This window comes from Paenibacillus sp. FSL H7-0331 (assembly GCF_001956045.1).
Window position 1 is genome coordinate 173,015 of sequence record NZ_MRTH01000013.1, and the last position, 43,114, is coordinate 216,128.

41 protein-coding genes (1 of these 41 only partly in view) are annotated in these 43,114 nt (G+C 45.3%); 30 read left to right on the forward strand and 11 right to left on the reverse strand.

What is annotated here, in order from left to right:
• The 4 genes from BK127_RS20545 to BK127_RS20560 all read left to right on the forward strand — a co-directional run.
• A protein-coding gene (locus BK127_RS20545) for a methyl-accepting chemotaxis protein (protein WP_144026517.1) crosses the window boundary here: on the forward strand, positions 1 to 448 show its final stretch. The gene continues 1,115 nt to the left of window position 1, outside the view; 448 of the gene's 1,563 nt are visible here — the last part of the coding sequence; its start codon lies off the left edge, out of view; the stop codon is at positions 446 to 448.
• Between the two features lie 8 nt (positions 449 to 456).
• Positions 457 to 891, forward strand: a complete 435-nt coding sequence (locus BK127_RS20550) for a chemotaxis protein CheW (protein WP_305954314.1) — start codon at positions 457 to 459, stop codon at positions 889 to 891.
• A gap of 284 nt (positions 892 to 1,175) precedes the next feature.
• Positions 1,176 to 1,697 carry a TetR/AcrR family transcriptional regulator gene (locus BK127_RS20555; protein ID WP_076233381.1) on the forward strand — a complete coding sequence of 174 codons (522 nt, stop codon included), beginning with the start codon at positions 1,176 to 1,178 and terminating at the stop codon, positions 1,695 to 1,697.
• A 111-nt stretch (positions 1,698 to 1,808) separates the two neighbouring features.
• A complete protein-coding gene (locus BK127_RS20560; RefSeq protein WP_179097550.1) occupies positions 1,809 to 2,780 on the forward strand; it encodes an NAD-dependent epimerase/dehydratase family protein in 972 nt (323 codons plus the stop codon).
• 130 nt (positions 2,781 to 2,910) lie between these two features.
• On the opposite strand, the gene BK127_RS20565 is transcribed toward BK127_RS20560, so the two are convergent.
• The gene (locus BK127_RS20565) at positions 2,911 to 3,840 is read right to left on the reverse strand and encodes an aldo/keto reductase (RefSeq protein WP_076233383.1); all 930 of its coding nucleotides are present in this window, start codon (positions 3,838 to 3,840) and stop codon (positions 2,911 to 2,913) included.
• 88 nt (positions 3,841 to 3,928) lie between these two features.
• The gene (locus BK127_RS20570) at positions 3,929 to 4,879 is read right to left on the reverse strand and encodes an aldo/keto reductase (protein WP_076233384.1); all 951 of its coding nucleotides are present in this window, start codon (positions 4,877 to 4,879) and stop codon (positions 3,929 to 3,931) included.
• A 296-nt stretch (positions 4,880 to 5,175) separates the two neighbouring features.
• Between BK127_RS20570 and phnC the strand changes: the two genes are divergently transcribed.
• From phnC to phnE (BK127_RS20585), 3 genes are read left to right on the forward strand one after another with little or no spacing between them, the layout of a single operon-like run.
• Positions 5,176 to 5,946 (forward strand): phosphonate ABC transporter ATP-binding protein, encoded by a 771-nt coding sequence (gene phnC, locus BK127_RS20575; RefSeq protein WP_076233385.1) that lies wholly within the window; start codon positions 5,176 to 5,178, stop codon positions 5,944 to 5,946.
• Positions 5,946 to 6,740 carry a phosphonate ABC transporter, permease protein PhnE gene (gene phnE / locus BK127_RS20580; protein ID WP_076233386.1) on the forward strand — a complete coding sequence of 265 codons (795 nt, stop codon included), beginning with the start codon at positions 5,946 to 5,948 and terminating at the stop codon, positions 6,738 to 6,740. The genes phnC and phnE (BK127_RS20580) overlap by 1 nt, the downstream gene beginning before the upstream one ends.
• On the forward strand, positions 6,737 to 7,534 hold the full coding sequence (gene phnE, locus BK127_RS20585; protein WP_076233387.1) for a phosphonate ABC transporter, permease protein PhnE: 798 nt from the start codon (positions 6,737 to 6,739) through the stop codon (positions 7,532 to 7,534). Before phnE (BK127_RS20580) ends, phnE (BK127_RS20585) begins: the two co-directional genes overlap by 4 nt.
• 74 nt (positions 7,535 to 7,608) lie before the next feature.
• Here the strand turns inward: phnE (BK127_RS20585) and BK127_RS20590 are convergent, their stop codons facing one another.
• The gene (locus tag BK127_RS20590; protein WP_076233388.1) at positions 7,609 to 8,601 is read right to left on the reverse strand and encodes a phosphate/phosphite/phosphonate ABC transporter substrate-binding protein; all 993 of its coding nucleotides are present in this window, start codon (positions 8,599 to 8,601) and stop codon (positions 7,609 to 7,611) included.
• A gap of 282 nt (positions 8,602 to 8,883) precedes the next feature.
• Here BK127_RS20590 and BK127_RS20595 point away from each other — a divergent pair, with 282 nt between their 5' ends.
• The 7 genes from BK127_RS20595 (at position 8,884) to BK127_RS20625 (ending at position 16,662) form a co-directional block, all read left to right on the forward strand.
• Complete coding sequence (locus tag BK127_RS20595; RefSeq protein ID WP_483874384.1) at positions 8,884 to 10,470, forward strand: bifunctional metallophosphatase/5'-nucleotidase; 1,587 nt, start codon at positions 8,884 to 8,886, stop codon at positions 10,468 to 10,470.
• Between the two features lie 88 nt (positions 10,471 to 10,558).
• Positions 10,559 to 11,383, forward strand: coding sequence for an eCIS core domain-containing protein (locus BK127_RS42475; protein WP_083689435.1), 825 nt, complete (start codon positions 10,559 to 10,561; stop codon positions 11,381 to 11,383).
• A 187-nt stretch (positions 11,384 to 11,570) separates the two neighbouring features.
• Entirely contained in the window at positions 11,571 to 12,800 is a 1,230-nt protein-coding gene (locus BK127_RS20605) for an MFS transporter (RefSeq protein ID WP_256711389.1), read from the forward strand.
• Between the two features lie 68 nt (positions 12,801 to 12,868).
• Complete coding sequence (hisC, locus tag BK127_RS20610) at positions 12,869 to 13,987, forward strand: histidinol-phosphate transaminase (protein WP_076233390.1); 1,119 nt, start codon at positions 12,869 to 12,871, stop codon at positions 13,985 to 13,987.
• A 121-nt stretch (positions 13,988 to 14,108) separates the two neighbouring features.
• Positions 14,109 to 14,897 carry an alpha/beta hydrolase gene (locus BK127_RS20615; RefSeq protein ID WP_076233391.1) on the forward strand — a complete coding sequence of 263 codons (789 nt, stop codon included), beginning with the start codon at positions 14,109 to 14,111 and terminating at the stop codon, positions 14,895 to 14,897.
• A 562-nt stretch (positions 14,898 to 15,459) separates the two neighbouring features.
• The gene (locus BK127_RS20620) at positions 15,460 to 15,747 is read left to right on the forward strand and encodes a CD3324 family protein (RefSeq protein ID WP_076233392.1); all 288 of its coding nucleotides are present in this window, start codon (positions 15,460 to 15,462) and stop codon (positions 15,745 to 15,747) included.
• 147 nt (positions 15,748 to 15,894) lie between these two features.
• A complete protein-coding gene (locus tag BK127_RS20625) occupies positions 15,895 to 16,662 on the forward strand; it encodes a LamB/YcsF family protein (RefSeq protein WP_076233393.1) in 768 nt (255 codons plus the stop codon).
• 44 nt (positions 16,663 to 16,706) lie between these two features.
• Here the strand turns inward: BK127_RS20625 and BK127_RS20630 are convergent, their stop codons facing one another.
• Positions 16,707 to 17,090 carry a hypothetical protein gene (locus tag BK127_RS20630; RefSeq protein ID WP_076233394.1) on the reverse strand — a complete coding sequence of 128 codons (384 nt, stop codon included), beginning with the start codon at positions 17,088 to 17,090 and terminating at the stop codon, positions 16,707 to 16,709.
• A gap of 216 nt (positions 17,091 to 17,306) precedes the next feature.
• On the opposite strand from BK127_RS20630, the gene BK127_RS20635 reads away from it, so the two are divergent.
• Positions 17,307 to 17,681 carry a response regulator gene (locus BK127_RS20635; protein WP_076233395.1) on the forward strand — a complete coding sequence of 125 codons (375 nt, stop codon included), beginning with the start codon at positions 17,307 to 17,309 and terminating at the stop codon, positions 17,679 to 17,681.
• A 36-nt stretch (positions 17,682 to 17,717) separates the two neighbouring features.
• The gene (locus BK127_RS20640; protein WP_256711390.1) at positions 17,718 to 19,454 is read left to right on the forward strand and encodes a diguanylate cyclase; all 1,737 of its coding nucleotides are present in this window, start codon (positions 17,718 to 17,720) and stop codon (positions 19,452 to 19,454) included.
• Between the two features lie 111 nt (positions 19,455 to 19,565).
• Here BK127_RS20640 and BK127_RS20645 read toward each other — a convergent pair whose 3' ends face one another.
• The gene (locus BK127_RS20645; RefSeq protein WP_083689436.1) at positions 19,566 to 21,155 is read right to left on the reverse strand and encodes a helix-turn-helix domain-containing protein; all 1,590 of its coding nucleotides are present in this window, start codon (positions 21,153 to 21,155) and stop codon (positions 19,566 to 19,568) included.
• Between the two features lie 161 nt (positions 21,156 to 21,316).
• On the opposite strand from BK127_RS20645, the gene BK127_RS20650 reads away from it, so the two are divergent.
• The 4 genes from BK127_RS20650 to BK127_RS20665 all read left to right on the forward strand — a co-directional run bounded on the left by BK127_RS20650 (position 21,317) and on the right by BK127_RS20665 (position 25,425).
• On the forward strand, positions 21,317 to 22,336 hold the full coding sequence (locus tag BK127_RS20650; RefSeq protein WP_076233397.1) for an ABC transporter substrate-binding protein: 1,020 nt from the start codon (positions 21,317 to 21,319) through the stop codon (positions 22,334 to 22,336).
• 123 nt (positions 22,337 to 22,459) lie between these two features.
• Complete coding sequence (locus BK127_RS20655; protein WP_076233398.1) at positions 22,460 to 23,464, forward strand: FecCD family ABC transporter permease; 1,005 nt, start codon at positions 22,460 to 22,462, stop codon at positions 23,462 to 23,464.
• The gene (locus tag BK127_RS20660) at positions 23,461 to 24,507 is read left to right on the forward strand and encodes a FecCD family ABC transporter permease (protein ID WP_076233399.1); all 1,047 of its coding nucleotides are present in this window, start codon (positions 23,461 to 23,463) and stop codon (positions 24,505 to 24,507) included. The genes BK127_RS20655 and BK127_RS20660 overlap by 4 nt, the downstream gene beginning before the upstream one ends.
• Positions 24,508 to 24,606: 99 nt before the next feature.
• On the forward strand, positions 24,607 to 25,425 hold the full coding sequence (locus tag BK127_RS20665; protein ID WP_076233400.1) for an ABC transporter ATP-binding protein: 819 nt from the start codon (positions 24,607 to 24,609) through the stop codon (positions 25,423 to 25,425).
• A gap of 137 nt (positions 25,426 to 25,562) precedes the next feature.
• Here BK127_RS20665 and BK127_RS20670 read toward each other — a convergent pair whose 3' ends face one another.
• The 4 genes from BK127_RS20670 to BK127_RS20685 all read right to left on the reverse strand — a co-directional run bounded on the left by BK127_RS20670 (position 25,563) and on the right by BK127_RS20685 (position 31,522).
• Positions 25,563 to 26,600 (reverse strand): ribonucleotide-diphosphate reductase subunit beta, encoded by a 1,038-nt coding sequence (locus tag BK127_RS20670; RefSeq protein ID WP_076233401.1) that lies wholly within the window; start codon positions 26,598 to 26,600, stop codon positions 25,563 to 25,565.
• Positions 26,601 to 27,036: 436 nt separating this feature from the next.
• The gene (locus BK127_RS20675; protein ID WP_076233402.1) at positions 27,037 to 29,262 is read right to left on the reverse strand and encodes a ribonucleoside-diphosphate reductase subunit alpha; all 2,226 of its coding nucleotides are present in this window, start codon (positions 29,260 to 29,262) and stop codon (positions 27,037 to 27,039) included.
• A 449-nt stretch (positions 29,263 to 29,711) separates the two neighbouring features.
• The gene (locus BK127_RS20680; RefSeq protein WP_179097552.1) at positions 29,712 to 30,827 is read right to left on the reverse strand and encodes a LuxR C-terminal-related transcriptional regulator; all 1,116 of its coding nucleotides are present in this window, start codon (positions 30,825 to 30,827) and stop codon (positions 29,712 to 29,714) included.
• Between the two features lie 32 nt (positions 30,828 to 30,859).
• Positions 30,860 to 31,522 carry a serine/threonine protein kinase gene (locus BK127_RS20685; protein ID WP_083689438.1) on the reverse strand — a complete coding sequence of 221 codons (663 nt, stop codon included), beginning with the start codon at positions 31,520 to 31,522 and terminating at the stop codon, positions 30,860 to 30,862.
• Positions 31,523 to 31,935: 413 nt separating this feature from the next.
• On the opposite strand from BK127_RS20685, the gene nikR reads away from it, so the two are divergent.
• The 4 genes from nikR to BK127_RS20710 all read left to right on the forward strand — a co-directional run bounded on the left by nikR (position 31,936) and on the right by BK127_RS20710 (position 36,441).
• Positions 31,936 to 32,406: a nickel-responsive transcriptional regulator NikR gene (nikR, locus tag BK127_RS20695; RefSeq protein ID WP_076233406.1), complete on the forward strand. Its 471-nt coding sequence runs from the start codon at positions 31,936 to 31,938 to the stop codon at positions 32,404 to 32,406.
• 19 nt (positions 32,407 to 32,425) lie between these two features.
• Entirely contained in the window at positions 32,426 to 32,830 is a 405-nt protein-coding gene (locus BK127_RS20700) for a DUF2203 domain-containing protein (protein ID WP_076233407.1), read from the forward strand.
• Positions 32,831 to 32,860: 30 nt separating this feature from the next.
• On the forward strand, positions 32,861 to 34,531 hold the full coding sequence (locus BK127_RS20705) for a copper resistance CopC/CopD family protein (RefSeq protein ID WP_144026514.1): 1,671 nt from the start codon (positions 32,861 to 32,863) through the stop codon (positions 34,529 to 34,531).
• A gap of 167 nt (positions 34,532 to 34,698) precedes the next feature.
• Positions 34,699 to 36,441, forward strand: coding sequence for a putative bifunctional diguanylate cyclase/phosphodiesterase (locus tag BK127_RS20710; protein ID WP_179097553.1), 1,743 nt, complete (start codon positions 34,699 to 34,701; stop codon positions 36,439 to 36,441).
• Positions 36,442 to 36,539: 98 nt separating this feature from the next.
• Here the strand turns inward: BK127_RS20710 and BK127_RS20715 are convergent, their stop codons facing one another.
• Both BK127_RS20715 and BK127_RS20720 read right to left on the reverse strand, forming a co-directional pair.
• Entirely contained in the window at positions 36,540 to 37,721 is a 1,182-nt protein-coding gene (locus BK127_RS20715; protein ID WP_179097554.1) for an MFS transporter, read from the reverse strand.
• A gap of 157 nt (positions 37,722 to 37,878) precedes the next feature.
• Complete coding sequence (locus BK127_RS20720; RefSeq protein ID WP_076233410.1) at positions 37,879 to 38,799, reverse strand: aldo/keto reductase; 921 nt, start codon at positions 38,797 to 38,799, stop codon at positions 37,879 to 37,881.
• 108 nt (positions 38,800 to 38,907) lie between these two features.
• On the opposite strand from BK127_RS20720, the gene BK127_RS20725 reads away from it, so the two are divergent.
• The 6 genes from BK127_RS20725 (at position 38,908) to BK127_RS20755 (ending at position 42,876) form a co-directional block, all read left to right on the forward strand.
• Positions 38,908 to 39,351: a hypothetical protein gene (locus tag BK127_RS20725; protein ID WP_076233411.1), complete on the forward strand. Its 444-nt coding sequence runs from the start codon at positions 38,908 to 38,910 to the stop codon at positions 39,349 to 39,351.
• Complete coding sequence (locus BK127_RS20730) at positions 39,348 to 39,803, forward strand: DUF6884 domain-containing protein (RefSeq protein ID WP_076233412.1); 456 nt, start codon at positions 39,348 to 39,350, stop codon at positions 39,801 to 39,803. Before BK127_RS20725 ends, BK127_RS20730 begins: the two co-directional genes overlap by 4 nt.
• A gap of 510 nt (positions 39,804 to 40,313) precedes the next feature.
• Positions 40,314 to 40,868: a YdcF family protein gene (locus tag BK127_RS20735; RefSeq protein WP_076233413.1), complete on the forward strand. Its 555-nt coding sequence runs from the start codon at positions 40,314 to 40,316 to the stop codon at positions 40,866 to 40,868.
• Between the two features lie 103 nt (positions 40,869 to 40,971).
• Positions 40,972 to 41,307, forward strand: a complete 336-nt coding sequence (locus tag BK127_RS20740) for a hypothetical protein (RefSeq protein ID WP_076233414.1) — start codon at positions 40,972 to 40,974, stop codon at positions 41,305 to 41,307.
• A gap of 804 nt (positions 41,308 to 42,111) precedes the next feature.
• Complete coding sequence (locus BK127_RS20750) at positions 42,112 to 42,435, forward strand: hypothetical protein (RefSeq protein ID WP_076233416.1); 324 nt, start codon at positions 42,112 to 42,114, stop codon at positions 42,433 to 42,435.
• Between the two features lie 33 nt (positions 42,436 to 42,468).
• A complete protein-coding gene (locus BK127_RS20755) occupies positions 42,469 to 42,876 on the forward strand; it encodes a hypothetical protein (protein ID WP_076233417.1) in 408 nt (135 codons plus the stop codon).
• Positions 42,877 to 43,114 lie beyond the last annotated feature (238 nt).

A 43,114-nucleotide genomic window follows, 5' to 3' on the forward strand; every position in this document is an offset into this window, starting at 1 on the left:
GCTCGCCTTGAATGCAGCGATCGAAGCGGCAAGGGCAGGAGATCAGGGCAGAGGTTTTGCCGTTGTGGCAGACGAGGTCCGTAAGCTTGCGGAGCGCAGCAGTGAAGCGACTAAGCAAATAACTGCAATCATTAAAGGCATGCAAAAAAATACCTTGTTAAGCATCTCGGCAGTTAATCAAGGTGTAGTGTCCTCACAAAAAACCGGAGAGTCCTTCGAAAGTATCGTATACATGGTCAACGATTCAGCGAATAAAGTATCGGAAATTGCCGCTGCCAGCGAGCAGCAGGCTGCGCAAACCTCGGAGGTTCTGCTTTCGATTGAAAGTATTTCTGCGGCCACTGAAGAGGCGGCAGCCAGCAGTGAGGAAACCGCCTCGGCAGCGCAATCATTGGCTATGCTGGCGGAGGAACTGAATATAGCAGTCGAAATGTTTAAAATAAAGTAGGTAAGAAGGTGAATGTATTGAAAACAACCCACCAGGATCAGTATATCGAGGTTGGGATCGGCCATGAAAAATATGCTTTAAGAATTGATGATATTCATGAGATCATCAAGATGCAAACCATTACTTGCATTCCTAATACGAGATCATATATTAAAGGTGTTATTAACTTGAGGGGCAAGATCATTTCTATCATCAGCTTGAGGGCTCGTTTTGGTCTCATGGAGGAGGACAACACCAAGCTGACCCGCATCGTCGTTGTCAATTTTATGGGCGACATGGTCGGAATTATTGTAGACAGGGTCAATCAGGTGACGTCCTTCTCCGCCATTCAGGAGCCACCTGATCATTCCGGTGATAAACAAACGGCTTATTTTTCGGGAGTTGGTCATGCGGAAGCTGGTCTGGTATTCATTTTAAATCTTATAAATATTTTACAGGAATAATTCCACATGGTTAGTCCATGTTATACTGCTACGGAATAAGCCATTTTATCAAGACTTACAATGCTGGGCATTCCGTAGTGAATTTCAGAGGCTGTAAGACTTGGTGTGTCTCCCATAGGACCTTTCCGCGCTAGTGAGCCCTTCCGTGCGGAGAGGACCTTCGTGGAGGCCATACAGAGCTAATCGTAACCTTCCGTTACTTCTTGGATTGCATCATACTTATATTTCAGTTATACTCAAAGAGCTATTGATTAATCACTAACGAATGAAGGGTGGAGTTTGAAGTGGTCAAAAATGATACGACCTCTGTTAATCGCAAGACGGAAATTATATCAGCTGCAATCGAAGTATTTGCCGAAATCGGGTATTACCGGGCGACTACAGCGCAGGTTGCACAGCGGGCGAATATATCTCAGCCTTATATTTTTCGCTTTTTTGCGACCAAGGAAGCTTTGCTGCTAGCCGCGCTGGAGGTATCGTGGACGAGGATTATCGATTCCTTCCGACTTGTGGTGGATTCTGCATCACCAGAACGGCTGGAAACCAGTCTGAGCGGAGCGTATGAGGATATAATGAAATCTTATCAGAATGAGACGCTTCTCCAAATGCAGGCGCTGACAATTCAAGAGGAAGCGATTCGGGAGTCAATGCGTTGTGGATTTCGGGAAGTACGTCATATTGTGCTGGAAGCTTTTCGCAGTGCAGGAATTCATAACCCGGAAGAGCGAACGCTTATTTTTCTCGCAAGAGGAATGCTGTGCAATATTTCAATGGCAGTCGGTTTGCCCGAATTGATGGAGGAGTGAGTTGGTCATACAGCTCCTTTAAATTAGTTATTGACTAATCAATAACTAATTGGTATATTGTTATCAAGTTAGTAATTGATCAATAACAAAAAAGAAAAGAGGCTGATGAAAATGAAAAAAGCAATCGTGGTAGGTGCAACAGGAGGAACAGGTGCGGTTGTGACGGCAGAGCTGGTCAAACGGGGTGTTGATACGATCGCTTTTGGACGTTCACGGGTTAAACTGGAGCAATTGGCGGCACGTCTTGGCAATCCAGCTCATTTATCGCTGGCCGTTGGTGATGCTTTCCAGTCCGACGACATTGCGGCCGCGTCAAAAGAAGTAGATGTTTTATTTCACTGCGCGAACGTACCGTACAACGAGATGCACAGCAAATTGATTCCACTTGGTGAAGCGATTATGGAAGCTGCTAATCGGCTTAGTCTAAAAGTCGTCGCCGTAGATGGCATTTATCCATACGGAAAACGGCAGATGGACAAAGTAACCGAGGAACATCCGAAGCAGCCGCACACGAAGAAAGGCAAGGTCCGGCTGGCGTTTGAACAGATGCTGTTCAGCGATAGATGGGATCATGCGCAGGTGATGATTGTACGGCTGCCCGATTACTACGGGCCAACGGCCAATGAAGCTTCTTATCTTGGATCTACACTCGAAGCCATAGCGGCAGGCAAAATGGCGTTTTATATCGGCAACAAGCACATTCCACGCGAATTCGTATATTTGCCGGACGCGGCGGTCATGATTGTCGCGCTTGCCGGTAAAGATTTTGCTTATGGCCAAAATTGGCATATTCCCGGATCCGGTATCATCTCTGGCCAGGAAATTGTTCGAATAGCCCAAAAGGTGAGCACAACCAACAAGCCTGTCATAACGTTGGGAAGAATAGGTCTGTCCTTGCTCGGCGTGTTTGTTCCCGTCATGAAGGAGGTAGTGGAGATGCTGTATTTAACTGAGGAACCGCTGCTTCTGAGCGGGGAGAAATACGAGCGGCTGATCGGCCCGATTCCGGCGACCACCTTCGAGAAAGGTATAGCCTCAACTATTCATACCTTACAAGAACGGAAAAAGGCAATAAATATTTGAAGTTATTGATTGAACAATAAAAGTGATGTTCAACGCGCTGAAGTTGAACAGGAATCCGGATTAGTTTTGGGTATTAAAAAGCCCCGACAACCACAAAGGGGGTGTCGGGACTTTAACTGTTGTAGTTGAACTATCCATCAATTCCTGAAAGTACTTGTGTACTGACTTGATCCAACTGCTTCAGCTCATCGGCCGTTAGTGTCACGTCGATAGCACGTGTGTTTTCTGCCAAATGCTTCTCATTCTGTGTGCCTACGATAGCGGAAGTTAATGCGGGCTGGTGCAGCAGCCAACTGATGGCAATTTCCGATAAGGTCACTTGCTTTGTCTCGGCGATTTGCTTCAACAGATCAATCAAAGGCTGTTCCTTTTCCAAATGCTCCGGCAAAAACAATCTTCTATTGTTGCGGAAATCGGTTTCCTTGACTGTGGCCTTGCCATTATGAAAAGCACCGGTCAGGATACCTTTGGCAATTGAGCTGTAGCTCATGATACCAATATGGTTTTCCTGACAATAAGGGATAATCTCGGGCTCAATCCCGCGGTGAAGCAAGCTATATTCGGGCTGAATGACATCAATACGTGCGTAGTTGCTTGCTTCTTTGAGCAGGTCGATGGAGAAGTTGGATGCACCGATAGCGCGAATCAGACCTTCATCCTTAAGCTTGTTCAATTCGGATAACGTATCTGCCAGTGGGATATCCTTATTAGGCCAGTGGATGTAATAGATATCAACATAATCAACACATAAGCGCTTAAGGCTGGTCTCTGCTGAAGAGCGCACATCTGCAGGCTTCAGATGACTTGGTGATACCTTGGTGGCAATAATGCAGTCTTTTCTTTTGCCTTCAAGAGCCTGTCCGACGATTTCCTCGGAATGACCTTGTCCGTAGCCTTCGGCCGTATCAAACGTATGGATACCCAGCTCAAAAGCTTTTTGAATCGCGCTAATATTGACTTCATCGCTTTGCTTATCCCATTGTCCTCCACCCAGCTCCCAGCACCCGAAAGTCACTTCGGAAACCTGAATATCGGTATTTCCTAATTGTCTGTATTTCATGAGAAATTCCTCCTTAGAGTTTTCATAGAAAACTAGCATCGTAAGCATAAGCATTAAATTTTCGTAGAAAATTCACTTCGTCATGCATCTATTCGGCCGCTATGGCGCGTATTTCTGCCAAGGTTGCTTCGTCCAAAGCCACATCAACTGCCGGCAGAACGCTTACAATATGACTTGGCTTGCGTACACCTACAATAGCGCTCGTAAGTGCCGGATGAGCCAGTACATAAGCGATGGCTAGTTGTGGAAGGGTAAGATCATACCGGGAAGCCACCAGCTTCAATTTTTCTGCACGGTCCACGTTCTTTCTCAAATTCTCGCCCGTATGAGCGGCATTGCGTGAACGCCAGTCGTTCGCTTCGAATTTGGTATCGTACGTATAGTTGCCTGACAGAAGTCCAGAGGTCAACGAGCTGTACCCAACAACGCCAATCCCCTTTTCCTGACAAAAAGGTAACAGCTCCTGCTCAGCCTTGGGCCTCAGGATTGAATATGGAGGCTGTAGTGAGTCCACATGCCGGACAGCCAGCGATTGCTCCAATAATGGCACATCGTAGTTGCTCACTCCAGCATAACGAACTTTGCCGTCTTGAATCAGCTTGTCCATCGCCCGCATCGTTTCCTCGGCAGGCGCTTTTGTATCCGTATCCGGCCAATGCATTTGGTACAAGTCGATATAGTCGGTACCGAGTCTTTGGAGAGAGGCTTCAGCTTCACGAATGACGGAATCGTAGGTGCCATTCTTGGAAACATTTTTTTGCTCATCCCATACCAGACCACACTTCGTTGCAAGTATGACCTTGTCCCGATCACCTTTAAGCGCTTTACCGATAATTTCTTCGGAATATCCAAGACCATACACAGCTGCTGTATCATAAAAGGTAACGCCTGCATCGAGTGCCGCGCGAACGCTGTCGTGAGAGAGCTGATCATCCTGATCGCCCCACCCGCTAGCCCAGCCTGCTCCTCCGATTGCCCAGGAACCAAAGCCGATAACCGATATTTCCGGACCATTCTTTCCAAGCTTGCGATATTTCATAGTTAAATCTCTCCTTCGATTAGACTTATATTCATTATAAATAAAGCAATTTGATTTAGGAAGAACTGTGCTTGACATCAGCTAGTTACCTTTAGGTTATCTGAGGTCATTTCAGGTTAACAGGGGTTACATGAAATTGGTACAAATTATCATATCGGAAATGGGCAAAATCTGATAAAATTATGGGTTGTATAAAGGTTTTATGTAGATCATGCAATGAGAAGAGGAAAAGTGTATTTGATGTCGAATCATTACGAATTAGCTTGTTTGATCTTGAGAGGAGAAACGGAGAGCCCATGATCCAATTTCAAAATGTTTCCAAAGTGTATAACAATGGCACCGTCGGCTTGAATAACATTAATTTAACTATTCAGCCGGGAGAATTCGTTGTTATAGTAGGCTTGTCGGGGGCGGGCAAGTCAACGCTCCTGCGTTCCGTGAATCGCCTTCATGAAATAACCGATGGTCAGATATTGATCGATGGAAATTCGATTACCGCAGCACGCGGTGCACAGCTTCGGCGCATGCGACGAGGCATTGGAATGATCTTTCAAAGCTTTAATTTGGTGAAGCGTGTCTCCGTATTACGGAACGTGTTGTCGGGTCGTGTAGGCTACCATTCTACGCTGCGGACGATGCTGGGATTGTTCCCGCAGGCGGATATTGAACTGTCTTTAAAAGCATTGGAACGGGTGAATATTCGGGAAAAAGCATACGCTCGTGCCGATGAACTGTCCGGTGGCCAGCAGCAGCGTGTCTCAATTGCCCGCGCGTTGGCGCAGGAGGCGAAGATTATATTAGCTGATGAGCCTGTAGCTTCATTGGATCCGTTAACAACTCGTCAAGTTATGGATGATTTAAAACGAATCAATCAGGATCTGGGGATCACGACGATTGTCAACCTTCACTTTATTGATCTTGCCAGAGAATATGCGACTCGTATTATTGGCTTGCGTGCGGGCTCTGTCGTTTTTGATGGTCCGGTATCCGAAGCAACGGACGAGCGATTCTCCGAAATATATGGTCGCGAAATTAAGAAGGATGAGCTGCTGGGGGGAGACGCCTGATGTCGCCATCCAAAGGTAAAAACGCTGCTTTACAGAAGCCATCATCATTAAAAAGGAATCTCTCCATTATTATGATTCTTATACTCCTGGGTGCCAGTGCGTATAAGACCGATGTTTCGATACCCGAGCTTATAGAAGGTATTCCGGAAATGGGCAAGCTGTTCGTCGAAATGTATCCGCCCAATTGGAGTTATTTTGCCACGGGCTGGGAACCGATGCTGGAAACGATTCGCATGGCAATTGTCGGTACGGTTGTCGGTTCATTAATTGCGATTCCGATTTCTTTCCTGGCGGCTCGCAATGTGACCCGTGTACCGGTTTTAAGCGCTGCTGCCCGCTTTATTTTGAATTTTGTTCGCACAATTCCTGACCTGATGTATGCGGGCGTATTCGCGGCCATCGTCGGATATGGCGCATTGGCGGGAACGATAGCCCTTGCCTTTTTCTCGTTTGGGCTTGTCTCCAAGCTTACTTATGAGTCTATCGAGTCTATTGATCCAGGGCCCCCGGAAGCCATGACAGCGGTTGGCGCGAATAAGTTGCAGTGGATTCGCTTCGGTGTGCTGCCTCAGGTAACCGCGCAGTTTGCTGGATTTGTACTCTATACGTTTGAAGTTAATGTACGTGCTGCTACCATTCTCGGGTTTGTAGGAGCCGGTGGTATCGGATTGCTGTTACAACGCGCTTTGGATCGTCTGAGATATGATCAAGCCTCAACGATCATATTACTGATATTTGTGGTCGTGTTGATCATTGATTATGTGAGTACGAAGTTACGGGAGAAGCTCTTATGAAGCCAGAGACGATGAAAGCAAGTGTTGGCCGTCGCATTCGCTACTGGGCAATTTGGTTAGTGACAATTATATTAATTGTATGGGGTTTTTCCGGACTGGAGTTCAGCGGAATTAAAGCGACAGCAGGCCAGGTGTCCATGGCAATACTGAGGGGTCTGCTGCATCCGGATTGGAATTTCGTTTATTTACCTGAGGGTGAGGATTTACTTCGTGGGCTGCTTGAGACCGCCGCGATAGCCGTACTGGGTACCGTGATTTCGGCAGTGCTTTGTATACCGTTTGCTTTCTGGGCAGCTAGCGCGAAGGGGAAGGCAAGATGGGCTACGAGCAGCGGCAAGTTTATGCTGAGTGCGATCCGTACATTTCCCGAAGTTGTCATGGCGATTATTTTTATTAAAGCCGTTGGACCCGGTTCCTATGCGGGTTCATTAGCACTTGGTGTGCATTCGATCGGGATGCTCGGTAAACTGTACTCAGAAGCGATTGAAAATTTGGACCACGGTCCCACAGAGGCGTTGACTGCATGTGGTGCTAACAAGCTGCAAACGTTATGGTTTGCCGTTATTCCGCAGGTTATGCCAGACTTCCTCTCGTTCGCTTTATATCGCTTTGAAATCAACATCCGTTCTGCGGCCATCCTGGGTGTAATTGGGGCCGGGGGTATCGGGACTCCGCTTATATTTGCACTGGAGGCTCGCAGTTGGTCTCGTGTCGGCATTATTTTACTGGGTGTTATCGTGATGGTTACGATCATTGATCTGATTTCAGGCTACATTCGTAAACGTATTATTTAAAGGACAACAAAAAGACCGTATCTCACAGGAATTCCTGCGGATACGGTCTTTTTGTTGCTTGAGGATTGAAATGCTTATTTGCCGCCCATTTGCTTGTTAGCATCACGAACAACATTGAATTTGCTGTCATCAGATGTTGTGTAGCCACGGTGGGAATACACTTCATAGATGATTTGTTGACCTTGTGGGTCTTTACCGATAGCAATGAAAGCATCGGAAATTTTCTTGCGCCATTCATCGCTCATGTCCGTACGAACAGCGATTGTATCATTAGGGATCGGAGCTGTGAAGAACAGTACGCGAGTTTTTTCAAATACGTCCGGAATATCTTTAACAACATTCAAACGAGCATCCTGGAACACAGCCGCTGCGTCAACTTCATCATTCAATACAGCTAGAACGCCTTTATCGTGACCTTTTACGACGATACCTTTAACGTCTTTATCAGGGTCGATGTTTTTCTTCTTCAACTCAAGACCTGGATAAATATAACCAGCGGATGATGTTACATCCTGCCATGCTATTTTCTTACCTTTCAGATCTTCAATCGTTTTGATTGGGGAATCTTTTTTAACGATGATCATGGATTTGTAGGAATCGACAAGCTTGGACTTGTCTTCTTGTCCGGTTTCGTCATTAACGCCATAACGTTGGGCTTGTAGCAATAAATCAGCCGCTTTTTTATCGTCATGAGCCAACACGTAGCCAGTTGGAGGCAAGAAGCCGATATCTACTTTTTTGGAAGCCATAGCTTCGATGATCGTGTTATAGTTAGTGGAGATCGTTACTTTTACTGGAATACCGAGCTTATCGCCAAGCAGCTTTTCAAGCGGCTTTGCTTTGGCTTCCAATGTTTCAGCGCTTTGGGAAGGTACGAATTGTACGTTTAATTCTTTAGGTACATACCCTTTGGCTGTCGGTGCTGGAGTAGGAGCAGGTGTTGCTGCCGGAGCTGGAGTCGCAGGAGCAGGTGCTGCTGGTGTCGGTGCTGCTGTCTGTCCACAAGCTGCTGCGATTCCCGCGGTAAGAACCAGCGTCAGGCTTAAGGATGCAAATTTTTTAAACATGTCTTTTTGACCTCCTGTTAATTGTAAAATACAAGCTGCCTCTACTATAGCATAATATATCCAATAGGGCAGTAAATAATTTATGAATTTATGATTAACACGTTACATTCACGTCAGTTATTCTCGTATTAAAATGTCTATATATTACATATGATGATAGGGTTGAAATTGGCCATAAGTAGAGTGGTGCTATTGCCTTGAAGCAACTTGGAATTGTTTGTTATAGTAGGTAGAAGAATCTGTATCTACAACATTCCATAATTGACAGGAGCCATCCCATTGATTAATACATCGATAAAGCAGACGGTTACCATCCTGCAAACAAGCGATCTTCATGGCTTTATGCTGCCCATTCAATACGCAAATAATAAGTCTGCTGATATTGGTTTTGCCCGAATTGCCACATTAATTGAAAGTGAAAGGGCCTTGCAGGACGCAGTCCTTGTGATCGATAACGGAGATTTGATTCAAGGCACGCCCCTCGCTTATCACCATGCCCGTCTGGATGCCGCTGCTCCTAACCCGATGATCAGCTGCTTAAACAAACTGCATTATGATGCTGCTGTCATGGGTAATCATGAGTTCAACTATGGTCTGCCTCTATTACATAAAGCGGTAAAGGAATCAGAATTCCCATGGCTAAGTGCGAATATTGTTGATAACGAGAGTGGGGAGCCATACTTCGGACAGCCTTATATACTTAAGGAATTCGACAATGGACCTACTGTAGCCGTACTTGGCTTGACGACCCCTTACATCCCGAACTGGGAAAAAGCCGAGCATATTGCGGGTCTGCGATTCGACGATGCTGTCGAGTCTGCACAGAAGTGGGTAGCTTATTTACGAAATGAGAAAAAGGCGGACATCGTCGTCGTGTCTTACCATGGCGGATTTGAGCGTGATCTGGATACGGGGGAACCGACAGAGCCATTAACGGGGGAAAATCAAGGATACAGGCTATGCCAAGAGGTGAAGGGGATTGATGTGCTGCTCACCGGACATCAGCATCGGTCGATCGCAGGAAAACGTCTCGGTGGAGTCACGATTATGCAGCCGGGCAGCCAGGGGGCGTTTCTCGGGAAGGTACAACTTCACATGGAGCATACAGAGAGCGGTTGGCATATACTGGAATCCACCTCCGAGCTGCTCTCTCCTTCGGGCGTTCAGCCGCAAGCAGAAATTGTCGAGCTATTGCAACCCAATGAAGCCTTAACGCAAAAGTGGCTGGATCAGCCTATCGGCAAGCTGCTCGGTGATATGCGGGTCACTGACCCCATGGCACTCCGTATAAAGGAGCATCCTCTTATCGAATTCATCAACAGGGTACAGATGGAGATATCAGGAGCCTCGATTTCCAATACGGCTCTGTTCGATAATATTTCACCGGGATTCCCGCCAAATATTACGATGAGGGACATTGTTTCCAACTATATATATCCGAATACGTTACAGGTACTGAGAGTGAGCGGACAAGATATTAAGGATGCACTGGAGCATTCTGCAGCCTATTTTGCCCAATATAAGGGTGGTCCGGTGCAGGTCAGTACAGCCTTTAGCGAGCCTAAGCCGCAGCATTACAATTATGATATGTGGGAAGGGATTACTTATAAGCTCAACATATCGCGGCCGGAAGGCGAGCGTGTGCAGAGCTTGGGCTATCAGGGGCAGCCTTTGGACATGGACGGTCATTATGATGTAGTCATGAACAATTACAGGGCTGGTGGTGGCGGGAACTATACGATGTTTCATGGCAAGCCCATTGTAAAGGACATTCCGACGGATATGGCTGAGCTACTGGCCTCCTACATTATGGAAAAAGGAACAATTGAAGCCGCATTAAATAGCAATTGGGAAGTTATTTGGGATTAAGCTGGTGGATAGGGTTCGGAAGAGCAGGAAATTTGTGGGTGTTACTCGAATAAGTAGTGTTATTGTATGATCTTAAAGGGAGGTAAACATGCCGACATTTATGAGAAAAGCAAGCCGGAATTCGGGGAGAGCTGCTTCTTTCACACTACCGCAGCAGCAGCTGGAGGAGCGGCGGCAGCCCAACAGTTCCATGAACCATATGCATGAGCCAGCATCGCCTGCAGACGTTATGCAGCTACAACAAACGATAGGCAACAAGGCGGTTGCTCAGCTGATGCGATCGAGAGCTGCAATTCAACGTGTGGTGGATCCTCCGGAAAAGGAATCCGAGAAGGAAAAGAATGGTATGCCGGATCAGCTTAAGCAAGGGGTGGAAAGCTTATCAGGAATGGAAATGGACGATGTCAAGGTTCATTATAATTCCTCGAAGCCGCAGGAGCTTAATGCATTGGCCTATGCACAGGGCGCTGATATTCATCTGGGTCCAGGTCAGGAAAAGCATCTGCCCCATGAAGCCTGGCATGTCGTACAGCAAAAGCAGGGACGTGTAAATCCAACCATGCAGGCGAAGAGTGGAGTTTCTATTAATGACGATGCCGCTCTGGAATCGGAAGCAGACCGTATGGGCCAGCAAGCGATCCAGATGAAAACCGAAGGCGGTGTCATACAGCTCCAGCAGACCGAAATCTATGTAAAAAATATTACCGGATCTTATACAGACGCAGGCGGCGTTGAGCAGGAGTTTCAATACGATGGCGAGGAGCATGTAGCTACGACCAAATCTCATCCCAGAGGCCAGGTAAACTATGATACGCAGGTCAAAAAGCTGTTGAAGAAAAACAATGTTGTCCCCAAAACGATTGCCGATGCCAATATCACGGTTTCGTATGAAAGTTTTGGACGAAAGCTGTAAAGCGATCTTGTTATACGGGTTTACAATTCCGACGAGCCTGTTGATGGCTGTTGCTCAATAGAACCAGCTCGGCTGTGTCGGAGCCTCTAAGACCTTTGGTTTTAGAGGTTTTTTGTCATCCATGACTAGCGGGCTAGCCCAGCTCTGATTCAGTGATCTTGTAATTTTGTAATTCTGTAAAAAGGAAGTGACCTTCACTTTGCTTCAATCACCGGATTCTATACATAGGCATTCATCTTTCACGAAATTTTGGATATCGCGAACTTTATCTTCAACCTCGTTCCAAATGCTCTCCGTCGCGATCGGATGGCAGATGTATGATTTAACTCATGACGCTTTCAGTCTTGGTTTTGTAGGTCTGGCCCAGTTTGTACCCATGGTGCTGCTAACCTTAGTTGTCGGGCACGTTGCAGACCGCTTTGACCGTCGCAAGATCGTCTTCTTATGTCAGATCATCGAAGCCGCGATAGCTGTTCTGCTGCTGCTTGGAAATCTAGCAGGCTGGCTTGGCCGTGATCAGATTTTGGTGGCTGCGGCGATTATCGGATCGTGTCGGGCTTTCGAAGGGCCCTCGTCCTCGGCGCTATTACCGCAGCTGGTGCCCAAAGCTATCTTGCAGCAAGCCATCGCATGGAGTACCTCAGCCGGTCAAACGGCTCAGATCCTAGGTCCTTCTCTTGGTGGATTGCTTTTTTCTGTGGGTCCTGCTTTTGTTTACGTCACAGCAGCCATAGCGCTATTAGTTGCTGGAATCCTCACCTTCCTGATCCAAATGGAGCGGATTACCCGAAAATTGGAGCCTCTCTCCATGAGTTCTATCTTCTCGGGCATGGTGTTTATTTATCGCCGTCCAATAATATTGGGAACGATATCGCTTGATCTTTTTGCTGTCCTGCTTGGCGGAGCTACAGCGCTTATGCCGATATTTGCGCAGGATATTTTGCATGCTGGTCCTTGGGCATTGGGAGTTATGCGGACTGCACCAGCGGTTGGTGCATTAGTGATGTCGATTGTGTTGGTCTATTTTCCACTTAAAAAAGCCTTTGGCTCTACATTGTTCGGAGCGCTTTTTGTGTTTGGATTGGCGACCATGCTCTTCGCCCTTTCCACGAACTTGTTGATATCGTTGGTTGCTTTGGTATTCATTGGAGCCTCGGATGTGGTTAGTGTCGTGATTAGGTCTTCTCTCGTGCAGCTGCAAACTCCAGATGAAATGCGGGGCCGAGTGAACGCCGTGAACTCGCTTTTTGTTGGGACGTCCAATCAGCTTGGTGAGTTTGAGTCAGGTATGCTGGCCGGGTTTATGGGAGCAGTTCCAGCTGCATTCATTGGAGGCGTTGGGACTATAGCGGTTGCCGGCTTATGGATGTATTTATTCCCGTCGCTCAGACGACTGCGATCATTAACGGAAAAATAAATACTTTACTATAGTAACGCATTAATGTATTATCAAAGTGTAGTGATAAAGCGTAAGGAGCTGATAGGATGTCAATCAAAACACAGGTTAAGCCGCGTCAAGCGCTGCAAAGCATCAAGCCTTATACACCAGGCAAACCGATATGGGAGGTTCAGCGAGAGCTGGGACTAACGAAGGTGGTGAAGCTTGCTTCCAATGAAAATCCACTGGGAGCTTCGCCCAAAGGTATACAGGCTGTTCAGCAATTCATGGCTGAAATTCATCGTTACCCGGACGCCGATGCCAAAGATGTGAATGCTGCCATTGCTGCAAAATTAAATTTACAATCGGGGCAAATCATAGTCACCAATGGTGGGGATGAATTGATTTCGCTCATTTCAGAAGCTTTTCTGGAGCCGGAAGATGAAATCATCGTACCCAGTCCGTCATTTACCGAATACGAATTTGGCGCACGTTTGATGAATGCCGGAGTGATCGCTGTTCCGCTCAATCAGGACTATGGGTATAACATTGAGCTGATGCTGTCCGCAGTAACGGATCGAACGAAGATCCTCTATATATGTACACCTAACAATCCGACAGGCACCTATTTACCGAAGCGGGATATGGAAAAGCTGCTTGCAGCCCTGCCTCCAAGAGTGCTAGTTGTAATTGATGCAGCTTATAGCCATTTTGCAACAGCAGATGACTATACAGATGGCTTGGATTATGTGCGTGAGGGCTATCCGGTTGTGGTCCTGCAAACCTTTTCCAAAATTTATGGTCTGGCTGGTCTACGTATCGGCTATGGTGCTGCACCGGAGGCTATCATCGGTCACATTCTCAAGGTCAAGGAACCTTTCAACGTCAATGCGTTGGCACAAGCAGCAGCGGCTGCGGCTATCACAGATGATTTGCATGTGCAGGCATCGCAACAGCTCAATAGTGACGGCCGAGAGCAGCTGTATGCGGCTTTTGCAACACTTGGGCTGCCTTTTATCAAAAGTATGAGCAATTTTGTGCTGGTAGAGCTTGGTCCGGAAAGTAAACGATATTATGAGCTGCTGTTAACCAAAGGTGTGGTTGTGCGTCATGGTGGGTTATGGGGTCTTCCTCAGCATGTGAGAATCACAGTGGGGACCAAAGAGGATAATGAGTTTTTGATTACGGCGCTGCAAGAGTCGATGCTGGAAATAAGTAAAAAGTAGTGTAAACGTTCTCAGTATTATAGTATGATCTAAGCAAAAGGTTGTTCGAACAGTCCCCTATGAAACCATCTCGTTGATGAAAAGTGGACTATTGAACACGCACTACAAGGAGGATATATAAATGAGTCTTTTGCTTTGGCCACAGGGTACACCGAATGCATTAGGGAATGAGGCCGAGGATTTACCAACGCTGGTTCCTTATCTCGTGGAGGGAGGAGCACCCACGGCTGCGGTCGTCATATGTCCTGGCGGGGGTTATGCACGTAGAGCCGATCATGAGGGAGAGCCGATTGCGCTGTGGCTCAATTCACTAGGTATTTCCGCATTTGTTGTACATTATCGCGTAGCTCCTTACCAGCATCCGAACCCGTTATCCGATGCTCAGCGCGCGATTCGAATCGTTCGCAGCAAGGCGAAGGAGTGGAATATTGATTCCGCTCGTGTCGGTATTCTCGGTTTTTCTGCTGGTGGCCATCTGGCTTCTGCCAGCGGGACGCATTATGACAGTGGACGGCCAGATGCTGAGGACCCTATTGAGCGGGAAGGCTGCCGCCCGGATCTGCTCGTATTGTGCTATCCTGTAATCAGCTTCATCGCTTACCCGCATACAGGCTCACGCAATAATCTGTTGGGTGATCCAGCTGATCCACAGCTTGTGGAGCTATTGTCGAGCGAAAATCAGGTAACCGACCAGACACCTCCGACCTTCTTATGGCATACGGCTGATGATGCTGCCGTTCCAGTAGAAAACAGTCTGATGTTTGCTTCGGCGCTCAGCCGCCACAAAGTACCGTTTGAGCTGCATGTGTATGAAAGTGGTCGTCATGGATTAGGGTTGGCTGAAGAACAGGTGGGTGTACGTGCCTGGACGGATGCTTGCGCGATTTGGCTGGCCAAGCAGGGATTCTAACAGCAAAGTATCCTTATGATCAATCAGGAACAAATAATTATAATTATTCTTTAACTTGAGCGAACCGTGCTGATATGAGTTAATAGATATTGTAGCGGGCCCGCTAACGTACCAAGGAAAGGAGTGATCATGAACAATGATTCTACAACCTGAGGTGATCTCTGCGTAAGCAGAGATGCCATAATGGCGGGGAGGCTTTATAGCCTCCCTTTATATGTTTCCATTCGATACGGGAGTGGACATTTCAACCGTACATAATGTATAATTTTGTTTGTATAGGCAGTTGTTAGATGCGATTAAAAGTTTCATGAAAACTAAGACGAAGGGAGTGGCATTCAATGTTTGAGGGCACAGCAATTAAAGAGGTAGGGCTGAACTGAATAAGCATTTTTTCCACCACCGTTACCTGACGTCGTTGACATGGAACATGACATAGTTGGACTCTCAGGCACGATACGGCGATCGTGTTTTTTTTTTCTAATTTTAGGAGGTGTGAAGATGAAAATGCTTATCTCTTTCTCGGCGGCGCTTGCAATGAAAGCACGGAAGGAGGATTTCATCTATGGGTTACAAGAACGGAAGAGATTTTCTTCCCCCTAGCCTGCTTAAGCAACTGCAGGATTACATTCAGGGCGAGATTATCTACATTCCCAAAAAAGAACAGACACGCGCTGGTTGGGGCGAGAATAACGGTACCCGCCAAACGATTCAGCGTCGTAATCATGAGATATACAGACTGTATGAGAACGGTTCAACGGTTCTGGAGCTCATTCAGACTTATCACTTATCTGAAGATAGCATTCGTAAAATTATCGTCAAAACGCGCTGTGCCACTGCCCGTCAGCACTAGCTGGATTATAGGCTCAGCTGATGCGGCTGCTTCACAGTCGGTCTCCATATAAGCAATTGAAAAGATGACTATGAAAAAAGCCGAAGGGCTTTTTTTCATTTTACAGCCATGTACGAGCATGCTGTGTATAAGAAAGGAAGAGCTTAAATGCCAAGTGTGGATTTGAACTGTGATATGGGGGAAAGCTTTGGTTCTTACTTGGTTGATCGTGATGAGCTGCTAATGAAGTATATCACTTCGGCTAATATTGCCTGCGGCTATCATGCGGGTGATCCTGCTATCATGCGTCGGACGGTTCGTCTCTGTCTCAAGCATGGAGTTGCGGTTGGCGCTCATCCAGGACTGCCCGATCTTGCAGGTTTTGGAAGACGGAAGCTGCAGATCACTGTAGATGAAGCCTATGAGATGGTGGTTTACCAGGTTGGTGCCTTAATGGGATTTGTACTCGCGGAGGGTGCTGTTCTGCAGCATGTGAAGCCGCATGGTGCTTTGTACAATATGGCTGCGGTAGACGCTGAATTATCCGTGGCGATAGCCGAAGCGGTTTATCGTATCGATTCGAGATTGATCTTATTCGGTCTTGCGGGCAGTGAACTGATCCAGGCAGGCCGGAAGATGGGGCTGCGTGTCGCTGAGGAGGCTTTTGTCGATCGTACATATCGTGCTGATGGTACGCTGACTCCTCGATCTGAACCGAATGCAGTAATAGAAGAACCAGAGCAAGCGATTAGCCAGGCTATCGGGCTGATTAAGGAAGGTAAGGTGGTTACTGACAAGGGAAGTATATCCTTGAGGGCGGATACCCTGTGTATCCATGGAGACACGCCCAATGCCCTGATGTTTGCAGAGCTGATTTCCAGTCGCTTGGTGCAGGAGGGGGTTACACTCCAAGCCGCTGCTGGAATGCGCGGGTGAGTGCAACGGCTCTTGCATCGAAAAGAACGAAGCGTGATGAATGCTTAACTTCTTCTGGATTGAGGACGCCAGTCATCCCTTTCAGATTTCTTTATAATCTCGGTCATTCGCAGCACGACAGAGTTCGCTTCTTCTTCACCAAAATGCCCCTTGAGCTGCTCAAAGGTAAGGTTGTCATGGAGAAGCTTGCGTGATACACTGGAGTCTTTATACCAGGCTTCCGTGATCGCGAAGAGACCTTCCTTTTTTAGCCAAACTTCATGGTAATAATGCTCGGCTTCATTTATCATTTTCATAGACATATAATAGGCTGAAATCGATATACGAGGGTCCGATAAGCGTTGGCTCATAACCGATCCTGAGGAGACTGGTTGGCCAAATGTGATACAGGTAGATACTTTTTTTACAACGTAGTCAATATTATCCATATGCTCAACTCCTGTGGTAGTTCTAACGATCTAACTGAATAATAATTTCAATAATAAAGGTCATATTTCATACAATAACATAGTTCTTATGACTTAAAAATAAGCCTTATTACCTATAATTTCACTACTCAAATTTTTTACATATAAATGTAAAACAATGCTATAATACAGCTTAATGTCAGTTCAGTTTAAACTTAAATAGGGAGAATCAAGTTAATGTCCAATTATAACATTTTATTGGCTGATGATGAAATGGCGCTGCGCTTTTTATTAACCGAAACTCTCGCCGACGAAGGTTACAATATTACAGAGGCAGAGGACGGTAAAGAAGCCCTGGACTACATAAAAAGCAACAAATATGATCTGATCATTCTCGATTATATGATGCCGGAACTTACGGGTGTAGAGGTTTGTGAGTGGCTTCGCAATCATGACAACCCGAATCAGCAGTCACCGGTGATTCTATTAACAGCGAAGGCGCTGGAGAAGGATCGTGATCGGGCACGTACTGCCGGGGTGAGCACTTATATCGTCAAGCCCTTCAGCCCGCTGCAGCTGGCAGATACGGTTCAGCAATTAATTGAAAGCTAATTCAAGAATATAAATAATGACTGGATGTGAAAAGTTTTGCGGCAAACGACACCTGAGGAACGTATTCGTAGAGAAGAAAAGCTGATGAAGGAAGGCCGGAAAAAATATATAGGAGAACTACGCAAGCAGCTGGCTCAACTCAGTGAACTGAGTATGATACAGGAAGCGGATATGAACCTGGATATTGCTCTGAAGTTGTATCGGCTTGTCCACACGCTTAAGGGAAGCGCACCGATGTTTGGTTTTATACGCATTGGGGCTATTGCCGAAAAACTCGTTCGTCATTGGGAGTGGGCCCAGGATTTAGAGCTTTCAGTCATTCAGGATAATTTGATTAAGAATGAGTTTCAAACATCGCTTGCAGGGAGTACAAACTTGATGCAGCAGCTGTCGATGGAGCTCGATATTTATGAGCAGGAGCTTGACCTGGATGAGCATCAGGAGCAGATGAGTAAGCGCGCGCCGATGATGGCCTTGGGAAGCAGATTGCTTGTCATCGATGATGACGATGTGCTGCGCTCCTATTTGGTCCGTCGCTTTAAGCTCGAAGGTTATGAGGTTGATGAGGGCAGAGATGTGGCAGAAGCGCAAAAATTACTGAGGGAATTCACCTATGATCTAATATTGCTGGATTTGATGATGCACCCACAATCTGGCTATGAGCTGTTCGAGTTTGTAAAAGAAGATCCAACGCTCAAATGGATTTCGTTGGTTGTTCTTTCGGGGCGTGATCATATTCATGACAAAGTTCGCTGCTTTTATTTGGGTGCGGATGATTTTATTACGAAGCCATTTCAATATGAAGAATTAAGTGCCCGTGTGTACAGTTTGCTGAAGCGGACCAAGGATTTTGAACAGATGGCTTTTCGTGATCCATTGACGGGCGTATATAACCGACGTTATTTTGACCATCAGGTTAAGGTTGAGCTTCAACGCATCGAACGTTATCCGTCACCGATGTCTCTCGTATTTATCGATATCGATCGCTTCAAATCGATCAATGATACGTATGGACATCATATTGGCGATCTCGTTCTGCAAGGGTTGGCGCATTTATTGCAAAATCACTTAAGAGCGACCGATGTGCTGGCAAGGTTCGGGGGAGAAGAGTTTGTCATTATTTTCCCTGGAATGTCGGGTCCACAAACGTTGAAAGTAGTTGAATCCATATTGGAGCATGCCAGGAGTGGGCCTGTAGCCCAGAATGAAGGGCAAGCCATCCATATTACCTTTTCCGCGGGGGTCTGCGAATGGTCAAATGGGATGACGGTGGAGGAGTGGATCAGAAAATCCGATGATGCGATGTACACGGCCAAGCAAAATGGACGCAACGGAGCATTGCTCTATTCCCAAGGTATGTCTGCTGCTGAGATAGCGGGAACGGTTACGGTCCAGGAACGTAAAAAGTCGATATTAATCGCCGATGACGATCGTATTCTCCGTTCTATTCTTGTATCCAAGCTGAAGCACCTTCCTGTTACCTTTGTTGAGGCGGTCGATGGTGAGGAAGCTTATTCCATATTGAAAAGTCAACAAATCGACTTGTGTATACTGGATGGATTGATGCCTAGGCTGGACGGCTTCGAAATGCTGGAACGAATGAAGGAAGAGTCCAGCAAGTCGGAAGAAGTACGGATACTGATGCTGTCAGGACGCAGCCGCGAGGAGGATTTGACAAGAGGACTTGAGCTGGGTGTCGATACGTATATGCACAAGCCCTTTTCCATGGTAGAGCTGGAGGTCAAGGTCAAGCAGCTGTTGGAGCTTGGGTAGAGTGTGAAGTTCGATCCAAAAGACTTGATAACTAAACAGGACACCCTGTTATCAACAAGCCGCGTTAGCCACTCTTCAAGTGTGGTTAACGCGGCTTGTTTTGTTGCGGTTTTACCGTCCCAGAATACGGATGATATCGTCGAGGATTCGATTCCTTCCCTGGGGTGTCCAGCTCATTAACAGCCAGTTTTGAACAAAATGAACCTGCTGATGGATGACCGCTCGAATTGACTCCCAATAGGGAGCTTGCTGCAATTGGTCCCACAGCTCCTCAACCTGCGGATGATGGTTCTGCTTGATAATAAACAGATGATCCGTCTGCGGCGCAGGAAGCTCATCGACCGAGCATTCCTCTCTCATTTTATTACGCGGTACGGCATCCCCGGGGTTCATACCGAGAGCCTTGTATAATAAGTCATTCAAAGGGTGATGAACCGTACCTTGAATGCGAATGCTTGTACTCACAATCTGGAGAATAGTGACACTGGTCTGAAGGGTTGATGCCTGTAACAGTCGACGGACATCCATCACCCGTTCATCCAATTGATTGAAGGTTTGAACGGCTTCTTGTTCACGTCCGACAAGCTCAGCAATGTTCATATGAGCGACTCGCCAATCCAGATGATGCTTAATAATAACAGTTGGGGCGAATTCCTTCAAAGCATCATAGAGTGACGTGTGAAAATAATCAGCGATAATCAAGTCAGGCTTCGCCAGCCGCAGCTGCTCCATCTGAGATGCCATTCGTCGATTGTATTCGGCTTCATCCATACCTGGATACCTGTAGCAGTCGACTGATGCGACGGCGTTCATCCCGATGGAGGACAAGTTATCCTGAAAGAATACACGAGAGGCAGTAGCGACCCGTAGTCGTTCTCTTTTGATAAAGAGGCTTGGTGAAAGGCCGACAGTTTCTTTAAAAATACGGCTGAAATAATATTCACTGCCATAACCGACCGCAGCGGCGACTTCCTTTACAGAACAATCAGGACCTAATTTCTCTTTAGCTTGCTGAATCCGTATGCGATTTAAATAATCGGTCGGCGAGGTGCCTGTCACTTTTTTGAAGCTGCGGCAAAATGCATTCGGCGTAAGCTGCGCTATTTTGGATAAAGTTTCCCTGCTTATTTTATCTTGAAAATGCTTGTTCATATAGTCGATGCTGTGATCGATTCCACTATGCAGAGACGCCGTACGCTGCTGACTGTCCGAATTGCGCATGATGAAACCGAGCAGCTCCTGAAATTGCAAATCGAGCTTGAGCTGCGCTTGGCTTGTACAATCCTTGGACTGACTTGAATCATACAACTGCTGGACGCATTCAAATACTTGTCCGCCATCACTGATAGATACGAGACCAGGAGGCAGCGGGGGGACTCCGCTATTTCTGGCAGCCTGCCACTCGCTTTTCCGCCTCGTAATCGTGATCGGATTCATGATTATCATAAAGTATTCGATATCCTTGGAGTGAAAGGTCGCTTCGATCGTCATGCCATGGTTCAGGAATAACCATTGAAGGGGTTCGATTCGATGCATCATATCGTTGATATGCACCACACCTGTTCCTTTGCTAATTAAACAGAGCACAGGTATGGGAACAGTCCTGAGAGGGATCGTGAAAGGGTTATGTCGCCGGAATCTGCGAATAGATGAGAGCAGGTACAGGGTATGGGGTCTTGCATGTAATGGTCGAGAGGGCATAGCCGTCAAATCCTTTCCTTACCTCTCATTTTGTATCGATGCTGAAGGTAGAATAGTGTAACAAAACGGATACTACAGGGCATGGACGATTATTACAGCATCCTATATGCTATTCAATGATAACAAGAATCATTATCAAAGTAAAAGGGAGAGAGACAAGCATGACTGGAAAAAGAAACAAAATTTCGATCATAGCCTTATTGCTGCTTACCGTAACGCTTATTCTGTCAGCATGCGGAGGTACAGCAACCCATACGCAGCCTGCTGCAGAACCTAAGGCTCCGACGCAAGCTGCTGCACAATCGGCACCATCCACCAAACCTGTGGAAGATGTAAAAACGGAATACACGGTTAAGCATGCAATGGGTGAGACCAAGATCAAAGGCACTCCAAAGCGGGTTGTTGTGCTTGGTAACGATGCCGTGGAGGCTGCGCTTGAGCTCGGTTTTAAGCCAGTTGGTATGGTTAAGGCATGGGGCGTTGCTCCGATGTATGATCATTTGAAAAGCAAGCTGGAGGGCGTGCAAATTGTCGGTGATGAGAATCAGCCGAATCTTGAAGCTATCGCTGCATTAAAGCCCGATCTTATTATTGGTATTAAGCTGCGCCAGGAAAAAATATATGATCAATTATCCAGCATTGCGCCAACTGTATTTTCCGAACGTACCAATTCTGATATGCTGATCAACTTTAAAGTATATTCGGAAGCGCTGAACAAGAAGGCCGAAGGCGAGCAAAAAATAGCTGATTACGAAAAGAGGATCAAGGAACTTCAGTCCAAGCTGGGTGACAGGATCAATACGAAAATCTCGTTGGTGCGTTTCTATTTGGGAGATAAGGTTCGCATCTATTATAAGGATACATTTGCTGGCGGTATTATTCAGAAAATTGGACTGAAGCGTCCAGCCGCTCAGGATAAGGACACGTTTGCTGATATTATCGGCAAGGAACGGATACCCGATTTGGAAGGTGATATTCTGTTTTACTTCACCCTGGAGGATGATAAGGGCGAAACGACAAAGGCTGAGAAGGAATGGCAGCAGGAAACATTATGGAAAAACCTTGATGTCGTTAAAAAAGGAAATGCACATAAAGTGAATGACGGTATCTGGAACTCCTCTGGCGGGATCATTTCAGCCAATCTGCTGCTGGATGAGTTAACCAAATATTTAATTAAATAAGTCTGTTCATACTGCCCTGCATGTTGGAGTTCACTTCCACATGCGGGTTTGCTTGTGCTTATGGACGGATAATGGGTACAAGATACAACGCATGTTATATAGGCTGCCGAAGGGGTTTGAGATATGATATTGCGAAATACGCTGTCCAGGGTTATCGGTTTTTTATTTAGTTTGCTCATTTTGGCTGGTTTATTTTTGGCTAGCAATGTTTACGGATATACGAATACGAGCTGGACCTCCGTATTTCATGCCTATATGGCTTTTGATGGCTCGAATGTGCATATTATCATTCGGGAGCTGCGTCTGCCAAGGGCGCTTGTCGCTGTGCTTGTCGGTTCAGCTTTGGCGATATCAGGAGCCTTGATGCAGGCACTCACCCGTAATCCGATGGCATCTCCGGGAATCCTCGGGGTAAATTCAGGTGCAGGTTTTTTCATTGTAGCTGGGGTTGCGCTGCTGTCTATTTCTGCACAAAGTGAAATGATCTGGTTTTCCTTTGCGGGGGCTGCAGTTGCAGCCATATTCGTCTATTTGATCAGTTCAGTTGGGCGAGAAGGGTTAACACCACTTAAGCTAACTTTGGCGGGGGCGACGATAGCCGCATTATTTGCTTCTTTTACGGCCTCGGTGCTTGTGACAGATGAAAGCACGCTGGATAGTGTATTGTTTTGGCTGGCAGGTTCAGTCGATGGACGCAAAATCGAACATATAAGGCCTGTGCTGCCTTTTTTTGTTATCGGACTTGGTAGTGCACTGCTTTTAGGTAAGGCCATGAATGTGATATCGGTGGGTGAGGATGTAGCCAAAGGTTTGGGGCAAAACACATTCAGATTGAAAATGATTTCCTTGCTCATTGTGGTGCTGCTGGCAGGAGGATCCGTGTCTATTGCAGGCCCTATCGGCTTCGTTGGTCTTGTCATCCCACATATCGTACGCGGTGTGGTTGGAAGAGACTACCGATGGGTGATTCCTTATTGTGGTTTATTTGGTGCCATCCTGCTGGTGACGGCAGATATAAGTGCCCGCTTTGTTGCATTTCCCAAAGAGGTTCCCGTCGGGGTTATGACGGCTATTGTCGGCGCGCCATTTTTCATCTATTTGGCAAGAAAGGAGCTGTTGAAGTCATGAACCGTTACAAGACGATTCGCTTCAGCAGATTGCGGATTTCCATTTTATTCGAAAAGAAGGCAGGCTGGACGCTGCTTGGGCTCTTGTTACTACTCGTTGTGCTTGCTTTGGTCAGCATCGGTGTTGGTACTCTCTACATATCGCCAATGCGCACGCTTCAGGTTCTATTCGACGATAACGTAAGTAAATCGATGGAAGCGAACGTGATCTGGAATTTCCGAATACCGCGCCTGCTGCTCGCTTGCCTTGCCGGCATGGCCTTGGCTTTATCGGGCACGATTCTACAGGGTGTGATCCGTAATCCGCTTGCCTCTCCAGACATCATCGGAGTGACGAGTGGTGCTGCTATGATGGCTGTGCTGTACCTGGCGTTATTTAACCAAAGTCTGAGTATTGCCTGGATGCCTGTTTTTGCTTTTGCAGGTGCTGCTGGGGTAGCGGGCTTTATTTATTTTGCCGCCTGGAAGAAAGGTGTTTCTCCGCTGCGAATGATTCTTGTAGGGATGGGAGTATCCGCGCTGCTCGAGGCTTTTAAAACGTTGTTCATCATATTTAGTACGATTATTGTAGCGAGTAAAGCGCATATTTGGATTATCGGTACTATATATGGAGCCAGTTGGAAAGAAATTCATCAGTTTACGCCATGGCTGCTCGTATGTATTCCGATCTTGATTCTGCTTGTTCGTCGATTGAATATTCAAGTACTCGGTGATGAGCTGCCTGTTACATTGGGTGCGCGCATTCAGCTTCAGCGTCTGGGGTTGATTGCAACCGCAGCTGCACTGGCGGGGTCCGCTGTCGCCTTTGTTGGGGGCATCGGCTTCGTCGGGCTAATGGCACCCCACATTTCACGCAGACTGGTTGGAGGCTCACATGGTGCGCTGCTGTTGTGCTCGGCGATTGTCGGAGCTATTATATTGGTCACTGCCGACCTGATTGGCCGCATGGTGCTACCGCCTCGCGATATCCCGGCTGGTGTATTTACCGCTGTGCTCGGAGCTCCTGTGTTCCTCTATTTGTTGATAAAAGCGAAAAAAAATTAAAAGATTACACTTACGAAGCTAGTTTTGCTGCGCAAAACTTAAAGTTCATGCTTACGGAGCTAGTTTTGCTGCACAAAACTTTAAGGAGGTCTCAGCAAATTGAACATATTATCGGCTCAAAGCCTGTCTTTATCCTATGGGGATACGAAGATTATTGAGCACTTGGATTTACATATCCCTAAAGGGAAAATCACTGTGCTCATCGGCAGTAATGGTTGTGGAAAGTCGACCTTGCTGCGTTCCTTTGCCCGTTTGCTTAAGCCCAATCACGGTTCTGTTCTCTTGAATGGTCATGATATTGCGCGCATTTCTACCAAGGAAGTTGCCCGCCAAATGGCGGTACTGCCACAAGGGCCCGTGCTACCAGAAGGATTAACAGTCCTTCAGCTCGTTAAGTTAGGCCGTTATCCTTATCAGGGTTTATTCGAGCAATGGTCTGAAGAGGATGAGCGCAAGGTTCGCGCTGCCCTTGTATCGACACATCTGGAGGCATTAGCGGAACGAGCTGTCGATTCACTCTCGGGAGGACAACGGCAGCGTGCCTGGATTGCGATGACGCTCGCCCAGGATACGGAAACACTGCTGCTGGATGAGCCGACCACGTATCTCGATTTGTCTCATCAGGTTGAGATTCTGGATTTATTGTACGATTTGAATCAGCATGAGCAGAGGACCATTGTGATGGTATTGCATGATCTGAACCTTGCCTGCCGCTATGCCCATCATATGATCGCCGTTCACAATCAGGGAATTCATTCACAGGGGTTCCCAGAGGACATTGTGACCAAGGCAATGATTCGTGATGTATTCCGAATGGAGTGCGAAATCGGACGCGATCTGCTCTTTGGAACACCGGTATGTATTCCACATGGAAAAGGCAGATATGTGTTCTTACCAGGGGAAGGAGAAAGAACTTAAAAGGAGTTAAATGATATTGTAGGAGACCGAAAAAAAGATCCATCAAGATAACAAGAAGACCCGTGACAGCCATCGTTGGCCGCGCGGGTCTTCTTGTTAGGTGTTCTGTCCTAGTTAGGAGGAGCTTCGTAGTTTTCTTACAAATCATCCCAGTTCAGGCTGGAAGATTTGCTGTAATTGGTTACCTTTTGCTCGAAGAAGTCGGTCTTCATGCTGTTCATATTGCTGAAGTTTTCGACCCATTTCATCGGATGCTCAACAACCTCAGGATAAAGGATTTCCAGTCCGAGCATCTTCAGGCGCTCATTGGATAAATATTTGATATATTGATCAATAATCTCATTGCTCAGACCATTCATCATATCATTAGTAATATATTGACCCCATTCGATTTCGTGCTCAACGGCGGTTTTCATCATTTGACGCAAATCCTCAATCAATTCGTTCGTGAAGATTTCTGGATTTTCCTTGCGGATTTCCCGGAAAATGTTCTGGAACAAAGCCAAATGGGTTAACTCATCACGTTGAATATATTTGATTTCGGATACGGTACCGAGCATTTTACCTTGACGACCCAGCGAATAGAAGAAGCTGAAGCCGCTGTAAAAATAGATGCCCTCCAAAATATAGTTAGCCATGATTGCACGCAGCAAGTTCACTGTTGAAGAATCGTCGATAAACTTCTCATACAGGTCGGTGATAAAACGATTACGGCGCAATAAATGCTTGTCTTCCCGCCACTGGTTGTAAATATCATCGCGAACCTCTGCCGAGCAAACGCTGTCCAAGATGTAGGAGTAGCTTTGGCTATGTACCGCCTCCTGGAAGGTCTGAACGGTTAGGCACAAATTAACCTCTGGAGCGGTAATGTACTCATTAATGTTAGGCAAATTGGAGGTTTGCAGGGAGTCCAGGAAAATCAGGAAGCTGATGATCTTATCATATCCTTGGCGCTCATGCGGTGAAAGAAATTTATAGTCCTTGGCGTCCTGGGCCAAAGGAATTTCCTCGGGAATCCAAAAGTTATTCATCATGTTGCGGTACATCTTGGTAGCCCAATCGTATTTAACATTATTGAGCTCGATCAGGTTCGTGGTATTACCGCCAATCATTCGGCGCTTGCCCCAATCACGGTCGCCGTGTTCGTTGAAAAGTTTCTTTTTTTTGAGATCCAAAGTGGATGCCTACCCCCTAAATCCCCCTGGGAGGGGGACCCCAAGGGGCGCTGCCCCCTGGACCCCCTCTGACGGGAGAGTTTCTATTGTGTGTTATACTCGCGTTCGTGACCCGCAGGTGGGACTTAGGCTCTGTCTTGCGCCAGAGTCCAAGTCCCACCTGCGGGTCACACGCTTAACTGTAGTGCTGTGATGGTTGGAGCGGTAAGGTTGGTGGTATCCTCGCTTTCGTACCCCTTTGGGGATACACGCTCTACGGTTGGTGCAGGTCAAGAGATACGAGATGACAAGCTTAAGGCTTAAGGTCAAGGGCTGAGCAGTTCGCTTCGCTGCTGCGAGATCAAGAGCCAAGAGCAAGCAGTTCGCTTCGCTGCTGCAAGATCCAGAGCAAGACATACCTATAAGATATCCCAATTGCTGCTGATTACTATTATTTTTAAGCGGAGCAGCTTACGCAATCTTCGACTTCCAAGCTTTTGTTGCGGACGTAGTAAACGGTTTTCAGGCCGTTTTCCCAGGCGGCCATATACAGCTCCAGGAATTCCTTCGCGGATAGCTCAGGAGTGATGTAGAGATTGAACGACTGCGCCTGATCAATATGGCGCTGACGAACGCCAGCGGCTTTGATGCTCCACAGCTGATCGATCAAGTGGGCTTCTTTGTAATACCACATGGTTTCGGCGTTAAGGTTAGGTGCCGTTTGTGGGATAACGGCGTTCTTTTTCTCTTCAACGAAAAATTTATTGAAGATCGGGTCGATACCAGCAGTGGAACCGGCGATCAAAGACGTGGATGCTGTTGGTGCGATAGCGAACATCCAACCGTTACGTACGCCGTATTGGGCAACCTGTTCCTTCAGCTCCAGCCATTCAGGACTGTTGTAGCCGCGGGAATCGAAGTAAGCGCCAGTTTGCCATTCACTGCCTTCGAATGCTTTGAAGGCGCCTTTTTCCTTGGCGATTTCCATGGAGGCTTTGACAGCGTAATAGTTCATCCATTCATAAACCTCATCCGCTTTGGCGACGTGATCATCGGATTCCCACTGGATTTTGAGCTGAGCGAGCATTTGGTGATAGCCGCTAGAGCCGAGACCGACAGCACGGTATTTTTTGTTCGTAATTTCAGCTTGCGGGATCGGGTAGTAATTCAAGTCGATAACATTGTCCATCATCCGCATTTGGGTAGTCACGACACGCTCGATATCTTCCTTTGTGTAGGCACGGCCCAGGTTAAGTGAAGACAGGTTACATACAACAAAATCGCCGCTTTTGACTTGATTGGTAATGATGCCATCTTCATGCTGGGTTTGCAGCAATTCGGTCGGGCTCATGTTCTGGCAGATTTCGGTGCACAGATTGGAGCAGTAGATCATGCCGGCATGCTTGTTCGGGTTGGCACGGTTAACGGTATCACGGAAGAACAGGAACGGTGTGCCAGTCTCGAATGCGCTCGTCAAAATACGCTTCATGATATCGATTGCCGGAATTTCGTCCTTGGAGATCTTATCATCGTTGACGCACTCTTGATAACGACGCTCCCATTCTTCACCCCAGCTGTCTTCAATGGAGTAACCCTTGACCTTGCGAACCTCGTGAGGATCCAGCAAGTACCAATTACCACGTTCCTGAACGGTTTTCATGAACAGATCAGGAATACAAATGCCAGGGAAAATATCATGTGCTTTCATCCGATCGTCGCCGTTGTTGGTTTTCAGGTTCAGGAAGTCCAGAACGTCCTTGTGCCATACGTCAAGGTAGACGGCGACAGCACCGGAGCGTACGCCTAACTGGTCAACTGCAATAGCGGTGTTATTGTAGTTTTTGATCCATGGAATAACGCCGCCAGCGACGCCCTTGTATCCGCGGATATTGGAGCCCTTGCTGCGGACTTTACCAACATAGATACCCATGCCGCCGCCATGCTTGGACACCTGTGCGAAGCTTTGATCCACGTTGTAAATTCCCCACAGATTGTCCGGCACCGTGTCAATAAAGCAGCTGGACAACTGGTGAAGCGGCTTCCTCGCATTAGCGAGTGTTGGTGTTGCAACCGTCATTTCGAGCTTGCTCAGCACATCGTAGAACTGCTTTGCCCATTTGAGCTTGTCCGTTTCCTTCATGGCCAGATGCATCGCAACTCCCATGAACAGCTCCTGTGGCAGCTCCAGTACTTCCTTGTCAAGGCCTCGAATGAGGTAACGGTCTGCCAATGTTTTGAGTCCGATATAATTTAACAAATAATCGCGTTCAGGCTTGATATATGTTCCAAGCTCTTGAATTTCTTCACGGGAGTAATGCTCGAGAATGTATTTTCCATACAAGCCCATGTCGGTTAAATATGTAATCAGCGAGTACAAATCGCCATAGCCGAAATGTCCATACTTGCGGTTAAGACGAGCTTCTTTATATAAATCATAAGCAAGCAGCTTGGCGGCAACATACTGCCATGTCGGCTGCTCCACGCTTGTTTTTTCCACAGCAACTTGAATCAGCAGTCGTTGAATTTCTTGGGTGGTGATTCCATTGCGGAACAGAGGCAGCAAAGCGGTTTCCAGCTCTAGCGGATCGCAATCCGGATACGTTTCACTGGCGAAATCGATAACCTTTTTCATTTTGGAAAATACCAGTTCTTCTTTGGTGCCATCTCTTTTGACAATAATCATCGTGCTATCTACTCCTTCATTGAACAAAAATAAGATGAAATCAGATACGGTGTCCTTTTTTAGACAAGGAAAAAGCATGTTGTCCTGTTGACAAAACAGGCACATGCCAGTCATCAGCTGCATGCATGGAGGTTAAAAAGTTTGTGCAAAACACATTGACAAAACAAATGACATATGATAGTGGATCACACAAGATCTAGTTGCTTTTGAAGCCGTAAAATGAATTTACCTCAATATATGGTGTCGTGTCAATCTCTTAATTTTCTCGAAAAATAGTCCTGAAAGGTTTGGGCTTTATAATAAATGGCTGTATTTCGCCATAATCGGTCAATTACGGATAAATAAGCGAGATGTTCTAAATCGACACGAAAATCAGCCAAATAAAAAATAGGCGGATAGACCTACACGTTGTAAGAGTCTAATAGATTAGTTGACTTTTTCGTTAATCGCTACATAGGATCCTCATTCAATAGCTTCAATTCCCTTGCCTGGGAGACAGCCTTCGTTCTTTTGTTAACCTCCAGCTTACTGTATATATTTTGGATGTGATTTTTGACGGTCCCCACCACAACACCCAATTGGTCGCCTATTTCCAGGTTGGACAACCCTTTAGCTACTAGATTTAATACTTCCAGCTCCCGGCTAGTCAGCGGATCAACAAGAGAGGCAGGTATTTTGGCTGAATGAGTCGTCGCTATTGGAATCGTTGTTTTGCCATAGGATTGCAGCAGGGTTAACACGAAATAAACTTGAAATGAGAGCATTTGTAAAACATCAATCCTGTCCGCTGTAAATGCATGAGTCGTCAGGTTATTTTCCAGATACAGAATCAACGCTGGATGGTCAGGCTTCAAAATAGGAAAACAAAGGATCGATTTGGGCTGCTGCTTGATGATATACCTGTCATCCGAGAATTGCTTATCCATCCGTGCGTCATCGATGCTAACGACTTGCTCAGTTCGGCTTACGTAGCTTACAACACGGGATGATACATACTCGCAACGTTCGAAGGGGAGTGATTCCAAAAATGGGGGGAAGCTATTCCCTCCATCTACGTAAACCTTGGCTAACAGGGACGTTCCTTCGGAAACCAGCAAACAACCCTTTTGTGCGCCTGCATTTTCGATAAGTATACCCATAAGTTTGAACAGCAGCTGCTCTAGGTTGATTTCATTGGAAAAGGATTGTGCCGCCTTCAGGATGCTGGCCAAATCAATGGGATTGGAGGATTCTTTAACTTCTGGTGTCCGATTCATGACAAGCTCACGGTTAAAGGTGCTCTCGGAAGGTAAGAGCTCGGGATATTTGCTCAATAGGTCGCGAGCTTTAACCTGTGCACCCCAGCTGATATAGCCTTCATACGCATCAGTCATATAAACCCGGGCCACTTTATCGATTCCCTTGACCAAATACAGCTTGGCAAAAAGCTCACTCGCAATAGCTTCGTTCTGAATATAGCCGCAATCTCGGGCAGCCATGATCGATTCATGGTACAAGGTTATTGAGGTTGATTCATCACCGGATATGCGTGCCATTTCGGCGGTTATCAGCTTATATTTATGCATGTAGTAGGAAGGATTAACCTCTGCCCACTGCTTCATCTGCCTGTTTCTGACCATTGCTTATAGCAAGCTTCCAGATCAGCCGATAGACCATATGCACTTTGATACCGCTCTTCCATATTTTTGGCTGTCAGCTTCATAATCATTTGGGAAACAAGGGCAGGGATTTCTTTATTGTAGGTGTCAACTGGAATGGGTTCTTTGGCGATATGAGCATGAATCCATTCAATCGGGTCCAGAGCTTGAAAAGGAACGCGTCCTGATAGCATTTCGTACAAGGTAATTCCAAGCGAATACAGGTCTGATCGATAATCTACCGTCCGATTCATTCTTCCTGTTTGTTCCGGCGACATATAAGAGGATGTTCCTTCAAATGCCTGATGAGCCAGTGCAAGGCTGGTGGTGAGACCAAAGCCGTGAATTTTCACTTTAAGTGTAGTGGGATCTATCAAAATATTACCGGGATGAATATCTTTGTGAACAAGTTGATGATGATGAAGCTCGTTGAGAGCTTTGCCTAGCCGAATGGCAATCGAAAAGAACACTTGAAGGGGTACAGGTTTCGATTGAAGATACGTTGTGAGTGGGATACTGTCGAAATCTTCCATAGTCAGAGCAAGGACGGAGCCTTGTTTTTCTAAGCTAATGGATTTGATAAAAACCTTCATGAGAGAGACCTTTGGAAATTTCGTATTCATGGATCAGCTTCGTAATATCGTTTATATGAGAAGATGCAGATGTAAGAGCTTTGACGAGGACATATGAACTATTTGTAGGGGCATAGCCTCGATAAATGATATACTTCTCATGCTGAGCGACTAATTTTGTATTCGTATGTCGATCAAAAGTAGACATATTGGAATTCACCTTACTATCCATCTAGTTAGTCATTCTATAGTAGCATACGTGAGTAGACAAGCAAATGAAAGCATTGCTTTCTTCCATCTCCTCTTGGTTCATGGACACCTGTAAATTGAGAATTCTCATAACTGACTTCAAGTGTGACATTAACGTGAAAAATTTGGTTTGTAGCTCGTGGATGTGCTACATTTAAAAGAACAAGCAGGGTTTTGGGGTAATATGACTATGCAATCTCTAAGGAGACAAAAATATGAACGAGAAGGAAGCGCTCGTCAGATTCGGCATCTCCATGCCGCAATCGCTGATCGAACAATTCGATGCCATGCTGGTTAGTCAAGGATATGATAATCGTTCGGAAGCCGTTCGGGATTTGGTTCGCAGAGCACTGCTGGCGCCGGGTCATATTCAAACCGAACAGATGGCTGCGGGAACGATTGTCCTGGTGTATGATCATCATGTCAGTGATTTGCCTATGGTTCTAACCGATCTTCAGCATCAGTACCATCAAGAAATCAATTCGACCCTGCACATTCATCTGAACCAGCATCAATGCCTAGAGGTCATTGTAGTTAGAGGAATTGTCAGTCGGCTTCGCGATCTGCAGCAGCGCATACAGGTGTTAAAGGGTGTAGGCTATGCTGAGCTTTCCGTGACCCATGTAGATGAGACAGATCACGCTGAACATGGACATCATCATCATGATGACCATCATCACAATTAATTGAATAGGGGATGATCATGTGACCACTTTCTTTTCATTGGCAGAAGCTAATGCAATGATTCCTTCAGTGAAATTGGATATTGAGAAGCTGCAAGGCATTAAACAGCAATATCGAGAGAAACACGACGAGCTGCAGCTGCTGAAAGCTTATTTTCGCAAGCATGTGCCACCTGCGGGCAGGGATCCATTTTTTACCTTGGAATGTGAAATGGATTTTTTACAGATGGAAGGCAATACGATTGTCAAAAGCTTTGAATTAAAGGGTGTGCAATTAAAAGACATTGACACGGGACTCGTCGATTTCCCAGCCATATGGAACGGACATGAGGTACTGTTGTGTTGGCGGCAGGGAGAGGACAGTATTACGCATTATCATGGAATGGAAGAGGGCTTTGCGGGTAGAAAAAAGCTTGCCGAAGAATAACCGGGGACTGCACGAGGAGGATTTGGGAGTATGTTAAGTGTACGAATGAAGCAACTGGGAAAGCAATCGGCGTATGTTCAAAGGCTGATGGGACTGCTTCTCATCAGTTTGTTCGTGTTTACCCTGCTGCTGGGAATACCCCAACTCGCAGGAGCACATGCCGGTTTACTGGAATCCGTACCGCCTGCCAATGCGGAGCTGGATCAACCACCTGCCCAAATTGCTTTAACCTTTAATGAACGTCTCGAAGACGGTGTGTTCTGGATTCGAGTGATGGATACCAACAAAAAGCAGGTTACGACCAACAAGGCACAAATCAATCAGGAGCGCACAAAGCTGACGCTGGACCTGCCCAATCTGGGACAAGGCAATTATCTGGTTAGCTATCATGTGATATCTTCGGACGGGCATCCGGTGGATTCGACGTATTTGTTCGCTGTTGGGCAAACCCTAAGTAATATACCGACAGGTACGACGGGGAATAGTGAACATTTGCATACATCAGGCCTTTCCGATGGTGTTAAATTTACAGATATTATTCATTTCATCTCGAGAATCGTTTATTATGCTTTTATGCTGGCGTTTACCGGCTGGGTACTTTGGCTGCGGTTTAGCGGTATTAAGGGAGAGACTACGCATTCTGTGCTTCAAGGCTGGACGTTACAGCTGCAAAGGGGCTTTGTGGTCGCTTTTATTTTTATGATGTTCACGCATTTGTTTGCAATGGTTGGGGACGGTGGTTCAGAGGCGCTTGCCATGCTGTTCACGCATACGAGTATCGGATATGTGTGGGTAGCTTCGCTTATGCTGTCGCTTCTTGGGTTTGTCGTGTTATTCCGCAGTCTATGGATTGATCTATTATGGGTCGTTCTCATTTGGTTGTTCAAAAGCTTGAACGGCCACGCGGCTGCCTTTGAGCCAGTGAATCAGACTGTAATGCTGGATGTCGTTCATCTGGCTGCCTCATCCCTATGGGTAGCAGGACTGCTGATGCTTCTCGTATTGTGGAAACGCAGCAGAGATGAAGCGATTGCCTTATTCCCGCGTGTTTCGGGGGTCGCACTTGCCAGTCTGGCTGTACTTGCCGTATCTGGTGTATTGTCAGTATTTATTATGCTTCCGGATGTTCTCTATGTGGTAGAAACTCAATGGGGCAAGCTATTGTTGTTCAAAAGCGCGCTAGTATTGCTCGTTATTGTGACCGGCTCACTGCTTCGCTTCAACCATCGACGCAATGGGCTTTCGGGGATTGGTTCCCTGCTTAAAATAGATGCCGTCCTGGCACTAATGATTGTTGCAATTGTCGGTGTATTCACCTATTTAACTCCGCTGCCAACGAACGAGCCGCTGAGCTGGCATGTGATGGGTGATAAAATTCATATGACAGCGCAAATCTCACCGAATAACCCGGGAGTGAACGACTTCACGGTGAAGATCTGGCTTCCGGAAGAGCTTGGCAAGCCTAAGCAGGTCATGCTGAAGCTGCAGGATATGCGTTCACCCGAGATAGCGCCGCTTGAAGTACCGTTGAAGCAAACGGACAATAATAATGGCATGGAAGAAACCTACGGAATGAAGCAGTACACGTACAAGTCTCGCGGTGCTTATCTGCCATATCCTGGTTATTGGAAGCTGGAAGTACGTGCCATGAACAGTAACGATGATGAGACCGTATATGTCAAAGAAATTCGTGTATTTTAATCGTGATGCAGTAATAATAAAGGCCTATTATCTTTAAGTTGGATATTAGGCCTTTTGGTCTATCTTCCTATTGTCGAATTTAATCGAAAAAGGTAAAATGAGGATATAGATGGATAGAGGATATTCCTTTAAGGAAGCTGAGGCACATCATGAATAATAAAAGGGTTATGTCCAATGAAGTCGGAGAAGGAAATAAGTGGACAAGCGGTAGCATGAATAATGCCTCCTTGCTATGCATTGGGTTGGTTACGTTCTGCTCATATACCGTAATCATCTCATCCAGAATTGTACTTGGAATGGAATTGGATTTGTTGAATTATTTGATGACAGGTTTTGCCCTGCTCGTAATCGTTCCATTCGTATATGTGCTGGCTAGGCGGAGAGCGATGAAAACGGCTTATTTTATTCCTTTGTTGATTCTGCTTTTCGTCATTGCAGAGTTGGTGGAGGTGGGTATCCGAATGTTCACTCCGTATGCGGATATTCACAAGGGTATGCTGTATACGTTATACGATATTGCTGGACTGCTTCTATTTATGCTGCCCATGTTATGCTTTGCATTAATGGATAACAGGCAACAGGAAAAGTTAGAATCGAAGCTGTTTTTCCTGGCATATCACGACATGCTAACAGGCCTTCCCAATCGAAAAATGTTCGAGGAGCACATGGAAACCGCAATCGTACGCCATAAGCTCAACAAGCATTCATTAGCTGTCTTGTTCATTGACCTGGTCCGTTTTAAAAATGTGAATAATACGTTCGGTCATTACTTTGGGGATTTGCTCCTTATTGAAGCAGCGGATCGTCTGCGCAGCAGCTTGCGATCGATTGATCACATTTCCCGACCCGGAGGCGACGAATTTTGTGTGCTTATCGAAGAATTAACAAATGCAGAGGATGCACATAAAGTCGCACAAAAGCTGTTAACCCAATTAACGCTTCCCTTTAAGCTGCAGGGGCATGAACTGCGCATCGGCTGCAGCATCGGTATCGCCTTATATCCGGATGACGGGGGTGATCCTGTCACGCTGATGAAAAATGCGGATACGGCGATGTATCGAGTCAAAGAGCATGGAAAGACCGGATTCCAAAGGTATACAGCGGAGATGAACGATACGGCCATTCAAACCTTGATCATGGAGGAATGGTTGAACAAAGCGTTGGAGGAAGAGCAATTTGTTTTGTTCTACCAGCCACAGATTAAGATCGAGAATAACCGTATCATAGGTATGGAGGCACTGCTGCGCTGGAGGCATCCGAACCTCGGTTTAATACCACCGGGGGAATTCATACCATTAGCAGAGGAAACCGGACTCATTATTCCAATCGGAGAGTGGGTATTGCGGACGGCGTGCAAGCAAAATGTGGCTTGGCAGCAGGCAGGCTTTGAACCGATGAAGATGGCTGTCAACATTTCTCCCATCCAGTTTCATCAAGGCTGCTTTGTTGAGGTTGTGCTGGATGCTTTGCAGGAAAGTGGCTTGGATCCGCAATATTTGGAGCTTGAGATTACGGAAGGCATAGCGATGTTCCATGTCGATCAAGTTATTCATAAGCTGCAGACACTGCGCAACCACGGCGTTCAGATTTCAATAGATGACTTTGGAACAGGCTATTCTTCATTAACGTATTTGAAGAGATTTCCGATCCATAAGCTAAAAATTGCCCAGGAGTTTGTGCGGGGGCTCACCTTTGATCCGGATGATGCGGCTATCGTTCAGGCGATTATAGCGATGGCCCACAGTTTGAAGCTGGATGTTATCGCAGAGGGCGTAGAAACCAATGAGCAACTTGAGTTCCTGACTAGTGTCCATTGCAGAGAAATCCAGGGTTACATATACAGCAGGCCCCTGCCTGCGCATGAGCTTACTCAGATGATGCCAACGATTGCGACACATTATGTCGTATAAGTAAAATCGAATCAAAAAACACTTCAAACACACCAATAAAGTGTTGTTGAAGTGTTTTTTGAATTCATTTCTAAGCCTGCATGTCATGGAACGCTCCCCTACAGCTTGGCCGATGCGTTCGGCAGTGCAAGCTGCTCTTTGACCTCACTAGCTTGTGAAGAACGATATGTCAGGTAGAAAAGTACCCGTATAATAGCAATGGTAATAAAACAGCCCCAGATCGGCAGAAAGGCGATTAGCGCACCAGCCAGAAGTGCTCCAATTCCGTTGCCCAGGTTCATGACCAATTGAAAGTCAGAGAAGTAAGCCATTTCTTTGTCATGCCGCGCGGCTTCATTCATCATCATGGTCTGTGAAGAAACTTCATGGACGGCCAGGCATACACCCACCCAGCCTTGAATCACGAGCAGCAGCCAGAACGATTGAATAAATCCATAGGGGATTATCGCAAGTGCCATACCAATCACAGCAACGCCATATACCTTGAGAATCCCGTAGCGGTCCATCAAACGGCGTGCTACCGGAAGCAGCAGGGTGGAGACGATACCCGCCGTGACGACGAAATAGGCGATTTGTGCGTTGCTAAGCTTGAGCACATTGACATGGTAAATGACAAATAAAGGTGCTACCATTGCAATCCCTGTATTATTAAGACCGATCCACCAGGTTCTTCGATCACATTCCTGGAAAGGATGAACCTTGGACCATTTGAACTTCATTTTTTCACGTGGGGCGAGCTCGGCAATAAGCGACATCCCGGCAAAAGTGGCAAAGCAGCCGATCAGCATCGAAATGACATAGTTTCTGGGAAACATCCAGTTGTAAATGTCAAGAAAATGACCGACAGTGAAGCTGCCTATTGTTACAATAATAATTCCTATAATTTTATTGTTGCTAAAAATGCGTGGAAATTCGGATGGTTCCACCCATTTACGTAAAATGGCTGGCTGCTGGGCACTGCTGATCATGACCGAAACGGCATTGATTGACCAGAAAATCATCAAATAAGGGATCGGATTCGGGAGCAGTACGGAAAAGGCCATGCACAAAAATGCACCCTGCCGCACATATCCGCTTGTCAAAAAAACGCCTCTGGTTAATGGGAGCTGTCGCGTAAGGAAAGCTAGCGAAAGCGCACAAAACAGAGGCGGAAGCGAATTGGATAAAGAAATTTGGAAATTAGTAGCTCCCAGCCGGGCGATTAATACTCCCAGAAAGGTGAAGAAAAATACGCTTTTCATGTTTTGCAATCCGGCATCCAAATAAATACGGGTCGACACTTTCATCTGCTTCAGAACCTTTCGTATGAGGGCGACAGAGGCAGAAATTGGCCCTTGAAGTATGTTCACGGATTAGCATACCTTGATAAGCGGTCAATTTACATGGACGGTACTATTCAAAAACATGGATTATCTAACTTCGTAATTAATCGCACAATCAGGCTTTCCAGCTTTGTGGGTGGTTGCCGGAAATGTATTGGGCAGCTGCAGCGTTGGAGATCACCTGCTCCGCATTTTTGCATCCGGGTATGACAGCCGTAACAGCAGGATGCTTCAAGCACCAGGCCAAAGCCCATGTAGCCATATTCATGCCTTCGGGTACTTCGTGCTGCCTGATGCGCTCAGCTTCCTCCAGCTTGCTTATCGTTACATTCCGATCATGCGCATTACGTACGTCATTGTCAGCAAACACCGCGCCTGGCTTATATTTTCCGCTCAAATAACCGCTGGCCAGTGGAACCCGGGCCAATACCCCAAGATTTTGTTCTTCACATGCCGGGAATACGCGCTCCTCGGGTTTGCGGTCCAGCCGATTATAAATGACCTGAATCACCTCGGAGCCGACCTTATTCGAACGTTCCGTCTGGTACAGATTATCATTGCTGCCTATGGAGGTGCCCAGATGACGGATTTTACCTGCTTCTACCTGCTTGTGCAGTAAAGTCCACAGCTCGTCTTGATCAAACGCTTCATCCGTACCGGAATGAAATTGATATACATCGATATAATCCGTACGCAGTGCTCGAAGCGATGCCTCCAATTGGGAGATAACCTCCTGTGGCGACCAATGCTGGGAGCGGTTCATATGCTCATGAAATTGGTGACCGAACTTTGTAGCAATTACCCAGTCCTCGCGGCGTCCACGTTCAATGTAACTGCCGATAAGAGACTCCGAGGTATGATCTCCGTAACATTCGGCCGTATCGATCAGATTAATGCCAGATTCCTTGGCCTGATCCAGAATGGCATCGGCTTCCTGCTGCGTGTAGGTTTTACCCCATTCGCCTCCAAGCTGCCAAGTGCCAACCCCAATTACAGATACTTTCAGCTTTGTTGATCCCAATTGACGATATTTCATAGGTATCCCTCCTCGAATAATGGTTATCCTTTTATTTAACGACATTTGCATAACGGATGTCAAAAGCAGATAATAAAGCTAAAAGCATACAAGGAGAAGATTAGAGAAATGCGCAACCGTATATTAGCACCCCTCATCGTCCTACTATTTGCAGTAGCTGTTCTGACAGCTTGCAATTCAGCGGCTACACCAGCACCAAGTGCAGCGCTGGAGCCTGCAACCCTACAGGGGCAATCCGAGCATTGGAAGATAAACGTGAATTACTTGGTCAAAGATAATGCATTGGAAGAAGTGACCACGATTCAGTACTTGTCCACAGAGGAAATTAATGAAGCATCTGTAACGATCACACATAAGGGCCAGACGCCTATATTGTATCAAGTGACTTCGCCTCTGCTGTTAAAAAATGGTCAGGCGATCGCTCTTAGCGAAAGAGCAAAAGTAGCATCCTGGAAAGATACAGAAAAAATCGCTATCGATTGGAAGGTTGGCACTGATAAATTCACGGAATATATTACCCCAACCCTGAAGACAGCCACTGCTGCCCCATGAATCGATTATGCATCATTCCATGCGGGTCCAGGAAAATATGGGACATCCACGCTGCCGCTGGTCCAACCGAAGCAAGACAAGCCTATGTTGGAGCCTTTCATAAGGCTTGCCAGCGATATGCAGTGACCTTCTTCACCGATTGGGTCATTCTTTCCGCCAAGCACGGTTTTCTGCTGCCCGATGATATCGTTCCCTCTAATTACGATCTGGCTTTCAACCATAAAAGCACAGACATTATTAGCATCAATTCACTTCGGCAGCAGCTTGTAGATAAACGTCTTGATCACATTAAGGATATCGTCATGCTCGGCGGGAAAAAGCACGCTCGCGTCATGAGTCAGCTTTATGATCCAAGCTTCAGCGTGACTTATCCGTTAAGTGACTGCAAGGGGATTGGCTATATGCTGCAAAAGCTGAACAACGAGCTGTTAGCAACGTCATCTCAAAAATAAGTATGACATAAAGAAGCTCGTCTTCCAGGAACCCTTGTTTTATTTCTGTTAAATACTGGTGTTAGATGGGGGGAACCTGTAAGCCTGAAGCGGTCCGATGTTGGTATCAGAAGCGGTTTTGCATCTATATATGGGTCAAAAGACTGTTGCTAACGCTCCTGGTTCTACTAGTCATTAGAAAATAAGTTGAATGTTTTATATTCAGTGTAAGTTGGTACATTCTTTAAGTTAACTGAAAAATGAATATAAAAAAGGGCTTATTCCTTTCAAATAGGATAAGCTTTTTTTGATTATTCACATAGCTGCCGTGCATACATAAAATTGAAACTTTATCTAAGCTCAACACGCTTTCAGACGCACATATTTAGTAATCAGAGCTACTTGGACATATTGGAAATATATGTTATGTTGAGGTGAAAGAAGGCTCGGACATTTATCATTGGTTATTATAGATATAGTTACAATTTCGTATATAATGGGTTATTGTTTTTACACTAAGGAGGTCTTACTATGTCTTTTCCATTTGACTGTATTAGCGATTTTATGTTTTTCGAAACGGAGCTGGGTCAATCAGATGTTATTTTAATACCAGGCGCTAGTCATCCTCAATTAATGGAAGAAGCTGCAATATTATATCATCAAGGCATCGCTCCATTTATACTACCTTCTGGTGGTGCGACCCAGCACGTAGAAACAACTGAATGGGAATTTCTAAGGAATGTTGGAATGTCTTTAGGTGTTCCTCCAGAAGCAATTTTAAAAGAAGATAAGGCGACAAATACGTTTGAAAATGCACGATTATCTCTGGAAGTATTACACAAACAAGAAATTCACCCTAAAAAGGTTGTTTTAGCCTGTAAAAATTATCACGCTCGCAGAGCACTTTTAACTTATCAATTTGTTTTTCCAAGAGAAACTATTTTTTATGTAAGTCCAGTGATAGACAAAACAGGGACTTCAAAAGATAACTGGTTTAAAGATGAAGAAAAAATAAAGTATGTAATGAATGAGTTAGAAAAAGTAGGGAAATATTTTAGGAAACAAATACCGATTTGGGTTAAATAGCTTGTTACGAAGAACTATTAAATGATACATGACCATACAGATGGTATGTATTCGAGCGATAGGTAATTACTTGAAAGTAATTATAATTGCAAGGAGAATTATTATGGATGACAATGATATTGACCTCATGATCATACTTTCAATGTTAAAACTTCGTTTTGAGACTAAGCAAAAATTGACGATAGATAATATTCACGCTAAAACCAATGAGCTATCCAATTCTTTACTGAATGGAAAAGCTATTACAGATTCTATTAAACGATTACGGTTTCAAGGACATATCAAAGAAAATCTTGATATTTTGTTGTTAAGGTCTGGTATCGTTTTTTACTATATTGAAATCCTTCAAACTTGTGATGAAATTAATGAAGCCTTGGGCTTGATAAAGGATTGTCTAAAGCGATTGGAAATACAAAGTAATCCCAAATACGATTTATAGATAAAACATGGATTTCAAATTGATAAAACGAGTTGGTTATTGTGTAAAAAACATTATTAAATCATTCATATTTCTTTTAGTCCTCTGCATTATAACGATACTTGTTGAAGCAAGGTCTGGATTTAAAATACCAATAGAATTTGGAATTTATTTCATATTTGGCATGTTATATCTAAAGAGCGAAAATGAAGCATTGATCGAGGAGTATAGTTTAGTAAATGACTAGGTGATATCTAATGGAGTATAGGAACATAGTTAAAGTTGATAAAAATGGTTTGTATTACAAAGATGAATATGGATTAAACAAATTCATTGACTTTGAATATTGCAAAAATAGATTTGTTTATTATATAGGTTTGCAAAAAAAAAATGTCTATATTGGAAATACAGGACTTAAAACAACAAAGCAGATGCGTTGCATGGCGTGATGTAACAGCAAAGCCCATGTATATTGAATTTTTCAGTGAGCCGCGGCTTAAATTTGAATTTTCTCGCTCAATTTCCTACCTTAACCCTTATAGTAAGTTTTCAAAGTTACAACAGGACATTATAAATGCAGGTTGGACGACATATGATCTAAGCTAATCAAAGAAGTAGTAAGTATTTATGTAAATATAACTAAAACAATTATTGTAATTAATCAATGGTTTGATTAAGTGCTAGTTGAATACGAGGAGGTGAACAATTATCTCAGTTTCATCATCTTTCGATTTTAGTTTTTCTCAACATTATTCTGCAGCTAAAATATTAAGAAGTTTATTAGATTTCGGTTGGACTCTAGATGACAATGGTTTAATATCATATTTGCCAATAGGTGATGATGATAAGTTTGACTGGAAAAGTGAAAAAATTAGTTTTGAGTCACTTGTACAAACCATAGAAAAAAAGGAACAAATTGAGGAAATTATTGGCGTTATTCTAACATGGCAAGATACAGGAATTGGAGGACAATTTTTATTTAGATGTAGTGGAGTGATCTCTGTTAATGTAACATTATTACGAAAGCTAATAAGTTCAAATTCAAATATAGAAATAACAGATATTAATTGGTATTTGACCAGGTTACTCAATGTATTTAATGAAAAGGGTATGCAGGTAGAGCATTTTTCATATCAAGAACATGTTTAGAGTACAATTGTATTAACAGGATGGTGAAAGACTGTGTTAAATATTAAGAATTTCGGTTTAGTAACAGAGAAAGTTACTGATTTCACATTAAGTGACTTACAATTTATCTGGGACTTAAAGTATTCCATTGAAATAGATACGGTTTCCTTGTTCGATGTTTATAATAAATCAATATTAGACATTAACTTCATTTTAAACACAAAAGAGAAAGCTAAGAAGTACAAGGTATTAATTCGTTTTCATAATTTAGGTAGTCTACAACTCAATGCAGGTGGAACTGCTATTCAATTAACTGGATTTGAGATCTTGGATATTATGGATAGTGGCTGGGAATCAAGAAAGTATCTTGTAAGAGACTTTGAAAATGAAGATGATTTTAAATTATATTGCAATGAGATTGAAGTCATATCTATTGAGGAAATCGAATTATGGATTGGATAAAACATCATTTAAGAGAGGGAAACAAAAGATGGTGGAAATACTGTTGAAAAGTAGCTAATTTCAATTGTAACGAAGGTAGCTGGGTGTTAAAAGCCCAAATAAGAATGATTAAGACTATGGAGGTTCATGATGAAAGAAAAACCTTATACTGACCCTGCCCCGAATAGATAGACACATAGAAAACCTCTATAATAAAAGTGGAGGGATATACTATGGGGCAACGGAAGAAGTTTGATAA

Bases quoted from the DNA above. Each gene is read 5' to 3' on its own strand.
- BK127_RS20675 (WP_076233402.1), bottom strand. From the start codon at position 29,262: ATGATTATTGTCAAAAGAGATGGCACCAAAGAAGAACTGGTATTTTCC.
- BK127_RS20625 (WP_076233393.1), top strand. From the start codon at position 15,895: ATGCCAAGTGTGGATTTGAACTGTGATATGGGGGAAAGCTTTGGTTCT.
- BK127_RS20560 (WP_179097550.1), top strand. From the start codon at position 1,809: ATGAAAAAAGCAATCGTGGTAGGTGCAACAGGAGGAACAGGTGCGGTT.
- hisC (WP_076233390.1), top strand. From the start codon at position 12,869: ATGTCAATCAAAACACAGGTTAAGCCGCGTCAAGCGCTGCAAAGCATC.
- BK127_RS20635 (WP_076233395.1), top strand. From the start codon at position 17,307: ATGTCCAATTATAACATTTTATTGGCTGATGATGAAATGGCGCTGCGC.
- BK127_RS42475 (WP_083689435.1), top strand. From the start codon at position 10,559: ATGCCGACATTTATGAGAAAAGCAAGCCGGAATTCGGGGAGAGCTGCT.
- phnE (WP_076233386.1), top strand. From the start codon at position 5,946: ATGTCGCCATCCAAAGGTAAAAACGCTGCTTTACAGAAGCCATCATCA.
- BK127_RS20615 (WP_076233391.1), top strand. From the start codon at position 14,109: ATGAGTCTTTTGCTTTGGCCACAGGGTACACCGAATGCATTAGGGAAT.
- BK127_RS20705 (WP_144026514.1), top strand. From the start codon at position 32,861: ATGTTAAGTGTACGAATGAAGCAACTGGGAAAGCAATCGGCGTATGTT.
- BK127_RS20655 (WP_076233398.1), top strand. From the start codon at position 22,460: ATGATATTGCGAAATACGCTGTCCAGGGTTATCGGTTTTTTATTTAGT.
- BK127_RS20650 (WP_076233397.1), top strand. From the start codon at position 21,317: ATGACTGGAAAAAGAAACAAAATTTCGATCATAGCCTTATTGCTGCTT.
- BK127_RS20730 (WP_076233412.1), top strand. From the start codon at position 39,348: ATGAATCGATTATGCATCATTCCATGCGGGTCCAGGAAAATATGGGAC.
- BK127_RS20620 (WP_076233392.1), top strand. From the start codon at position 15,460: ATGGGTTACAAGAACGGAAGAGATTTTCTTCCCCCTAGCCTGCTTAAG.
- BK127_RS20590 (WP_076233388.1), bottom strand. From the start codon at position 8,601: ATGTTTAAAAAATTTGCATCCTTAAGCCTGACGCTGGTTCTTACCGCG.
- BK127_RS20565 (WP_076233383.1), bottom strand. From the start codon at position 3,840: ATGAAATACAGACAATTAGGAAATACCGATATTCAGGTTTCCGAAGTG.
- BK127_RS20740 (WP_076233414.1), top strand. From the start codon at position 40,972: ATGGATGACAATGATATTGACCTCATGATCATACTTTCAATGTTAAAA.
- BK127_RS20735 (WP_076233413.1), top strand. From the start codon at position 40,314: ATGTCTTTTCCATTTGACTGTATTAGCGATTTTATGTTTTTCGAAACG.
- BK127_RS20685 (WP_083689438.1), bottom strand. From the start codon at position 31,522: ATGAATACGAAATTTCCAAAGGTCTCTCTCATGAAGGTTTTTATCAAA.
- BK127_RS20660 (WP_076233399.1), top strand. From the start codon at position 23,461: ATGAACCGTTACAAGACGATTCGCTTCAGCAGATTGCGGATTTCCATT.
- BK127_RS20725 (WP_076233411.1), top strand. From the start codon at position 38,908: ATGCGCAACCGTATATTAGCACCCCTCATCGTCCTACTATTTGCAGTA.
- BK127_RS20645 (WP_083689436.1), bottom strand. From the start codon at position 21,155: ATGCCCTCTCGACCATTACATGCAAGACCCCATACCCTGTACCTGCTC.
- BK127_RS20710 (WP_179097553.1), top strand. From the start codon at position 34,699: ATGTCCAATGAAGTCGGAGAAGGAAATAAGTGGACAAGCGGTAGCATG.
- phnC (WP_076233385.1), top strand. From the start codon at position 5,176: ATGATCCAATTTCAAAATGTTTCCAAAGTGTATAACAATGGCACCGTC.
- phnE (WP_076233387.1), top strand. From the start codon at position 6,737: ATGAAGCCAGAGACGATGAAAGCAAGTGTTGGCCGTCGCATTCGCTAC.
- nikR (WP_076233406.1), top strand. From the start codon at position 31,936: ATGAACGAGAAGGAAGCGCTCGTCAGATTCGGCATCTCCATGCCGCAA.
- BK127_RS20630 (WP_076233394.1), bottom strand. From the start codon at position 17,090: ATGGATAATATTGACTACGTTGTAAAAAAAGTATCTACCTGTATCACA.
- BK127_RS20570 (WP_076233384.1), bottom strand. From the start codon at position 4,879: ATGAAATATCGCAAGCTTGGAAAGAATGGTCCGGAAATATCGGTTATC.
- BK127_RS20680 (WP_179097552.1), bottom strand. From the start codon at position 30,827: ATGCATAAATATAAGCTGATAACCGCCGAAATGGCACGCATATCCGGT.
- BK127_RS20720 (WP_076233410.1), bottom strand. From the start codon at position 38,799: ATGAAATATCGTCAATTGGGATCAACAAAGCTGAAAGTATCTGTAATT.